We start from the raw sequence: 57,671 nt of genomic DNA, 5'->3' as shown, positions 1-57,671 counted from the left end.
CAATGCGATAGCGGGTGTAGGTTTCCACTTCCAGCCGCTTTTCATCACCCAGAATGATCTGTTCCGGCGGCGGTGCCAGCGTTTGCAGCCGCACATCATAAAACTGCAGGCTGTCCACCAGCGGCAGCTTGAACTTGAGTCCGGGCTCGGCATCCACGTCGATGGGGGCACCCAGGCGGATGATCAGCCCCTTCTGCCCTTCGCTGAGGGTATAGAAGGAGGACGACAGCAGCCACAACACTGCCAGTGCGCCGAGGATGCCGGCGCCTTTGTACGAGCGGGCCATCAGCGGGTCTCCTTCGCCGGCTTGGGTTTGTCCTTATCCTGCAATTGCAGCAGCGACAGCACGCCGCCATTACCCGCCTTGCCGGATGAATCCACCACCACCTTGCTGGCCTTTTTCAAGACTTCGTCCATGCTGTCCAGATACAGCCGCCAGGCAGTGACATCCTTGGACTGGGCATAGCTCTGGTAAACCGAGTCAAAACGCTTGGCCTCGCCCTGCGCCAGATTCACCACCTGGCTCTGATAGGCCTGGGCTTCCTGCAGGATGCGGGCGGCATCGCCACGCGCCTTGGGCAGGATATCGTTGCTATAGGCCTGGGCTTCGTTACGGGCGCGTTCCTGGTCGGCACGGGCGCGCTGCACATCGTTGAAGGCGTCGATGACGGCGGCCGGCGGGTCTACCCGCTGCAGCTGCACCTGGGTGACGATGATGCCGCTTTCGGCATCATCCAGCCGGCTTTGCAGCAGGGCGCGGGTTTCTTCCGCTACCTGCTGGCGGCGGTTGGACATCACCGCCTGAATCGGCGTACGCGACACCACCTCGCGCATGGCGCTTTCCGCGGCAATGCGCAGCGAGGTTTCCGGATTGTTCACCTTGAACAAAAACTGCCCGGCATCCTTGATGCGCCAGAACACTGCGCAATCGGCCTCGACGATGTTTTCGTCGCCAGTCAGCATCTGTTTTTCGCGCGGGTCGCTGGAGTCAGTGGCCGCACCGTCAAACAGATTAGCCAGTTTCAATTGCTTGATCTGGGTGACCTTGGGCAGCAGCACGGTTTCAATCGGCCATGGCAGGTGATAATGCAGCCCGGCCTGGGTAGTATCCACCCAGCGCCCCAGGCGCAGCACCACGCCCTGCTCGTCCGGCTGCACCTTGTAAATGCCGGCCATGATCCAGCCGGTGGCCAGCAGGCCGCCCAGCAGCAGCAGGCCCTTGCCGCGCATGCCCATCACATCCAGATAGTAATCCAGCCGCTGCGACCAGCCATGCTGGCCCCCGGCACTGTCCGCTACCGCGGCCGGAGCGTGTTGTCCGGCTTCGTCTTGTTGCACAGCCTTGCCTCTCTCACTATTGGGCGACGGTCGCCCTCGCTTGCCCGGCAAGCGACCTGGGTGCCGGCCCCTGCCCTGCACCCGTCATTGTCTACAACGCAGCAGGGTTATTACGGATGACACACCGCCCCTGCCGCGGCTCAAAACCAGCTGCTTGCCGCCAGGCCGATGCCACCCAACGCCGACAATATCGACACGGCCAGCAGCCAGCGGCGCTGGGTCAATACCGTGATGGAGGCCATGGCCACGGCAATCTGGATCAGCGTCATCGCCAGCGCCATGCGCTCGTGCGGACGCAATACGCGCTCCGATTCCTCGCTCAGCCGGCGCGACTCTTCTTGCAGGGCTTCCGCTTTTTTCTGCTGCTCCAGCTTCTGCTTTTCCTGCTTTTGCAGATCAGCCTGGAACTGGGCCTTTTGCGCCGGATCGGTCACCAGCACCAGCGCCAGCTGATCCAGATGCGCCTTGGTCGATTTGGCCTGGTAATAACCCCAGGCATCCGACGCCTCCGACTGCTTGAGAATGCTCTGATTCTTCAGGAACAGCGCCTCATTCTGCTTGGCGCCGCTCTGGTAACTGAATACCGCACCGATGGTCGCCAGAATCGCGGTCAGCAAGGCAATCTTCTGTGCCAGTTGGCCTTTTTCTGCCTCTTCCTCCAGCAGCTTTTCATGCAGACCCGCGATTTCGTATTCCTCTTCCGCCATCACCATCCCTCCCTTGCTCGACACGGCTGCCCGCCAGCACACGCACTACCGTCAGATTATTCCGCGGGCATCCTGCGGAATACTCTCCTGCCAACAGGGGTAAAACAAGCTAAATTTTGTGCAGATTTTGTATGCACAGCGCTTGGCAGCAAGCGCTGCAGACACGGCGGGCAGCCCGGCAGGGCCACCCGCCGCAAGCAGGCGTAGAACGGCAGACAAAATAACGGAGCCTACCCAAGCCAGCGGCGCCGGCGCAGACAGCACCAGAGCAGGGGCGGCCGGCGCAAGGCCATAGCAGGGTTGTTGGCAGTGGCTCTTAACGCAGTTTTTCCAGCAGCTGGTAGTAGCACATGCCCAGCGCCAGCAAGCTCTGCCCCAGCTTGTCCCCCAGCGGCAGCCGAACATGGCGGAAGTGCTGGAACACATCAAACTGCTCCATGCTGCCGCAAATCGCCTTGGCCATCACCTCGCCCACGATATGCGAGGTAGCCACCCCGTGGCCGGAGTAGCCCTGGGCATACCAGACATTGGGCGACAGTTTGCCCAGCTGCGGAATGCGGTTGAAGACGATGCCCATATTGCAGCTCCACTGGTAATCGATTTTCACGCCCTTGAGCTGCGGGAAAGTACGCTCGATACAGGGGCGCAATTCGGCGGCAATATCACGCGAGGCCTTGCCCGAGTAATTGGCACCACCGCCAAACAGCAGCCGGCCATCGGCCGTCATGCGGTAGTAGTCCAGCACAAAGCGGCAATCGTAGACCGCCACATCCAGCGGATTGAGCTGACGCGCCAGCGCCCCCAGCGGCTCGGTGGTCACAATGCCGCCAGCGGCAGGAAAAATCATGCCACTCAGCTTGGCGCGCTCCAGCTGATGGTAGACATCGCCCGCCAGCAGCACCTGATCGGCACGGATGCTGCCGGTGGCGGTACGCACCAGCGGCACGGCACCGTGGCAGATCTCCAGCACCGGCGAGTTCTCGAAAATCAGGCCGCCCAGGCTGGCCAGGGCCCGCGCCTCGCCCAGACACAGATTCAAGGGATGCAGATGCATGCAGCGCTGGTTATAGATGCCACCAAAATACAGCGGCGTATCCAGAAAGCGCCCCAGCTCGGCCGCCTCCACCAGCTCGACGACATCACCCATGCCATGCTGCTGCGCCTCGGCGAAAGCACGGCGCAATTCCACCATATGAGCCGGCTTGTAGGCGGTATGCAGGTGGCCGAACTTCAGATCGCAGGCGATACCATAGCGCTCGATACGCTGGCGGATAATGTCATGGCCACGCCAGCGCAAAAACCAGATGAAATCGTCAGCCGCCTGCTCCCCCACCTGGCGCGCCAACTGGCGGCGGATGGCCCCATCACCGGACAGGCTGCCGGTGACCTGCCCACCATTGCGCCCCGACTGCCCCCAGCCAATGCGCTGTGCCTCCAGCAAAGCCACTTTCTTGCCACGCTCGGCCAACTCCAGCGCACTGGCCAGGCCGGTAAAACCACCACCAATCACCACCACATCCACGCGGACATCACCCGCCAGCTGCGGGTAAGGGGTATCGCCAAGCATGGTGGCACTGTAATAGGAATGAACACGTTGACTTGTCATTGCACTGATCCGTAACGAAGCTGATGAAATCCTGCCTCCGCAGCGGGAGACAGCGTGATTTACCGTCAGGTCTTCAGCAAGCGTCCCGACACCGGCAGCGCCATGACGCCATCCACGGCAATGCGCGATGCGGACAGTGGCGGGCAGTGTGAGGTAGCGAATCCCGGCAGCCTGTCAGGTAGGCCCTGCAGACCACCGCAGTCTAGCGACAAGCACGACCAGCACTCAATACAAATTTGATCAAAACATTAAACAAATACTCACCAAACACACAGAATCCATCAAAAAAAACCCCACAACCGGCATTTATGTCGGCAAGCCACATTCGCCGCACTGTAAAATTTGATCACACAAACAAAAAGCACGACGACTTATCGCCACCCGACCCCCAGCACCCCGCCCCCTGCAGCCACAAGCAACTACCCAGCCACGCAAAAGCCGGTTACAATGCCACCCTTCGCGGGCGTCGTATAATGGTAATACCCAAGCTTCCCAAGCTTGTGCCGTGGGTTCGATTCCCATCGCCCGCTCCAGACCGAATTCCCGCAGATCCTTGATCTGCAAAAGAAAAAGCCAACCGTCACCGGTTGGCTTTTTTCTTGTCTGGTCGATATCTGGTCAGAGCTGGGTCAAGCTGCAGCAAGCAGCACCCTGCGTGATCAAGGCGGGACCGCTGCTCGGCCAAAGCGGTCTTACAGTATGTTGGAAAGTAACGACCTGTTTACGCTGGATTTCAGACTTTTCCGTATATCGAATCCTGTCTTAGCGTTTTTTCATCACAACCGAGGGCATCCGCTGCTGCAGCCCACGTACCATACTGTTCCTTTGCCCACCGCGCGAGGCGAGCACGGAACCAATGGATGCGTTCAGTGCGGGAGCCTTCCCCATGGGCGCTGCTCTCGTGCTCCGGTGTCAATGTGAAGCGCTCCCACTGGATCAGTGCCTCACGGATCCCCGGACTCGGATCAGGTGATGACCACCAAGCCATGCAGAGCACAGCAAGGCGCTGAAGGTCGCGAAGGTTGCCTCGCAACATGTGGCTACGAAGTGCTTGTTCGAGGTCGCGTGACCACGGCGCATCCTCGGGCAGGTCCTCCCGCTGCCGAATCTCTCGCCAGACCCTCCCCCAGTCCTCTTTGATGTCTTCCCGACACTCACGGAGGGGAGGCACAGTTACGACAAGGTGGCTGAGGCGGTCGAACAGGTCTGTATCAAGGCGCCCGCGCAACTCTGCGACAGGCAGGTTTGATGCGCAAACGAGTTCGACATCTACGGTCTTTTCACGATCGCTGCCGAGCGGCCGGTAGCGACGCTGGCGATCCTGAAATACACGCACGAGCTTCCGCTGAGCTGCTTGCGGTAGATCCTGCACCTCGTCGAGGAAGAGAATGCCTCCGTCAGCTTCGGCAAGGAGACCGAGGCGGTCAACAGCGGCTCCCGTAAAGGCGCCCTTGTGGTGTCCAAAAAGCAGGCTCTCCACAAGAGCAGAGTCGAGACCTCCACATGGCACGGTGACAACCTTCTTCCGCTCCTTTAGCGTCGCAACGAACGTCTCGACCAATCGCGTCTTGCCCGTCCCTCGCTCACCGAGGATGAGCAGCGGCGCTCCAATGACGCGCGCATACCGAGCGAGATGGTCGAACGCCACGTGGCGCGCGGCCGAGCGAGCCTGCGGCTCGTAGACCGCTAGACCAGGCTCGCAGCGCGCAAAGCGGTGGATCTCGGCCAAGTAGGTGGTAATTGAGAAATCCACAGGGTCAATGCGGGGCCGCCTCGTCTCGCGGCTGAGTTGCGAGGACCACAGCTTCGTACCATCTGGGAGCGCACCACCAGCGTGAAGGATAAGCCACACGCTATGCATTGCTGGCGTTCCCGGAGACACGTTGATGTGTAGGCTCCCCTCAAGACCACGAAGGCGTGGCAGCACTAGCGAACACACCTGCTTGTAGATCCCGGCGTGCAGCGTCGGATCGTCAAGAGGAATCTCAACAAGCTCGATCCCCGCTCGCTCGACGAATGCAGGTACCGCTCGCTCACGGCCAGCCTGGACGAGGTAAAGCACGCGCTCGATATCGACATGTCTATTCCGAAGTGCCTTGATGGCGTTCTCGAGCACCTCGCCCCCCGCACGTTCGGAGTGCCAGCACAGAAGTGTTCCAGTGCGGCAACTCATCGGTTCGCTCCCTCGCCGAGTACAACGGTAGCCGCATTAGCCTCAGCCATCAGCACGCACGCCTGTTCTAACTCACGGAAAGAACTCACAGCTACCACAAGACGCCCTCCAGGCTCACGGAACAAGGGCGGCTCATAAGACAATGGAGGACAATCCTTCCCCTCGGATGGACGTAGCTGCTCCTTCGCCTTCGCAGCAAGCGTTGGGGCGACCACACGCCAGATGCAGCGCAGTTCGTGGGCCAGTCGAGGAAGGTCGACGGGTTTAGGGAGCGCCGGCCTCGGTGCTTCGAGCATCGCGGCTGAGGCGGCCGTGATCACGCCGAGGTCCACGTCGACCGAAGCCTTGATATCTACGTCGACTAGCTGTCCCCGTTGCCATAGCATCACCGATCCAGAGAGAGCACCGAGGCGTGGCTTAGATTCGAGCCTCCAAGGCGCGGCACTGCTCCAGATCGTAAGCCGGTCGAGCACCTCTTGTGCACGGCAGTCTGTCAGGCGGACGCCAAGTTCGAACCCAGTATCCAAACCATCACATTGCAGGTTCGCGGACATGACCAGCGCGTGTCCAGAGTCAGTCCAAACGGCTTTGGCATGAAGCCAGCGAAAACCAAGCACGGTGGCACCGGCCTGCGCAAGCGACAGGAGCGCCGGCATTGACGACGGCCGTACCCGCGCGAGCACAGTGACATTCACCCCCTCGCGGGCTCGGGTGCAGAGCCGTTGCACAACTTTGTGGTTCTCGTCCCAACCGAAGCTGCTGACGACAATTCGCGATCTAGCTCCATCAATGAGCTGCAGTACCTCTGCACAGAGCGAGTTTGTCTTCGCCGTCGTTGCGACAATCACCCCGCCCGCCTCGGGATGAGTTACCTTGCCGAGTGGGCGCGTCGACTTGAAGCGATCCTTGGGATCCACTAACTCATGCTCGGCCGACTCCCACATCGCCCACTTGAGGTAACTGGTCACTTCGACCACCTCTGCGGTGGTGAGCGTGACGGCGAGCTCCTCATTCCGCTCAAGCGCCTCGGCCGTCAGGTTCGCGGTGAGCAGGACTCCCGCCGGCTTCGTATCGGGATCGACCACGACGACCTTGGCGTGGAAGTGCGGCGCGGAGCGAAAGAGCGCATGGCCGCCGAGGCGTGTCAGCATCGCCTTGTGCTGCTCGAGCACGCGCTTTTCGAACTCTTCTTCGCTCTCCTCGCGACCGAGGCGCGCTTCGGAGGCGAGCAGGACGTAGACACGGACACCTCGCACAGCCGCCTGATGGATGGCGTCCTCTACCGGCTTGTCTGCAAGCAGAAAACTCGACATTACGACCTTCTCGCGAGCCTGCGAAAGCAAAGAAACGACGGCATTCGCCATCTCTCGGTTTCGGCCAGACTCGAATACCGCGTTGCCTCGCTCATCACGTAGTGCTGTAGTCTTCTGGGTTGAAACCCAAATAGATGGCAGCTCCTGTTGCCGTTGGTCGATGATCTCTTCGAACGACTTTTGCCAAACTTCTTGATTTATGGTGGCCATCACAAACTCCAGTCCTCTGCGGCGACAAGGTGCCACGCACTAGGTGTTGGTCGATTCGTCCACTGTCGTCTGGCCGCATCAGCAAGTACTTCCCTAGTAGGTGTAACCGTGCGGAACTCAGCGAACGGCGCGACCGCATCAGTCGTCCATGCGTTGAAACGATCTACAGTCGCGTAATCTCGGACACGCGCTCGAAGCCTCCACTCAGCCCAACGACTGGCATCAAGATCTGTCCGTGCCCGTAGCGAGACCCTGTCGACAGTTGTGGGGTCGAACGCACCGACTCCCGTGATGTTCGGGCTCCTGAACACCACTGCCCGAATCAGGGACTCTCGCTCGCCCGGTGTCGCGTCGTCGAAGCCGACACGCAGCGCAAACTCCATAGCATCCCAATGTGACCAAAGCCCCTCGGTCTGTATCAGTTGCATCCAGACGGCTTCAGCGCTGACTTCTGGTGGATTAATCGCGGTGTTCACTCGAGCGTCGCCGAGCTTACCGTCAACCCTTAACCGAGCCCCGGACACGTCCCATGCTGCTCGTAACATTGTCTCTACCTTCACCGCTTCACCCTCGGCTTCGAGGTGATCGATGCGGAGTTGTACGCCACCGACGAGCGGAACAGAAACGACACCAACCGCGTCACGGACCCAACGCGGTAATTTCTCAAACGGCCGCTCGCGAACTCTGTCTCGCTCTTTGCCCAGGACCTCTTCGTAAGCCGTCGGCTCCACCCAAGGCTCGACGCGCAGGATCGGTGTGGCAAGCAGCGGGTCGTCACTGGCCCATATCGTCCATGTTCCTTGCTCGGGAACAAAGACTTGCTCCGTCGCTAGCGCTGTGTGCCCTGACTCAGTCAGGACATAGCCACGATCCCTCTGCTCAAGCAGGCGGTAGCGCTCTGCCAGGTCCAGCAAGCGCTGAGCGACGACGCGTCGTGATCTGGCCTCAAAGAACAAGTGCTCTGCAATGTCTCCGGCGTGGGTTGTACCACATTCGCGCACCCGCAGAAGCACAGGCATCAGCTCGGCCCGCTTGGCCGCCTTGGCGATCTGCCCAATCACTCGCCAACAGTAAATTTTGATAGAGCGCTGAAGGCGAATAGCAGGCAGACCATTTTGATGGATGCCAGCTATGCTAGTACCCGATACAACGCCGATTTCACTGATGCTTTCTGCGTCTGACGCGTTGCTGGTCAGCACACCAAGATCAGAAAAATTCTTTATGCTCTTCTTGCCGCTCACAGCGAGCCCTTTCTCAAAGTTTTTTCCCACTTTTCGTTCTTCGCAAAAACCCCGAGCAAGCTCGCCTGCGCCCTAATCATGGCGTGACGGTCGCCGATTACGATTCTTTGGTAACGCGCACGCGTGAGCGCAACATTCAGCCGGTTCGGACTCTCGAGGAAACTAGTTGGGCGCGCGCTGGCACACGAGAGGATCACGAGGTCCGCCTCATGCCCCTGGAAGCGATCGACCGTGCACAACTCGACTACTAGGTATGGCCGCCCCTTGGGGCCGAGAGAAAAGTGGCGCATCCCTTTTCCCTGTCGTGCCCAGCGCCTCAGATGATTTCGAATTTCGCGCTCTTGACCTCGGTAAAATGTCAGCACTGCTGCTTCCCAGGGGCGCTCTCGCCGCTCACCCGTTTTTCGGTCGATCTCAATACGCGGGTTATGTTCAGCCCACTGGTCGAATGCGCGAAGCTCTTCGATAACCGCCCGTGCCTCGACGGGGTTCTTGTTGAAGCTGCTGTTGAAACCACCTCGGACGTCGAGCCAGATTGCTCGGCGAGCGTGGCGCCCGAACCCCCACATGCGCTCTGCCACCAAACTGTCCGGGGTGAAGAGTGCCTCTCGGTCGTAGATGTGCTCGTGCGAGAACGCGGCGATATCAGGGTGCATGCGGTGCTGCGTACTCAGAAGCACATGGCGTGCGCGAATCGCTTGCGTCGGGAGCCCATCTGAAAGTGCAGACCCCTTACGAGTGTTAGGGTCTCGCTCGAAGCCATATCGGAGCGATTCGAGAATCGACGGGAGTGCAACCCGGCGTACGCGATCTATCTCCCTCCAGACCATCTCCGTGTCGGTGCTGGTCTCCGCAGCCGGCAGGAGATCAGCGATCTGATCGCGGAGCCGCTGGCTCGTCGAGCGCGTGCGGTGCTCAGTGGGCTCAGCCTCATGAGCGAAACGCTGCTCGTAGAGGCGTGCGAGTCTCCATGCAACCTCGGACGCCCACTCAGGCTGCTCTTCGCGACCGCGCTCAGAGAGGCACAGCCACGCCTCGGCCCTCCGTCGAAGCGCTTGCAACTCCTCTCCTTTATGCCGCACGGTCACAACGTCGAGCGGAAGCTCCTCAACACGGGCCTCAAGGTCGTTGAGTGCGCCAACGATGACCGCAGCACGCCATAACTCATCATCGCTTTGTGCATTTGCTATATCGACCTCACGGGCGGCTGCCTGTGCGACATACACGTCGAGTGTACTGGGCACGTCGACCGCAATCGCAGCAACCCGTCTCCTTCTTGAGTCAGTTTGGCCGGCCAAGAAGACGTCAATGCAGGCGTTTCGTGTTACCTCGTCGCTAAGGCACGCTTCGACGTTTACAGCCATCGCATCGTCATCCACATATGGCGATAGCTGCTTCGGGTCACCAACGATAACCCAACGCTTTGCAAGGATCGCGGGGACGATGAACTCCTGAAAGGTTGTCTTGGACGCCTCATCGACGATCAACACGTCGAATGTCGCGGCCGCATGTCCATTGGCCTTGACGTCCGGGTGCTGCAGAATGCCGATAGTCGTTCCGCAGACTAGGTTTGCCGCGTTGAGCACCATGCGCTCAATCGTGGTCGAACCATGTCGTACAGCATCGAGCAGCGCGAGCTGCGACTCCGTGAGGTCCCGGCGACCCTCTAGGTGCCGAAGGAGTCGCTCTCGCTCCGTCCGCACAAAGCGCTCGAGCTGCCAGGGGCTTGCTTTCTCGGAGACGTTCCTCCGATCGCCGATGCGCACCGGGATAACAAGGTCTCGGTGCGGATTCCGCTCGTCCATCAGCCTTTCAAGGACGTTATCGACGGCGACATGGGTTGAGGCGCAGAGGAGCGCCCGCTTACCTTCCTTAGCGAGCTGCAGGACCAACTCACAGATAGCAGTCGTCTTGCCGGACCCCGGTGGTCCCTCAAGAAACACGAAGTCGGGTGTCGCCATGGCGATCTCAACAAAGCGGCGCTGTTCATCGGTCCCAGGGCGCCTCTCATCAGTGAGCACCATCCAGCCTTCGTCGTCGATACAGGCCGGTTCGAAGGACGGCCAGCGGGCGTGATCCGCGGACTCCATTAGTCGCAATAGCGGGCCATGGGACGATGACGGTGCATTCTGCAGCGCTTGGAGGGCCTGAATCTGCCTGTGCAGCGTGAGCGTGTTTGGGCGCAGGAGTAGTTGAGCGCCAGCAGGCCGGCGATCAAGTAGAAGCTGCGACGTCTCGGGATCACGATCCAGTACCAGGAGCTTACGTTCCTCCGTGAACCTCCGCCGCCCGTTGCGACGCCGATCTCCAGTATCACCAGCCTTATCATCTTCAAGTAGCTCGAACACATCGCGGACGTTTTCGTCCATGAATGCTCGGAACGTTGACTCAGGCTCGTTCGGACGGTCCTTGGGTTCTTCAAGTTGGACCCAGACTCCACGCACACGATCAACATCATCCACGGCTGGTGCGACGCCAGGTTTCCAAGCGAGCCGCTTCACGGCGGCATCGCTCTCCATATAGTCTTTTGTTCGGCAAAGAAAGTCGTAGAACGTCTTCAAGCCAAAGAAAGCGTTCCTCATAAGGATGTCTGGCCGTCGGACACCTAGACTCTGGTAATGAAGCAAAGCCAAAAGCAACCTCCCTTAATGATTAATGGCATACCAATCACTACAGCAAGAGAGATGCCAGCAACCAACCATCACACAAGTCACTGATTTTATGAAATTTAGCAGTTTCCCTTGCCAAACAAGCAGGGTAAAACCGCCCGTAAACGGGTAAATATACCCGTTAAATATTGCCAATATCATATGAATGATGCAGTTTTTTCACATAATCATCACTAGGCCATGACGGGCCAAGCGGGAAACACAACATTGCCTTGCAGAAAGGACGGCGATTCATCCACGCCGTTTGGTGCACTGGGAGTCTGCTCTTCGGAGACCACGCAAAGGGCAAGGGATAAGCTGTTCGCCGTCGGACGGTCTAATGGAGGAGGTCGGTGGATCAGCGGTAAGCCGCGGCGATTCGCCCGAAGCGGTCACCAGCCTTGCGAACCGAAGTGATGGTTTGTGGCCGATAGCGGACGTCGGGGTGCACCATCGGCTTGTCCGCCAAGGCCGAGTAACGGTCCATCGAGCCACCCCACATCTTCTCTCAGATCGCGGCTTGCCTGGCTGGGGCCGACCTCAGCAAGCACATTCCGGCGAACCGTTTCCTCAAGGCCTTCGCCTTGTCCCGCTCGGTGAACAACGGCGGGCTTCTGTGTGCCTGTCTAGGCACTGAGTGGGAGATGACTACCATGCAAAACAAGATATAGCTGACATGGCGGTAACACGAAAAACCTAGCCACTCACCAAAAATGGGGCAGACTTCACGATCTTGCAGCCGGGATGATATCCAGGCTGCTTTGGTTTTTGCCTGCTGCTTGGCGCAGGGCTCAGGCATTGTGTAGCCATTTTATGTTGATGCCGCTTTTGCCAGCCCCAGCCGCTTGTTGCGACGTGCCAGCCATTGATAGACACCCGAAATGCCCAGCAACATCAGTAGCAGTCCACTGGCGCACATCAATATACGTTGTGTCAGCCCGCCAATACTCCCGTCATGCAATACCAGTGCCCAGCTGCTAATCCGCCGCCACGGCGTGGTCTCTTCCGTTTTTTCCAGTTTCAGCACAGTGGCGTGATAGGGGTCGAGGCTGAGCAGGGTACTGCCATTGGGGTGTAGCTCCCCCGGCAGGCGCAGGCGCAATGTCACAGGTTTGGCTGGCTGGGCACTGATGCTGATGCTGGTCAGCCGGCCTTGGGGTAACTGGCGCTGGGCAACACTGACCAGCCTGTCCAGTGGCAAACGTGGCACATCGGCCTTGATCAGCCTTTGTTTTCCTGCCTTGCCGTGGCCGGCCGGAGTCAGCCAGTTGCGGATAGGCTGATTGAACGCCAGGACCAAGCCACTGAGTGTACTTAGCAACAACAGCAGCAGCATGGCCGCACCGGCACAGCGGTGCAGGTCGCCAATCAGTATGGCCAAGCCTTTGTCGCTGCGCACTCGCCAGGCCTTTGCCCAGTTTTTTGGCCACCAGTGAATGATGCCGCTTAGCAGTACCAGCAAGATAACCACGCCCACCCCGCCCACCCATGTTTTGCCCTCACTGAGTAGCAGGCGCTCATGCAGAGAATGCAGCCAGCGCCAGCCATCTGTAGTGCTGTTGGCAACTGGCAAGATTTTTCCGCTCACCGGGTCCAGCCATAGCGTGTTGTCTTCGTGGCCTGGCATGCGTATCCGGGCCTCGATGGCGTCCTGCCTGCTATCGGCTAGCCGCAGCGTGACCTCGCCTCGTGGATGAAGGGCGCGGATGGTGTCGTAGCCGGCTTGGTAGTTGGCCGGGGAGCTCTGCGCTGGCAGGGTCTGTGCGGGAATGGTTGGCTGTAGTTCCTGGCGAAATACCAACAGGCTGCCGCTACAGCCCAGCACGATGGCAAACAGGGCGGCAGCCAGGCCCAGGTAGCGGTGTAGCAGGATGATGATGCGTTTCATAGATTGTCCAGATCAGTCAGGAGGCCCTCGTCAACTGCCCGCGCAGCCTGTGTTAAGGCGCTGGCGGGTAGGGGCTGGCGGTATCGACGGAGCGGGTGCTGGCCTAGCAGCCTGACCAGAGCCCGCTCCGCTAGCAATAACTGCAGATCAGAAGGTGAGGCTGGCCTTGACCAGTAGCTCGCGTGGGTCGCCCAGACGCACGGTGGATACGCTGCCGCTGCTGCTCGTGGTGGTGGTGGTGCCGGTACTGGAGGCGTAGTAGGTTTTGTCGAATACGTTTTTCAGATTGGCCTGGATTTCCAGCTTTTTGCCACGCAGGCGGGTTTGCCAGGCGATGAAGGCATCGGTCACGGTGTAAGACGGCAGCTGGAAGGAGTTGGCCGCATCCCCCTGACGCTCGCCCACGTAGCGGGTGCCGCCGCCTATACGCCAGTGGTTGCCAAACACATCATTGCCCAGATCGTAGGCCAGATTGATGCTGCCGCTGCGCTTTGGCACGTTGTACAGCTGCTTGCCGGCATAAACCGGATCACTGGTGACGATGGCATTGGTGTAGGCCAAGGCCAGGGTGAGCGACAGTTTTTTGGTGATTTCACCGCTGACATCCAGTTCCACCCCCTGCGAGCGTACCTTGCCCATGGCTTTGTCGATGCCGTCGGTATCGGTGGCCACCACATTGGTTTTCTCGATATGGAATACGGCGGCAGTAGCACTGATGCCGTGGTCTTCCAGCTTGATACCTGCTTCGTGCGATACCCCGCGTTCCGGGGCAAAGCTTTGGCCATCGCTCGCCGCATTGGGCTGGAACGATGTGCTGTAACTACCGTAGAGCGACCAGTGGGGCGTCAGTGTGTAGATCAGGCCGAACTGCGGCAGGGCGGTGTAGCCATCGCTACGGTCACTCACCACATAAGGTCGCCCTACGCCATCTTCCTGCTGGTAATGCTGATAACGCAGACCGTAGGTGGTGCGCCATGCCGGTGATAGCGCCCAGTTGTCCATCAGCAGCAGGGATTGGGTATTGATGGTGCTACGGTTGTCGCTCTGGCTGGCGCTCAATGTGGTATTGGCGCTGCTAACACGGCCATACACCGGATTGTTGACATTCAATTGGGTCAGGCTGCTGGCACTACCGCGGAAGGTGTCCGAACGCAGCTCGCGAAACTGGGTGACATCCAGCCCGATTACCGGTTTGTGGTTCTGCCCCAGAATGGAAATATCGCCTTGCAACTTGCTGGACAGGGCCAGCGTGCTGTTGTTGACCACATTGCCATCCAGCCTGCGGGTTAGCACGCCAGTACGCGCATTATAGGCGGTGGCGCGGGTTTCGTAGTTGCTATAGCTGATTTCATTCCAGGCGAGCTGGGTATCCAGCGTCCATTGGCTGTTCAATACCCGGCCATAGCTGGCGGTGGCCGCCTGTGTCCTGCCTTGGGCCACATCCAGCAAATCACCCAGCCGTGTCTCGCGGGACACATTCAGCGGCTTGCCATTGTAAAACACCGTACCGCGATCCCAGGGCATGGAAAAATCCGTGTACTGGTAGGACAGCAGCAGCTTGTTGCGCTCATCATTCCAGGCCAGGGATGGTGCAATCATGGTGCGCTTGGTACTGCCAAAGTTGCGCCAGTAGTCGGTATCCTGCTTGTCGGCAATCAGGCGATAGGCAAGGTTGGAGTCGCCAATGGGGCCGGTCGTGTCCAGCGTGACCGAGCCGCCACCAAAGCTGCTGCTTTGCCCGCTGAGAGTGGTTTGGGGAATGTTTTCCGGTTTTTTACTGATGACATTGATGACCCCGCCGGGCTCCTGAATACCGTATAGCAAGGAGGCCGGGCCTTTCAGCACTTCTACCGATTCCGTCGTGGCGTCGAAATTGCTCATCAGATAAGAGCGCACGCCATCACGCAGAATGCTGCCATCGTTACGCTCGCCAAAGCCGCGGCGGGTGAAGCTATCCTGTATCCCGGCCAGCGTGTTGCTTTCCACAATGCCACTCACCGTACTGACGGCCTCGGCCAGGGTTTTCACCTGCTTGTCAGCCAGGGTTTGTGGGGTGACACTTTGCACCGCCTGCGGAGTGTCCATGCTGCTTTGGGCATAGCCGGCCACACTGGTAGTGCGGCTCTGGTAACTGTGCTGCGGGTTGTTATCGATATTGGAAGTAACCGAAACCATATCCAACGTTACAGCATCATCGGCTTTGGTGGTCACAGAGGTCAGGAGCAAGAGGGTGCTGGACAAGACGGCGGCAGTTTTCATGAAGCATTATTATGTTAATGAGAATCATTATCATAAATTAAATCACCTCATTCGCCCAGCCTGTTTTTTGTATGCAAAAGCCACATATAGTATGAAGTGTGCAAGACAAGCGCAGAGGATGGCCGCGAAGCAGCGAGCAAACTACCGATGCCCCTACTCCACGTCACCAGCACAAGCCCCCATACCGCAAGGCTGGGGGCTTGGTTTTAGCAATCATTCAGTCACAGCGAACCGCTGTAGGCTTCCTCGCCATGCAGGGTTTGATCCAGGCCGGTTTCCTGCGTGTGTTCGTCAATCAACACGGGGGTCATCTTGTTGATCAGCCAGAGCATGCCGTAGGTAAAGCCGAAGGCCCACAAGCCGGACACCACTGCCGCCACCACCTGTTTCCACAGGAAATCCGGGTTGCCCATCAACAGGCCATCGGCACCGGCCGGGTTCCAGGCCTTGCTGGCAAACACCCCCAGCAGCAATGTGCCCAACAGGCCGCCCACACCGTGCACGCCCCACACATCCAGCGCATCATCCCAGCCCAGACGGTTTTTCAATTGCACTGCGTAATAGCACACCACCGCAGCGATCACACCGATGACGGCAGCAGTACCCAGCGAGACATAACCAGCCGCCGGCGTAATGGTGGCAAGGCCAGCCACCGCACCAGTCAGCAAGCCGATGAACTTGGGTTGCCGCGCATGCGACCACTCCAGGAAAAACCAGGCTGTGCCGGCAAACGAGGCGGCGACGTCAGTATTGAGGAAGGCCGATGCGGTGATGTAATCCACCCGCAGTTCCGAGCCGGCATTAAAGCCATACCAGCCAAACCACAGCAGGCCAGTACCCAGGGCAATCAGTGGTACATTGTGCGGTTTGTTTTCCACCACCGAGCGCCGTCCCACATACAGTACAGAGGCCAGCGCGGCAAAACCGGCGGTGTTGTGCACCACGATACCGCCGGCAAAGTCCAGCACGCCCCACTTGGCCAGCAGGCCATCAGGACTCCATATCATGTGGACAAAGGGGAAATAGACAAAAATCAGCCAGCCGGTGAGAAACAGGAAATACGCTTTCACCGTCACCCGGTTGGCGAAAGCCCCGGTGATCAGCGCCGGGGTGATGATGGCAAACATCATCTGGTAGGCCACGTGCACGATCAGCGGTATGCCGGCATCGTTGCCGGTATACATGGTATGCAGGGTAACGCCGTGCATGAAGGCGTAGTAGGTGGGGTCGCCCACAATGCCATGCCATGTCGGGCCAAAGCACATCGAATAGCCAAAGGCAAACCACAGCACCGTGGTCCAGCCCAGTGACATGAAGCTTTGGGCCATGATGGTCAGCACATTCTTGCGGCCGACCAGACCACCATAAAAGAAAGCCAGACCAGGCGTCATCAACATCACCAGGCTGGCACACAGCAGCATGAAGCCGGTATTGCCGACATTAAGCGGCATGAGTGAATTTGTCATCGAACACATCCTTCAATCCATAAATAATTATTTACTAATACTGTTGTGGATGGGATGCTGCGCTTTGCTGCCGTGCAGGCATTTGCGGCAGATCAAGTGAATGCACGACACGTGACAAGCCGCCAGGCCGCGTCGTTTTCCTGCCTCCTGCGCGTGGCAAAAATGCTGAAATTGTCGCAGACAAGCCCCCGTGCTGCGCCGGGCAAAAGCCGTGTCCGCCACTACACTCGACTGCAGCAGGCAGAGTGCCCGGCCGGTGCTGGCAGTTTTGGGCAAAGTCCCAGCCACCAATGGCTGTGCCAATGCTGAGCAGGATTCAGCAGCGACATTGCCGCCCAATCCCCTGCTGCCTGCCATTTCCCGCAGCTGGCCAGCCGATTACGGCCAGTCTGCTAAAGCATGCTAAAATCCACGCTTTACAAATGCCGGCTGCCCGGTAATATTTTGGCTTTGCCAAACTTGGGCAAGCGGCTGCCAAGCCCTGTCAGCCACACCATGCTTGCAAACGACATCATCCTGCCTAGAGCCGCTAGCCAAACCCCTGCTGCTGCGTTGCGCCTCCTGGCCGTACCCATGTACTGTCAGCGTCGGCACGCCTTGCCCCAGGCACGCTACGCTATTTCGCTAGCCGCTCTTAGCCCCCCGAAGACGCACTCATGAAATGGAACTCCGGCCGGCTATGGCTTCGTATCTCGGTCTACGGCGCAACGACGCTGCTGACGCTGTTTGTCATCACCCAGGCACTGATTTTCTGGAAATTCGATGAAGCATCGATCCGCACCACCCTCGCCGCCTCGCTGCGCGATACCCAGCGCCAGGTAGTGGTGGAAGGCAAGATCACCCCCACGCTATTCCCCTCGCCCGGCCTCAGCATTCACCAGCTCACCATCAGCGAGCCGGGCAGCAGTCTGCCTTTTGCCCGGGTGGAGCAGCTGGACGTCTATCTGTCCTGGCTGCCGCTATTGACCGGCAACCGCGAAATCAAGGCGCTGGAGCTGCATGGCGTCAGTGCCAGCATCATCCGTGCCGCCGATGGCCGGCTGTCGGTGATGGACCTGTTCCAGCACCATACGCCGGGCAACGTCAGCATGAAGCTGGACAGCCTGCTGGTGCGTGAAGGCACACTGCTCTATTCCGACCGCGTGACCGGCAATGACCAGAAACTGGATACCATCAGCCTGGATGCCGACGACCTGCGCAGCAGTGCCAACCTGAGCGCCGCCGCCATTCTCAGCAATGGTAAACGCCCCATCCGCCTGGCCATCAGCACCCCGCTCACCATTCAGGACGATCAGGTCAGCCTGGAAAAAGTGGATGCCGTTGCCTTGTCCGAGCTGCCAGGACTGGGCGAGAGCAAGTTTGCCGCCACGGGTCAGTACAAGCTGAATTTCGCCACGCTGCAAACCTCGGGCAAGGATCTGAGCTTCAGTTTCAGCAGCGAGCGCCCCAGCAGCCAGCTCGAGCTGAAAGTGCCGGAGCTGAACGCCAGCTTCAATGAAATCACCATGCCGTCGGCCCATCTGGGCGGCAAGCTCAGCTATGCCCACAGCCAGTACCAGCTGGATGCCGGCCTGGACAACCTCAAGTTCACCGAAGGCGGACTGGCCGCAGACAAGGTCAAGGGTGATTTCAACTGGCAGGCCGGCGATACCCGGCTCAACTTCAAGCTGGATGCCCCGCTGGCACTGATGGGCATGAAGCAGCTGCGCATGCAGCCGCTGAACATGACCGCCACGCTCACCACGCCGCTGCTGCCGCGCGGCAAGCTGTTTTCCAGTATGGAAGGCGCGCTGGATGGAGACCTGGACGAGCCGCGGCTGAATCTGCGCGTGGCCGGCAAGCTGGACGGCTCCGACCTGTCGGTAACAGTCAGCCAGTTTGGCCTGATGAAGCCGCGTCATGAAGCCACCCTGTCGGTCGGCAAGCTCGACCTCAACCGCTACCTGCCGGAAAGCAAGGGCGATCCGGTGGCCATCTTCCAGGACAGCAAGCCGATTCCGCTGGACTGGCTCGATTACTTCGACCTGACCGGCAAGATCGCCATCGGCGAACTGGCCATGGGCCGCTTCCGCATGAACAATCTGAGCGCCAGCGTGCGCGTCAACCCGCGCGAACTGGAGCTGGACCAGATGTCGGCCGACATCTACCAGGGCCGTTTGCAAGGTGACATCCTGCTGGCGCGCCGCGATACACCGCACCTGGAGGTCAAGCAGACACTGAAGGACATGAACATCCGCCCGCTGCTGGTCGATCTGTTCAACTTCAGCCGTCTCGATGGCAAGGGCAATGGCCAGGTTGACATCAGTGCGGATGGCAAATCCTTCCTCGACCTGCGCAATACCCTGACCGGCACGGTGGAAACCAGCCTGAACAAGGGTGCGCTGACCGGCATCGACCTGGTTGCCGCCCTGAAAAACCTGCCGGCCGAGCTGAAAGAGTGGAATACCCAGGCCCAGGCCGATCAGAAAACCACCTTCTCCACCCTGTCCGCCGGCTTCCGGCTGGACAAGGGTGTGGCCCGCAACCAGAACATGCAGCTGGCTTCGCAGCTGGTCAATGTGAAAGGTTCAGGCAAGGTGGATCTGACGCAGAACATCGTCGACTACACCATGGATGTACAGGCCAATCCACAGGAGTTCAGCCGGCTGAAGGGTGTCAACGTACCGCTGAAGATTACCGGCCCGCTGAATGCGCCGGTGTATGCGCTGGACTTCAACGCCATGGTCAAGGGCAAGAAGACCGAAGGTGAAAAGCAGCAGGCACTGAAGCAAGAGCTGAAAAAGCAGATCACCACCATTCTGCCCTGAGCCCGCAAGCCGTGCAGTCAAGCACAAGGCCGTGTCGATGACACGGCCTTGTTCATTGCAGCAGGGACACGCAGCCGCTCAGCCTTCCAGAATGCGCGCCTCAGCCAGCGCCAGCTGTTCCGGCGTGCCCAGCAGTACCAGTACATCGTTGGCATCGATTTCAAAATCAGCATCGAAGTCCAGCCGGCGGATGCTGTTGCGGCGCACCGACTTCACCTCTACGCCCAACTGCTGCAGATGCAGCTCACCCAGCGGCCGGCCGATGGCATGGGCGCCGGGGCAGGCCTGGATACTGAGCAAACGCGGCACCAGCGCCTCGTCCAGCCCTTCGGCATCGTCGCTGGCACCACGGAAGAAACCGCGAAACAGGTTGTAACGCTCTTCCCGCACCGAACGGATACGCCGCAGCACCCGATTCAGCGGTACGCCCAGCACCATCAACGCCTGCGAAGCCAGCATCAGGCTGCCTTCCATCACCTCGGCCACCACCTCGTCGGCCCCGGCCTTGCGCAGCAAATCGATATCACTGTCATCCACGGTACGCACGATCACCGGCAAATCCGGCCGGGCAGCCTGTACCGTATGCAAAATGCGCAAGGCGGCATGGGTATCGGCAAAAGTCACCACCACCACCTTGGCGCGCATCAGGCCACCAGCCACCAGCACTTCCTTCTTGCCGGCATCGCCGAACACCACCGGGTCGCCGGCCTCACCGGCCTCGCGCACCCGCTCCGGGTCCATGTCCAGAGCGAAAAAGGGAATGCTCTCGGTTTCCAGCAAACGGGCCAGCGCCTGGCCGCTTCGGCCATAGCCGCAAATCAGCACATGGTCGGACTTGCCCATGCTCTCCACCAGCAGGTGGTGCAGGCTCAAGGCCTGCATCATCCAGTCCTGCTTCACCAGCCGGCGGGTAATGGCCTCGCCATGCATGATCATGAACGGCGCCACCAGCATCGACAGCAAGATGGCGGCAATGGCCGCCTGCTCGGTGCTTTCGGCAATCAGGCCCAGGTTGCCGGAAAGCGCCAGCAGCACAAAGCCGAACTCGCCGCCCTGCGCCAGCGCCAGGCCAGCACGCATGGAATGATTGGGCTGATGGCGCAACAAACGCCCCAGCACGAAGACAATGCCCAGCTTGGCCAGCAGCAGCAGGCCCAGCATCAGCGCCACTTCACCAAAGCGGTCAAACAGTACCGACAGCTGCAGGCGCATGCCGACAGTGACAAAGAAAAAGCCCAACAGAATATCGCGGAAGGGCTTGATGTCCTCCTCCACCTGATAGCGGTATTCCGTTTCGGAAATCAGCATGCCGGCAACAAAAGCGCCCAGCGCCAGCGACAGGCCGGACAACTCGGTCAGCCAGGCCACCCCCAGGGTGATCAACAGCACATTGATCATGAACAGTTCGCCGGAACGCTGACGCGCCACCAGATGAAACCACGGCCGCACCAGGCGCTGGCCAAAGAACAGCAGCAGTGCCATCACCACCACCACTTTCACCGCCGCCAGTCCCAGATCCATCCACAAGGTTTCACTACCCCCGGCAAAGGCCGGCAGCAGAATCAGCAAGGGCACCACCGCGATGTCCTGAAACAGCAGCACGCCAATCGCCAGCTGGCCGTGCTGCTGATTCAGCTCCAGCCGCTCGGTCAACAGCTTGCTGACAATGGCGGTGGACGACATCGCCAGCGCGCCCCCCACGGCAAAGCCGGACAGCGCCGAGCCGGACAGCCAACCCATCACCAGCGCAATCAGCAGCATGGTCGCCAGCACCTGGGCCAGCCCCAGGCCAAACACCAGATGCCGCATCGCCCGCAGCTTGGGCAGGGAGAACTCCAGCCCGATGGAAAACATCATGAAGACAATACCGATCTCACCAAGAAACTGGGTTTCCTCGCCATCCGGAATCAGGCTGGTCACACCGGGGCCGGCCAGAAAGCCCACCACCAGATAGCCCAGCATCGGTGGCACCCGCAAGCTGCGACACAGGGTAACGGACAGTACGGCGGCCAGCAGAACCAGCACAATGGGAGCAAGCGAATGCATTGGTGCGACAATCTCCTGTAAAACCGGACGAGAAAAAAGGCATGATGCGGACAAGGCCAGCCGGGCGCAAAACTGGAAATTACCCCCGACCCCGCGCAGAAACAGCCATGAACAATGGCTAAAACCGTAGCGCGCAATGATTGTTAATCAGCCGACAAGCAAAAGATGCACCAGCTTGTGACTCCGCCGATTATAACCTTTGATATACTTTCCCCCATGGAAAAAGCTCAAGCAAGGTCCCGGCTCGATTTGGCACGCGAAGTGCTGCAAACCGAGGCGGACGCAATTCTGGCCCTGTCCCGTCGCCTGAATGGTGACTTTCTGCGCGCGGTCGAGGCCATTCTGGCCTGCACCGGCCGCATTGTTGTCACGGGCATGGGCAAGTCCGGCCACGTCGGCCGCAAGATTGCCGCCACCCTGGCCAGCACCGGCAGCCCGGCCTTCTTCGTCCATCCGGCCGAAGCCGCCCACGGCGATCTGGGCATGATTACCGCACAGGACGTGGTCATCGCCCTGTCCAACTCCGGGGAATCCGGCGAAGTAGTCGCCCTGCTGCCCGCACTCAAGCGCAAGGGCCTGGTGCTGATCGCCATGACCGGCAATCCGGCCTCCTCGCTGGGACGGGAAGCCGACATCCTGCTGGACACCCAGGTAGAAAAGGAAGCCTGCCCGCTAGGCCTGGCCCCCACCACCAGCACCACGGTGCAGATGGCACTGGGAGATGCTCTGGCCGTTACCCTGCTGGACGCACGCCAGTTCGGCCCGGAAGACTTCGCCCTGTCTCATCCCGGCGGCAGCCTGGGCCGTCGCCTGCTGGTACACGTCAAGGACCTGATGCACAGCGGCGAAGAGCTGCCGCGCGTCACGCCCGGCACCGCGCTGAAAGACGCCCTGCTGGAAATGTCGCACAAGCGACTGGGCATGGTAGCCATCGCCAGCGCAGACAATGTCATCTGCGGCATCTATACCGATGGTGACCTGCGCCGCACGCTGGAGCACTCCGGCAATATCTACGACCTGAACATCGACCAGGTGATGAGCCCCGCCCCGCAAACCATCCTGCACAGCAAGCTGGCCACCGAGGCGGTTCACCTGATGGAGCAGCGGCGCATTACCAGCCTGCTGGTAGTGGATGCCGACGGCAAACTGGCCGGCGCCATCCACATGCACGACCTGCTCAAGGCCGGCGTGGTCTAGCCCGGCTAGCGCGCCAACAAGGAAACCCATGCAAGCCATCACCGAACAAGCCCGCAAGATCAAGCTGCTGATCATGGATGTGGACGGCGTCCTCACCGACGGCCGCATCTACTACAACGCCCAGGGCGAAGAAAGCAAATCCTTCTACGTGCAGGACGGTCTGGGCCTCAAGCTGCTGCAGTCCACCGGAGTGCGGCTGGCCATCATCTCCGGCCGCGCCGATCGTTGCGTGGAACATCGCGCCCAGGCCCTGGGTATCGATTTCTACTTTGGCGGCATCCACAACAAGCAGGAAGCACTGGCCCAATTGCTGGAGCAGGCTGGCGTCACGGCGGAGCAATGCGCCTTCATCGGTGACGACCTGATCGACCTGCCCGTGCTGCGCCGTGTCGGGCTGGCCGTCGCCGTACCGGCTGCCCCCACCCTGGTACGCCAGCACGCCCATTACGTCACCGGCTTTCCCGGCGGCCAGGGGGCGGTGCGCGAACTGGCCGAGCTCATCATGCAGGCGCAGGGCAATTTCGACGCCATTCTGGCCAGGTATCTGGCATGATCCGTTCGCACCGGCTGTTTCCCATCCTGCTGGTCCTCATCACCGGTCTGCTGACAGTCTGGCTGGATACGGTATCGCGCTGGGAGCCCAGCAAGCGCGAACTCGACCCCAACAAGCCGGAAGTCGTGGTGGATGGCGTCGTCGCCACCCGCTACGACCCCAAGGGCATGCTGCAGGAAAAAATGATCGCCAGCCGCATGTGGCAGTACCCCGACCGCACCGAGTCCTATTTTGAAACACCCGACCTGCAAAGCTACAAGAACGGTGTACTGGCCTACCATGCCATTGGCGACAGCGGGCGCTATAACAGCAAAACCAGACAGGCGCTGTTTGACAAGAAAGTCACGCTGATCCAGCCGGCCAGCGCCACTCAGCCGGAAACCCGCGTGGTCAGCAGCAATATGCGTATCGATACCGTGCGCCACATCGCGCAGGCCGCCACGCTGACCCACTTCTATCACGGCAAGTCGAGCGGCAGCGCCGTCGGCTTCATCTATGAACAGCAGACCGGCCAATTGCAGCTGCTGTCCAATGCAAAGGTCACTTATGAAAAATAAATGCCGCAGCTACGCCCGCCTGGCCTTGCTGGCGCTTTCGCTGTGCGTCGGCCACAGTGCACACGCAGAAAAGGCCGACCGCGACAAACCCATTGAAATCAGTGCCGATCGCGGCAACCTGGATCAGCTCAAAGGCGTGACCGTCTGGCAGGGCAATGTGATCATCGTGCAGGGCACACTGAAACTGAACGCCGACCGCGCCACCGTCACCCAGGACAAGCAGGGTAACCAGACCATGCAGGCCACCGGCCGCCAGGTGATGTTCCGCCAGAAAATGGATGGAAAAAACGACTGGATTGAAGGCCAGGCCAACCAGCTGGACTACAACACCGTCACCCATGTCGCCGTACTCACCGGCAATGCCCGCGTCAAACGCGGCAGCGACCTGGTCATCGGCAACGTGATCACCTACAACACCGAAACCGAGCTGTATGAAGTCAGCAGCGGCGCCAGCAGCAATGGTGGCCGCGTCACCGCCATCATTCAGCCCAAGCCCAGGGACACCACCGCCCCTGCCGCCAAGAAACCCGACGGAAACGCACCATGAGCGGCCCCAGCATTCTGAAAGTGGAGCGGCTTAAAAAGCGCTTCAAGAAACGTACCGTCGTCAAGGATGTCGCCCTGCAGATCCAGAGCGGCGAAGTAGTCGGCCTGCTCGGCCCCAACGGCGCCGGCAAAACCACCAGCTTTTACATGATTGTCGGCCTGATCGGCGCCGATGAAGGCGAAATCACCCTGGATGGCAACAGCATCACCCACCTGCCCATCCACCAGCGCGCCCGCCTTGGCCTGGGCTACCTGCCGCAGGAAGCCTCGATTTTCCGCAAGATGACGGTGGAGGAAAACATCACCGCCGTACTGGAAATCGCCGGCTACAAAGGTGACAAGCTGGAGAAGGAACTCAGCCTGCTGCTGGACGACCTCAATATCGCCCACCTGCGCGAAAGCAATGCCCTGTCGCTGTCCGGCGGTGAAAGACGCCGGGTGGAAATCGCCCGCGTACTGGCCACCCGCCCACGCTTCATCCTGCTGGACGAGCCTTTTGCCGGCGTCGACCCGATTGCCGTGATCGACATCCAGAAAATCATCACCTTCCTGCAACAACGTGGCATCGGCGTACTGATTACCGACCACAACGTACGGGAAACCCTGCGCATCTGCGACCGCGCCTACATCATCAGCGACGGCTCGGTACTGGCCTCCGGCGAACCGGAAGAACTGGTCAACAACGAGAAAGTGCGCCAGGTCTACCTTGGCGAACACTTCCACCTGTAAGCCATGAAACAGTCACTACAGCTCAGGGTCTCGCAGCAACTCACGCTTACGCCGCAACTGCAGCAGTCGATCAAGCTGCTGCAGCTGTCCACGCTCGACCTGCAAACCGAAGTCGAGCGCTTCCTGCTGGACAACCCCATGCTGGAACGTGGCGACGACACCCCGACACAAGAAAGCAGCACCAGCAGCAGCGACACCCCAGCGACGGCAGAAGACAGCACACCCTCCTCTGACAGCACGGACAGCGACAGCAACCAGCGTGACGACAGCAGCGGTGAACTCACAGACTGGGGCAGCGGCAGCCGCCGCAACGACGGCGACGACGAGTTCGACCCCATGCTCAACGTCCCCTGCCCGGTCAGCCTGCGCGAGCACCTGCTGGCCCAGCTGGGCGAATTGACGCTCCCCACCCGCGATCAGGCCATCGTGCAATTGCTGATCGAAGAACTGGACGACAACGGCTTCCTCAGCATCGATCTGGAAGAACTGGCCAGCCATTTGCCGCTGGAGCTGGAGCTGGAAACCGACGAACTGATGGTCGGCCTGCGCCTGTTGCAGCAATTCGACCCCGCCGGCATCGCTGCGCGCTCGCTGGCCGAATCGCTCTGCCTGCAACTGGACCGTCTGCCACCGCAGGAGAACGGCCATGCGCTGGCGCGCAAGATCGTGGCAGAACACTTGAGTTTGCTGGGCAATCGCGACTATACCCGGCTCAAACGCCTACTCGGTGTAGACGACGATGCCATCCGCCAGGCCCAGCAACTGATCGCCCGGCTGACCCCTCATCCGGCAGCCGGTTTCGGCGGCGAAGACGTGCACTACGTCATTCCCGATGTTACCGTGCGCAAACGTCGTGGCCGCTGGGTAGCCGAACTCAATAACGGTGCCGTGCCGCGACTGCGGGTCAACCAGCTGTATGCCCAGATGCTGTCGGAAAATCGCGCTGGTGCAGGCGAACTTTCCGGCCGCCTGCAGGAAGCAAAATGGCTGGTAAAAAACATCCAGCAACGATTTGACACTATCCTGAAAGTGTCAGAAGCTATAGTCGAAAGGCAGCAAGCGTTCTTTGAACACGGAGAAGTGGCCATGCGTCCGCTCATCCTGCGCGATATCGCAGACGAGCTGGGGCTGCATGAATCAACCGTTTCCCGGGTGACCACCCAGAAATACCTGCTCTGCCCGCGTGGCTTGTTCGAGCTGAAATATTTCTTCGGCAGTTCCCTGGAAACCGACAGTGGCGGCGAATGCTCGGCCACTGCCATCAAGGCCCATATCCGCCGCATGATAGACGGCGAAAATACGGCCAAGCCACTTTCCGACAGCGCCATTGCCGACGAATTGGGTAAACAGGGCATGCAGGTTGCAAGACGTACCGTTGCGAAGTATCGTGAAGCTATGCAGATTCCACCGGTCAACCTGCGCAAGGCACTGTAGGGCGCCTTGAAGAATATCCGCTCGCCCGGCCGACCCGACCGGGCAGTCAACACAAGAAGGAGTTAGGGTATGAACCTCAAAGTAACCGGTCTCCACCTCGAAGTAACCCCGGCCCTCCGCGAATTCCTGGAAAGCAAGCTGGAACGTGTCACCCGCCATGTCGATCACGTCATCGACGTTACTGTCACCCTGTCGGTAGACAAGCTGGTGCAAAAGGCGGAAGTCAACGTTCACCTCTCCGGCAAGGACATCCACGTAGAAGCCACCGACTCCGACATGTACGCTGCCATCGACTCGCTGATGGACAAGCTGGATCGACAGGTACTCAAGCACAAGGAAAAACAGAGCGAACACCGCGTGACTCCGCAGGTTCAACCGGAAGCCACCCTGTAATCACCTGACCGACGATGCGGGAACCCAGCGGGTTCCCGTTTTTATTTGCAGCGAGCCTTTTTCATTTTGATGAAGGCAACGTAGAATTGGCCAGTTTTTGTAGCCGCGTGCACACACTCCTATGAGCCTGATCGGCAAAATCCTGACACAGGATCACATCCTCCCGGACCTGGATGTCGCCAGCAAGAAGCGCGTCTTCGAGCAGGTGGGCCTCCTTATCGAAAACACCCACGGCATTGCGCGCAGTGAAATTTTCGACTGCCTGTTTGCCCGGGAAAAGCTTGGCTCCACCGGACTGGGCCAGGGAGTCGCCATTCCGCATGGCCGTGCCCGTGGCCTGAAGGAAGCCGCCGGCATTTTTATCCGGCTGAAGAACCCCATCCCCTTCGATGCGCCAGATGGCAAGCCGGTACAAAGCCTGTTTGTGCTGCTGGTCCCGGAACAAGCCACCGACCTGCATCTGCAAGTGCTGTCGGAACTGGCCCAGCTCTTCTCCAGCAAACAGCTGCGTGAACAATTGCTGACCGCCACCAACCGCGCCGAGCTCTACCAGTTGCTCACTGCATGGAATACCAATAATGCCTAGCATCACCGTGCGCCGGCTGTATCAGGACAATCAGCAAAAGCTCAATCTGACCTGGGTGGCCGGCACCGGTGGTGCCGACAGCCCCATCGGCAATGACGAGCAACGCCCCACGCTGGCCCTGGTTGGTCACCTCAACTTCATCCACCCCAACCGAGTACAGGTATTGGGGCTGGCCGAAGTCGACTACCTGAACCGGCTGGAACAGTCCGCCGCCAAAACCGCGCTGGACCAGCTGTTCCACAAGACCATGTCGGTGGTGATGGTGGCCAATGGCCAGCAGGTGCCCAAGCTGCTGCGCGACTACTGCCACACCCATAATGTGCCGCTGATGAGCACACCGCTGGAAAGCCCCTACCTGATGGATGTGCTGCGCATCTATCTGGCGCGCGCGCTGGCGGTTTCAACGGTGCTGCATGGCGTTTTTCTCGATGTGCTGGAAATCGGCGTGCTGATCATGGGCGACTCGGCCATGGGCAAGAGCGAACTGGCGCTGGAACTGATTTCGCGCGGTCACGGCATGGTGGCTGACGATGCAGTTGAACTCTACCGCATCGGCCCGGAAACGCTGGAAGGCCGTTGCCCGCCGCTGCTGCGCGACTTTCTGGAAGTGCGTGGCCTGGGCATTCTGAATATCCGTACCATTTTCGGTGAAACCGCCGTCCGGCCGAAAAAGGTGCTCAAACTGATCATCCATCTGGTCAAGGCCAACGACCAGGCCATGCAGGCGCTGGATAGACTGAATATCCAGTCGGAAACCCAGGATATTCTGGGGGTGACCGTACGCAAGGTAGTACTGCCGGTGGCGGCAGGCCGCAACCTGGCCGTGCTGGTGGAAGCGGCAGTACGCAATTACATCCTGCAACTGCGTGGCATCGACAGCACCCGCGAATTCATCGAACGCCATACCAACTTCCTCAGAGATCAGGAAAATGCGCCTGATATTGATTAGCGGCCTGTCCGGCTCCGGCAAATCCATCGCCCTGCGCGCGCTGGAAGACTCCGGCTATTACTGCGTGGACAATCTGCCGGCCACCATGCTGCATGAGGCCATGTCGCTGTATGCCGACTACGGCTACGAGCAGATCGCCATTAGCGTGGATACCCGTTCCAGCCCTTCGCTGGGCGCCTTGCCAGAGGAAGTGGACAAGCTGCGCCAGCAAGGCGTGGACGTACGGCTGCTGTTTCTGGAAGCCAAGTCGGAAACCCTGGTCAAGCGCTTCTCCGAAACCCGTCGACGCCACCCCTTGTCCGGCAGTGGCTCCACCGTGGAAGAGTGCATCCGGCTGGAGCAGGAGTTACTGGCCAGCATTCAGGAAATGGGCATTCGCATCGACACCAGCGAGTTATCGGCCAATGCGCTGAAAAGCTGGATCAAGGAACTGGTCGAGGCGGATAGCAGCCGGCTGACCATCATCTTCGAGTCCTTTGGTTTCAAGCATGGCGTCCCGCTGGATGCCGACTATGTCTTCGATGTGCGCTGCCTGCCCAACCCCTACTACGATCCAGCGCTGCGTCCACTGACCGGCCGTGATCAGGCGATTGTCGACTTTTTCCTGCAACAGCCACAGGTGGCTGAAATGACCGAAGACATTCGTCATCTGGTAGCCAAATGGCTGCCGGAGTTCAGCCGGGAAAACCGCAGCTATCTGACGGTTGCCATTGGTTGTACCGGCGGCCAGCACCGCTCGGTCTATATTACCGAACAACTGGCACGGGCCTTTGCTGCCGAACAGGTGCTGCTGCGCCACCGCCAGCTGTTTCGCGAAGCCTGAACCGGCACTGGCCGCTGCCTGCGGGCAGTGCCGCCCCTCCACACCGCCAAGCCCTTGTGGATCCTGCCCACAGCATCGGCAAGATCCCTGCCCATGGAAGATGCTGATGTCCATACCCAAAACCGTTACCGTCGCCCTGACCGGAGCTTCCGGTCTACCTTACGGCCTGCGCCTGATCGATGCATTGATCGCCGCCGGCATCCGCGTGTGGGTTCTGTACTCACAAGCCGCCCAGGTAGTGGCCAAGCAGGAAATGAATCTGCAACTGCCCTCGCGCCCTGCCGAGGTACAGCAATGGCTATACGAGCGCACCGGCGCACAAGCAGAACAACTGGCCGTATTTGGCCGTGAAGAATGGTTTGCTCCTGTGGCCTCCGGCTCCAATCCGGCAGATGCCATGGTGGTCTGCCCCTGCTCGATGGGTACGCTGGCTGCCATTGCCCATGGCATGAGCGACAATCTGATTGAGCGGGCGGCCGATGTCAGCATCAAGGAAGGCCGCAAGCTGATCCTGGTACCGCGCGAAACCCCGCTGTCGGTCATCCACCTGGAAAATATGCTGCAACTGGCGCGGCTGGGCGTGGTCATCCTGCCGCCATCGCCAGGTTTCTATACCCATCCAGCTAGTGTCGATGACATGGTGGATTTTGTCGTGGCACGTATTCTGGATCAGCTACGCATTCCCCATCAGCTGATGCCACGCTGGGGTGAAGCACACAAGGAGTAAGCCATGCGGGAAAACGCGTTGTGGAGCTTGCCGGCCTTGCGCCGGCTCGAAACCGAAGCCGAGCTGCAAGGGCTGGATCTGATGCAACGCGCTGCCCGCGCTACCGCCGACTGGGTGGGATGTCACTTGCACAACGATGCGCGCATCCTGGTGGCAGCCGGCCCCGGCAATAACGGTGGTGATGCACTGTATGCTGCGCTATTGCTGATGCAGGCAGGCTACAGCGTGGACATCCTGCTACCGCAAGCCGCCAGCAACCCGCAAAGCCAGGCTGCACTGCAGGCCATACGCCAGGCTGGCGGGATTCCGCTGCAGCAGCTGGCAGACGATTACCCGACGCCAGACCTGCTGATCGACGGCCTGTTCGGCATCGGCCTCAGCCGCCCGCTGTCGGCTGACTGGGCCGCCGCCATGACTCAGCTCAATCAGCTGGACTGCCTGAAACTGGCGCTGGACTGCCCCAGCGGGCTGGATCCTTACACCGGGCAGGCACAACAGGCCTGCATCCGCGCCAGCCATACCCTGACCTTTCTCTGTCACAAACCGGGGCTGTTCTATGCCGCCGGTGCCGACCATGCCGGTCAAATCGAACTGGCCGCACTCGACTGCCCGCAAGCGCTGCTCCCGCCAGCCGAAGGCTATCTGAACCGGCAGGATGCCAGCCCACTGCAACGCCAACGCGACAGCCACAAAGGCAGCAATGGCACGCTATGCATCATTGGCGGTAATCGCGGCATGCTGGGTGCTGCCCTGCTGGCCGGTCGCGCAGCACTGGCTGCCGGAGCCGGCAAAGTGCATGTACTGACACTGGATGGCAGCCTGACCGTTGACCCCACCTGTCCGGAGCTGATGCTGCAACATGCCGACCCGGCCATGCCGCTGCCTGCCGCCGACGTGCTGGCGCTTGGTCCCGGCCTGGGTCAGGACAAACCGGCCCGGCAATGGCTCACGCGGGCCCTGGCCAGCCCCCTGCCACTGGTGCTGGATGCCGATGCCCTGAACCTGCTGGCCAGCAATGCCGACCTGCAGCACACACTGGCCAAACGCACAGCAAGTACCATACTGACACCGCACCCGGCAGAAGCAGCGCGCCTGCTGGCTTGCCCAACCGCCACCGTGCAAGGTGACCGCCTGGCCGCCGCCCGTCAGCTGGCCGAACGTTTCCAGTGCACCGTGCTACTCAAGGGTGCCGGCAGCCTGATCGTGAGCGTTGGGCAACCCTATCTGCTCAATACCAGTGGCGGTCCGGCACTGGCTGCCGCCGGTCAGGGAGATGTACTGACCGGGCTGATCGCCGCCCTGCTAGCCCAGGGCATGGATGCGCGTGCCGCCAGCAGTCTGGCCGCGCGGGTACACGGACTGGCCGGTGATGAATACCAGCAACAGGCAGGTGGGCCCATTGGCCTGACCGCATCGGCCACCAGCCAGCGCTGCAGCCACTGGCTGAACCGCCTGCTCTAGTCCGCTACCCGCTCAACCCCATTTTTTGTATACAATTCCAACTCGCACAGCATGCTGGCCCTGTGTAAAATAAGCCACCAATATGGTGGAGAATTGTCTTGCCTCAACAAAAAAAAGCTTACCTGCTAGGGCTTTCTGCCGTTCTTGCCTGGTCTACCGTGGCCACTGCCTTCAAGATCAGCTTGCAGCATCTGTCACCTGCCCAGCTTGTTTTGTATGCAAGCATTGCCTCCACCCTCAGCCTGCTTTCCATCCTGCTGTGGCAAGGCCGCCTTGGCAGCCTGCTACCGGCCCTGCGCCAGCACTGGCGCCGCTCGCTGCTGCTGGGTGCAGTCAATCCGCTCGCCTACTACCTGATCCTGTTCCAGGCTTACGCTCTGCTTCCGGCACAGGAAGCCCAGGCCATCAACTACACCTGGGCACTGACCATGACCTTGCTGTCGGTGCCCCTGCTCAAACACAAACTGAGCCGGCATGACATGCTGGCCGCGGTGATTTGTTATCTGGGGGTGCTGGTCATCGGCACCCACGGCCAGCTGCTACAGCTGCACTTTTCCAGCCTGCCAGGTGTCGGCTTCGCCCTGGCATCCACCCTGCTCTGGGCGGGTTACTGGATTTTCAATGCGCGCGACCAGCGTGAACCAGTGATCGGACTCACGCTCAACTTCTTGCTGTCCCTGCCACTGACACTGGCTTTTTGCGCCCTCAGCGGCGAACTCAAGCCAGTGGCCTGGCAAGGCCTGGCAGGTGCTGCCTATGTCGGCGGCCTGGAGATGGGCTTCACCTTCGTGCTGTGGCTGAGCGCAATGAAGCTCACCAGCAGTACCGCACGCATCGCCAATCTGATTTTCCTGTCGCCACTACTGTCGCTGGGCTTGATCCACTTCATTGTTGGCGAACCCATCCTGCCCTCCACCCTGATCGGACTGGGCTTGATTCTGGGCGGGCTACTGCTGCAGAAACTGGGGAAAATCCACTAAAACTGCACTTTAGTTCAGTTCAAATACACTTAGGGGAACTGATTTCAACAGCACAAGAGTGCAAAAAAACCGCATTCCTCAGTGCCCACCTGCTTGTTGTACTGCCATTTGCAAGCATAAACCTTTAAATTATCCCCATCACACGCGACAGCCGTGACAGCTTCATACTGCGATGCCAACATGCTTAGCAAACAGATGTGGCAATTCCCGGGTTGAGTTTCTAGGATTCAAACAGGGTAAGAGGGATAATAAAATCAATGAACAGTATCAAATCAAAGCTCAGGCTCTGGCTGATGATGGGGGTGACCGTGATCGTGGCGATCACCGGCCTGTTGTCATACAACCAGAACCGCAGCCAGGATGAAGCAGATTACCAGGCACAGCGTGCCTCGTTGCAAGCACGGCTGTCCTTGTCCCTGCCACATGGGGTCTGGCAGATGGACGACTCCTATACCCGCCTGACACTGGACGCCGAACTGGGCTGGAACTCCGTGGTGGCCATCCGCATCACCGGAGACGCCGGGCTGAACATTGGCCGCATCCGCAGCGACAACAATACCCTGCGCGACATGGCTCCCTCCGAAAAACCCGGCAGTGATGACGTGTTGAGCCTGCCCATCATCTACCAGAATCGTGAAAAGCTTGGCACGGCCACCGTTTACCTGTCGCGCAGCCAGCTGGAACACCGCCAGCTGGTGCACTTGCTGGAAATCCTGCTGGAAATCGTGGTACTGGATGTACTGATCTTCTTCGTGATGACCTACAACCTGAACCGCTTCGTGTTCGATCCGCTGAAACGGCTGCAAGATGCGCTGAATCGTGCGGCCAGCAGTGACGATGCCAAGTCTTCCCGTATCTCGCAGCAAACCCAGGATGAATTCGGCGCGGTGACCCGCAGTTTCAACCGCATTGTCGACCGCATTTCTGCCGACCTTGCCATGCGCACGGCAGCCGAGGCCCAGGCCCGTCAGGAAAAGGACAATGCAGAGCTGGCCTTGCGCCAGCTGGTGCAGACCCAGCAAACCCTGGTCGAGGCGGAAAAACTCGCCTCGCTGGGCAGCCTGGTGGCTGGCGTGGCCCACGAAATCAACACGCCGGTCGGCATTACCCTGACCACGGCCTCGCACCTGGCCACCACCACCCTGCACATCACGGAAAAACTGGATAACGGCGGCATCAAGAAGAGCGATTTCCAGGCTTATCTGGATACGGCCAAAGAGTGCTGCGAGCTGATTTTGTCCAATGCAGAACGTGCTGCCAACCTGATCCACAGCTTCAAGCAGGTGGCGGTAGATCAAACCAGCGAGCAGCGCCGCGACTTCCAGCTCAATGACTATCTGAGTGAAATCGTCACCAGCCTCAAGCCGCGTTTCAAACGCTCGCAGACCAGCATCGAAATTTCCTGCGAAGACGACCTGCTGCTGGACAGCTATCCGGGCGCGGTGTCGCAAGTCATCACCAACCTGCTGGTGAATGCCCTGGTGCATGGCTTTGATGAAAAGCCCGGCGGCACCATCAGCATCCATGCCGAGCGCAGCAGCAACAATAACGTCAAGCTGAGCATTCAGGATAACGGCAAGGGCATCCCTGCCGAAAACCTCAGCCGTATCTTCGACCCCTTCTTCACCACCCGCCGTGGCAGTGGTGGCAGCGGACTGGGGCTGCACATCGTCTATAACATCATCCGGCAACGTTTGGGTGGCAGTATCGAGGTACACAGCGAAGCCGGCAAAGGTAGCAACTTCATCATCACCATGCCTTGCATCGCCCCTGAAATCCAGCACAAGGAGTTCAAGCAATGAGTCAGCAGCAAGCAAATGACGACGACTGGCTGCTGGATGACGACCCGCCAGAACAGAGCAAGCCTTTGCCCCAGTACAAGCATCCATGGAAGATCCTGATCGTGGATGACGAGCCGGATGTGCACAGTGCCACCGCACTGGCCATCCGCAATATCCGCTACAAGGATCGTGCACTCGAGCTGCTGAGCGCCTACTCGGCGGGCGAAGCCCTGCAAATGCTGCAACTGCATGGCGACGTGGCACTGATACTGCTGGACGTGGTGATGGAAACAGACGACGCAGGCCTGCGACTGGTCCGCCGCATCCGCGAGGAGCTGCAGATCAGCACGACACGCATCGTGCTGCGCACCGGCCAACCAGGCCAGGCTCCGGAACAGGAAGTCATCCTCAATTACGATATCAACGACTACAAGACCAAGACCGAGCTGACCGTCCAAAAGCTGTTCACCACCGTGATCGCCTCGCTGCGTGCCTACGAAAACCTGATCACCATCGAGAAAAACCGCCAGGGTCTGGCCAAGATTCTGGAAGGGGCGGCCGATCTGTACCAGATGTTCTCGCTGAAGGAGTTCGCCTCTGGTGTGCTCAAACAGATCAGCGCCATTCTGGATGTCGGCACCGACGGCATCCTGTGTGTGGAAAGCACACCGGACATGACGGGGCGGCCGCAACTGGAAATCCTGGCGGCTGCCGGTGCTTATGAATGCCTGCTGGAAAGTGGCAGCCTGGACGACTATCCGGACCTGGCCAGCGCCATCCGGCGCGCCTTGCATGAAAAGCGCAATATCTACCAGCACCCCTACGATGTGTTGTGCATTACTGCACAAAACGGGCGCGAATTCGCCGTGCACTTCACCCCGCCCTGGCCGCTGGACGATGTGGAACGCAATCTGCTGGAGGTATTCTGCCAGCGCATTTCTTCAGCCTACGATAACCTCTATCTCTACAACCAGCTGCGTCATTCGCAGGAAGCCACCGTGGTGGCACTGGCAGCCCTGGCCGAGTACCGTGATACCGATACCGGTGCCCACGTACTACGGGTGCAGAAACTCACCGATGCCATTGCCGGCGAAATCCGCCAGCGCGGACAATATCTGGATCTGCTCACGGCCGAATTCATGGACATGGTGGGCATGGCCAGCATCCTGCACGATGTCGGCAAGGTTGGTACGCCGGATCACATCCTGTTCAAGCCTGGCAAACTGGACCCGGAAGAGCGGCGCATCATGGAGCAGCATGCCGGTATTGGCGCCAGCATTCTCGCCAAGTCGGCACAGATGGTGGAGGGGCAGAGCTATCTGTCACTGGGTTCTGAAATTGCCGGTGGTCACCACGAGCACTTCGATGGCAATGGCTACCCCAACAAGCTGAAAGAGCAGCAAATTCCGCTCTCCGCCCGCATCGTGGCGGTGGTGGATGTGTTTGATGCCCTGCTGAACAAGCGCCCCTACAAGGAGCCATGGGAGCTGTCGGAAACGCTGGACTATATCCGCAGCCGCGCTGGCAGCCAATTTGATCCAATCGTTGTCAGCGCCTTGTGCGATATGGTGGAGCAAGGACGGCTGCCCTTCGAACTATAGGTCCGCATCAAGAACAAAGCCGCCTGCAGCTTGCGCTGAGGCGGCTTTTTCATGGTCAGCTGATCCGTGATCAGGCCACGTAGAACATCACGCTGACAAACTGGCAGATGCTGCCCCCCAGCACAAACAAGTGCCAGATGCCGTGACCATGACGGATTTTCTCGTCATTGAGAAACCAGTAAATCCCCACGCTGTAAATCAAACCGCCCAGAGCCAGCCAGAACAAGCCACCCCAGGACATGGCGGCAATCAGCGGCTGCATGGCAATCACCACCAGCCAGCCCATCACCACATACAAAATCATCGACAGCAAGCGGGTGCGCCGTCCCAGCGTCAACTCCTGGATAATGCCGAAAATGGCCAGACCCCAGCTCAGACCGAACAGTGTCCAGCCCCAGGCTCCGCGCAAGGTGACCAGGCAATACGGCGTATAACTGCCGGCAATCAGCAAATAGATGGCCGAATGGTCGCACTTCTGCAAAATGGCCTTGGCCCGCCCTCTGGCGCTGTGATACAGCGTGGAAATCAGATACAGCAGCACCAAGGTAGAACCGTACAGGCTGAAGCTGACAATTTTCCAGGGATCGCCCTGCTCGGCCGCCACATACACCAGGCTGATCAGCCCGGTAATGGCCAGCACGGTGCCCACCAGGTGGGAAATCCCGTTGAAGCGCTCTCCGTAATACATAACACCTCTTTCTCTTGCCCGGCTGGGCATCCGGCAAAACCACAGCGGTCATCCGGGACAAGCTTGGGCAAGCAAAACACCATCACAGTTCCAATGTATACCAGCAAGATAGCGTCAATTCATTGCAATACAAGCTCGGGCAAGGCGAAAATGCTGCGACAGCAACAACAAAGCGGGCCGCAGCCCGCTTTGTTTCATCAACAGCTCAATCTGCAGCTCAGGCGCCCAGCGCCTTCAATACATTGCCGCGCACCACATCTACCGGCTGGGTACCATCGATCTTGACGTACTTGGGAGCCTTGGCATCGCCGCTGGCAGCGCGTTCGCCATAGAAGCCCACCAGCACTTCGGTTTGCTCGTGATAGACCGCCAGACGCTTTTTCACGGTTTCTTCGTGGTCGTCATCACGCTGGATCAGGTCTTCACCGGTCTCGTCATCCTTACCAGCCACTTTCGGCGGATTGAAGGTGATGTGGTAGGTACGACCGGAGGCCACGTGCACACGACGGCCAGCCATACGCTCGACGATGGCCGCATCCGGCACATCGATCTCGACCACGTAGTCGATATCCACGCCGGCAGCGATCATGGCTTCAGCTTGCGGAATGGTACGCGGAAAACCGTCGAACAGAAAACCGTTGGCACAGTCGTCCTGAGCGATACGTTCTTTCACCAGGCCAATGATGATGTCGTCGCGCACCAGGCCGCCGGCATCCATGATGGCTTTGGCTTCCAGGCCCAGCGGGGTACCGGCCTTGACCGCCGCACGCAGCATGTCGCCAGTGGAAATCTGCGGAATGCCGAACTGTTCACGAATATAGTTGGCCTGAGTGCCCTTGCCAGCGCCCGGAGCGCCCAACAGAATCAATCGCATAATTACTCCCGTCAGTTTGTATGTCGTTTATTGTGTTTGGTGTTCATCGGCCGTCTTCTGCTGCGGCCTTGCCCGGCGCTCAGCGCCCGGCCAGTACGGCACGCACCCGTTCCAGATCTTCCGGCGTATCCACGCCGGCTGCGGGTGCTTCGCTCACCGTGGCCACCATGATGGGGTAGCCATGCCATAGCACGCGCAGCTGTTCCAGTGCTTCGAACTGCTCCAGCGGTGCCGGGATCAATGAGCTGTAGGTCTGCAAAAAGCCTGCCTGGTAGGCATACATGCCGATGTGCCGCAAGACCGGTAGGTCGGCTGGCAAGACGCTTGTATCGTGTGCAAACGCGTCACGGGCATAGGGAATGGGCGCCCGGCTGAAATACAGGGCCCGCCCAGCGTGGTCCAGCACAACCTTGACCACATTGGGATTGAACATGTCTTGTGCAGCATGGAAGGGGTGGGCCACGGTGGCCATCGGCACCTTGGTCTCGGCCATCAGTGTGGCCAGACGGTCGATCAGTGCCGGATCAATCAAGGGCTCGTCGCCCTGTACATTCACCACGATCTGCGCGGCATCCCACTGCATCTGCTGGGCAACTTCCGCCAGGCGGTCGGTGCCGCTGGCGTGATCTACACGCGTCATCACCGTGGCAATGCCATGCGCAGCGCAGGCCTGCATGATTTCGGCATGATCGGTCGCCACCACTACCTGGCTGGCCGCACTTTTTGCGGCCTGCTCGGCCACCCGCACCACCATGGGCTTGCCGGCCAGATCAGCCAGCGGCTTGCCCGGCAAACGGCTAGAGGCCATGCGCGCTGGAATGACGACGGCAAAACCGCTCATTTTACTTCTTCTTCCGGCGGCAGTTCGCGCGCTTCGGTTTCCAGCATCATCGGGATGCCGTCCCGCACCGGAAAAGCCAGACGATCGCCCTTGCAGATCAGTTCCTGCTGGGCCTTGTCGAATACCAGCGGGCCCTTGCACAGCGGGCACACCAGGATGTCCAGAAATTTAGCGTCCATGTCTTATCTTCAATCGGGAAAGTAGCCAGCTCGCCAGATCCGGCGTCAGCTGTGCCGTAACCGGCAAGACCCATAGTCTAGCACGCTGCGCCGCATCATGAATCACCCGCCGCAATTTCACCGCATCTTTGCTGGTGACGATGATGGGGCTGTCGCCCGCCGGCAAATCCGCTGCGCTGAAAGCGTGATGATCGGGAAAGCTCAGGCAGTGCTGCAAAGAAAATCCCAAGCCGCGCAAGGTGTTGAAAAAACGCTCGGGGTGACCGATACCCGCCAGTGCCAGCACCGGCTCGGCTGCGAAATCCACCACACTGCGACTCCGTGTCGGATCAGCCAGTGACACCAGGTGCTCCGCACTCAGCTGCATCTGAAAGCAGGGTAACGCAGCGGGCAGCGGCAGGGATGAAGCGACGCCATTCACTACCACAGCGTCCACGCTGGCAAGACGGGAGGCCGGTTCGCGCAGCGGGCCAGCCGGCAACAGATGGCCATTACCCAGACCGCGTCCGCCATCCAGCACCACCACTTCCAGCGTACGCGCCAGCCGGTAGTGCTGCAGGCCGTCATCGGTCAGGATCAGCTGCAAATCGGGATGAACACGCAAGAGCAGTTCGCCGGCGGCCACCCGGTCTCGCCCCACCGCCACCGGAGCACCACTGGCGGCCAGTAGCAGAGGTTCGTCCCCCACCAGCTGCGGGCTACAGTCCGCACTCACCAGGGTTGGCTGCTGGTGCGTGCCGCCATAACCACGGCTGACCACCCCCACGCGCACGCCCCGGGCTTGCAAGGCAGCCAGCAAGCTCAGCGTCAGCGGTGTTTTGCCGACGCCACCCACATTGATATTGCCGATCACCACCACCGGCACCGCCAGCTGATGGCTGCGTAGCAGCCGCAAGCGATAAGCCATGCGCCGCAGCGCGGACACCAGTGCAAACAGCCCTTCCAGCGGAGCCAGAAGGGCTGTCAGCCACCATGCAGCTTGATACCAGTGGCGTTCGATACGTTGGCTGAGACGACTCACGGCGAAGTGTTTTGCGTGGCGAAAGTCAGCTGGGTCAGGCCTGCAGCACGTGCCGCCTCCATCACGCTCACCACCGACTGATGGGTTGCCTTGGCATCCGCATTGATGATGACCACCGGGTCTTTCTTGCCGGCAGCCGCATCACGCAACTGTGCCTGCAAGGCCGACTTGTCACCGGCCGCCAGCTTGTGTCCGGCCACTTCCATCTCACCGGATGCGGCCACAGCCACGGTAATTTCGCTAGCCGCAGGCTGACTGGTTTCGGCCTGGGCACTGGGCAGATTGATCTTAAGCTCGGCGAATTTGGAATAGGTGGTGGTGACCATCAGGAAAATCAGGATCACCAACAGCAGGTCAATCATCGGGATGAAATTGATTTCCGGCTCCTCGCGGTGCCGGCCGCGACGAAAATTCATGGCTTGCTACCGTTCTGGCGTTCGCCATGCAGTACTTCCACCAGTTTCACCGCCTGGGATTCCATCTCCACCAGCAAGCCATCCACCCGGGCGCGGAAATGGCGATAGAACATCATGCTGGGAATCGCCACAATCAAGCCAAAAGCCGTGTTGTACAGTGCAATGGAAATACCATGTGCCAGTTGCTGCGGATTGGATGAACCGCCAGGAGCCTGCGAACCAAAAATCTCGATCATGCCGATCACCGTGCCCAGCAGGCCCAGCAAGGGGGCCATGGCAGCGATGGTGCCCAGCGTATTCAGGAAGCGTTCCAGTTGATGCGCCACCACGCGGCCTTCGTCCTCGATGGCATCTTTCATCACCTCGCGGCTGACGCTGACATTACGCAGGCCAGCAGCGAACAGCTTGCCCAGCGGTGAATGGTTGTTGAGTAATTGCAGCAGGTCGGCCGAGGCGCCAACCCGACGATATTCGGTTACAGTCTGCGCCAGCAGGCCATCCGGTACGATCAGCGACGCGCGCAAACTGAACAGCCGCTCGAAGATGATGGCCAGCGAAATGACCGAGGCCAGAATGATGGTCCAGATCGGCCAACCGGCCGCTTCAATGATTGACCACACGAAACATTCTCCAAAGCTTTAGCTAAACGCTAAACTTTAGCGGTTGCCGGGGTTCTCGGCAACCGTAGGCAGAGACTTGCCGCCAATAAAAAAAGACATTTCCCAAACCAATGTAAGGAAATTCGCTAAGAGTCGATTTTCTAAGGGAAATTTGGCCGCATCCACAGATGCTGTGGATAACTTTGTTGATAAGCTTGTGAACAGACCGCTCATATCCTGCTGGCACGGCGCTTTCATCAGGCTGCACGCAATTTGAACAAAATACACAAGTTACTGTTTTTAAAAGAATTTAATCAAAGCAACATACCACCAGCCAAAAGCATTGTCCGACAATTTACAGACGACAAAAAACGGTATTCTTGCTGTGGATGACTTGACAACCATGAATTTCAATACCTCGGCCAACGATGTTATCAGCGTCTCCTCGCTTAACCGCATGGCGCGTGACCTGCTTGAATCCGGCCTGCCCCCCATGTGGATCGGCGGTGAAATATCCAATCTGACCCTGGCCGCTTCCGGTCATGCCTATTTCTCGCTCAAGGATGGTGGCGCCCAGATCCGCTGCGTCATGTTCCGCCACAAGCTGAGCCTGCTACCCTTCCGCCTGGCAGAAGGCATGCAGGTGGAACTCAAAGGCCTGGTCACCCTGTACGAAGCCCGTGGCGACTTCCAGATCAATGTCGACACCATGCGCTCGGCCGGATTGGGCCGCCTGTATGAAGCCTTTGAAAAACTCAAGGCCAAGCTGAATGCCGAGGGCTTGTTCGAGCAGGCCCGCAAGCGTGCCTTGCCAGCGCACCCACGCGCCATCGGCATCGTCACCTCCCCGGCAGCCGCGGCACTGCGCGATGTCGTCACCACCCTGGCGCGGCGCATGCCCGGCATTCCAGTCATCCTCTACCCGGCACAGGTGCAGGGGGAAACAGCCGCCCGGCAAATTGCCGCCGCCATCCAGCAAGCCTCGACCCGGCAGGAAGTAGAAGTGCTGATTGTCTGCCGGGGAGGTGGCAGCATCGAAGACTTGTGGTCATTCAACGAAGAGATCGTTGCCCGCGCCCTGGCCGCCTGCACCATTCCCACGGTCAGCGGTGTCGGCCACGAAACCGATTTCACTATCGCTGACTTTGTCGCCGACCGTCGGGCCCCGACCCCTACGGCCGCTGCCGAGCTGGTTTCTCCCAATCAGGAACAACTGCGTCTGCAACTGGAGCAAGGCAAGCGCGGCCTGGAGCGCGCCTTGTCCCGGCTGCTCACTGATAAGTCGCAGCGACTGGACTACCTCGCCCGCCGCCTGGCGCATCCTGGCGACAAACTACGCCGCCAGTCCCAGGCCCTGAGCCAGGCCGGCGACCGCCTGCAGCGCGGGCTGGACGCCCTGTTCTCGCGCCGACGCTGGGCGCTGCAACTAGCCAGCAGCCGCATGCAGCGACACCAGCCCCAGCTTACTCAGCAGCAGCAGCACCTTGCCCAGCTGGCCGAACGTCTGCAACGTGGAGTCAGCCAGACGCTGCACCGCCAGCAGCAATTGCTGCAGCAACACCGCGCCACACTCGAAGCGATGAGTCCGGAAGCGGTGCTCAGCCGTGGTTATGCCATTGTGCAAAAGCGCGATGGACAGGCAGTCAAATCGCCGCAGGAGTTGTTGAATCAGGAGAGAGTACTGCTCCGTCTGGCCGAAGGAATCACTGAAGCCATCATCGATCATCCGCAAGGTGCGCAGCCGGAATTGCCATTCTGAGAACAGCCGCGGCGATTGGATGATGGCTTGACATGGCTCTGCTTTTTGCCGAGCATGCAAATCAAACAACCGTTTGAATGCAATCATGTTGAAACCTTCGCCGCGCCTGATCAAGACCATCATCAACCTGTGGCCGCCCTTTCTGGGAGCCGGCATCAAGGTCTGCCACATTGCCTCCGACTGGAAACAAGTGGATGTACGCCTGCGGCTGGGCCTGACCAATCGCAATTATGTCGGCGTGCACTTCGGCGGCAGCCTGTATTCGATGACAGACCCGTTTTTCATGCTGATGCTGATACAGTCGCTCGGTCCGGATTATGTGGTGTGGGACAAGGCTGGCTCCATCGAATATCACAAGCCAGGCACCGGGGTGGTCAGCGCCCGCTTCCGGCTGAACGAAACTCAACTGCAGGACATCCGCCTGCGTACCGCCAGCGGCGAGAAATACCTGCCGGAGTTACAGGTTGACATCCTCGACCAGGCTGGCGATATCGTCGCTACCGTCCACAAAACCCTGTATGTGAGACGTAAAAAAGGCCGCTAAGCGGCCTTTTTTGCTTGGTGTTGCCCGACCTAAGGTTCAGTCGACAAAACCGCAGAATACTTCACGCATCATCTTCAGTACTTCCAGTGTGCGAATGTCGCCAACACGGTAATACACCCGGTTGGCATCCTTGCGCGTACGCAGCACACCTTTGTCACGCATGATGGCCAGATGCTGGGAAATATTGCTCTGCGAGGTGCCTACCTGCTCCACAATATCCTGCACACTGACTTCCTGGTCGCCCAGTACCGAAATGATCTTCAGCCGCAAGGGATGCGACATGGCCTTCATCGCCCTCGAGGACTGTTCGATCTGGTCATCGTTGAACAGCAAGCTCTGCTCCTAAGTAGATTGCAATGCGTATTTATATTGGTTTGACTACGGTACAATACTATCTAAAAAAACCAATACCATCAAGAATTTCTAATATTCTGATTGTGGACATCATGACAGCTATCACACCGGTATTACTCCTCATCCTCGACGGCTTCGGACACCGACTGGAAGGCGACGACAACGCCATCCTGCATGCCAACACCCCCACCTGGAACGCACTGAAACAGGCTTTTCCCTACGGCGTAATCGATGCCTCCGAAGGCTTTGTCGGCCTGCCCAAAGGACAGTTTGGCAACTCGGAAGTCGGCCATCTCAACATCGGCGCCGGTCGGATTGTCCAACAAGACATCAGCCGCATCGACTGCGATATCGAGGAAAACCGTTTCGACCAGAATCCCGTCCTGCAACAAGCCATCCAGCAAGCAAAAACTTCGGCCTTGCACGTGATGGGTCTGTTATCCGATGGCGGTGTACATAGCCACGAAAATCACATTTTCGCCCTGATCCGCGCCGCCCAGGCCGCAGGTGTCAGCAAGATTTATGTGCATGCCTTCCTGGATGGCCGCGACACCCCGCCGCGCAGTGCAGAAACCTATCTCAAGCGCCTGGATGAAGTGCTGGCTGACTGCCCGGCAGCCCGTCTGGTATCGGTTACCGGTCGCTACTGGGCGATGGATCGCGACAAGCGCTGGGAGCGGGTGGAGCCTGCCTATCGCCTGCTGGTGGAGGGTGAAGGTCTGTACCATGCCGACAGCGGCCTGCAAGCGCTGGCTGCTGCCTATGCGCGTGACGAGAATGACGAATTCGTTGCCGCCACAGGCATTGGCGCCCCGGTCAAGATGCAGGATGGCGATGTTGCGGTATTCATGAACTTCCGCGCCGACCGCGCCCGCCAGCTCACCACCGCACTGACTGATCCGGCCTTCAACGGTTTTGCCGCACGCCAGCCAAAGCTTGGCCTGTTCTCCACCCTCACCTCCTATGGCGAGGCCTACAGCAACCCGGTGGCCTATGCGCCACAGAAAATCAGCAATGGCCTGGGTGAATACCTTGCCGCACAAGGGCTGAAACAGCTGCGTATTGCCGAAACCGAAAAGTACCCGCACGTCACTTATTTCTTCAACGGCGGTGAAGAGCAGGTTTATCCCGGTGAAGACCGCATTCTGGTCCCTTCCCCCAAGGTAGCCACCTACGACTTGCAGCCGGAAATGAACGCAGCCCAGGTGACCGATCACATCGTGGAAGCCATTGCCTCGGGCAAATACCAGGCCATCATCTGCAATTATGCCAATGGCGACATGGTGGGCCATACCGGCAAGTTCGATGCGGCTGTGAAAGCCGTCGAAGCACTGGATGGCTGCATCAAACGCTGCGTGGATGCCATGCGTGCCGCCGGTGGCGAAGTACTGATCACCGCTGATCACGGGAACTGCGAGCAGATGTTCGACTCTGTGCATCACCAGCCGCACACCCAGCACACGCTGGACAAGGTGCCCTTCCTCTACATCGGCCGCAAAGCCACGATCAAGGAAGGTGGCGCACTGCGAGACATCTCGCCGTCGCTGCTGGCCATGATGGGCCTGCCCCAGCCGGAAGAAATGACCGGCCGTTCGCTGATCGACTTCCAGTAAGTCACTGCGCCGGTCTGCCATGCAGACCGGCGGTCTCTCCGGCACCATCCCCCGCATTCGCCTGTTATCATGCAGGCCACAGGCTTAATCCGAAGCGATAATGGAATGAAACCGATACTGCTGTTCGCCCTGCTGGCCGGCGCGGCCCAGGCCGCGACATCGACTGCCTCTCCTCCCCTGTCCACCGCACCGCAACAGCAGAATCTGCAATCGGTGCGCAAGGAAATCGACAGCCTGAAAAAGGACCTCGCCCAGAAGCAGGTGGTACAGCAGGAAGCCAAATCGGCCATTCAGGAGTCGGAACAGGCCATCGCCAAGACCAGCCAGGTGATTGCCACACTGGAAAACAAGCAAAGCAATTCGGCACAACAACTGGCCGAACTGCGCAAGCAGGTACAAGACACCGCAAACAAACTGGCCACCACCCGCCAGCATGTCGCGCAGATGCTGGCCAGGCAGTACAAAAATGGCGATCACGACGCCATGAAGCTGATGCTGAATGCCGATGATCCCAACCAGACCTCGCGCGACATGGTGTATTACCAGCACATTGCCAAAGCCCAGCAGCAGATGGTGGCGCAGCTGATTACCCACCAGCACGAACTGGAAGCACTCACCTATCAGCTGGAGCAGGAGCTGGCCCGTCTGGATGCTTTGTCGAATCATAAGAGCCGGGAAAAAAACGCCCTGCTCAATAGCAAGACCAACAAACTGGCCCAGTTGAACAAGCTGTCCGGAGAAATCCAGGCAGGGCAAAGTCGCCTGGGCAAGCTGCAAGAGGATGAAAAGCGGCTGACCAACCTGATTGCCCAGATCAATCAGGAAATCGAACGCCGCCGCAAGGAAGCCGCCCGCAAGGCGGCTGAAGAACGCAAGGCCAGACAAGCCGCCGCCATTGCGGCCAAGAAAGAAAACGAACGCCGCCGCAAGCTGGCTGAAAGCGCCCGCAAGCAAGGCAAGCCGGTACCGGAAGTGGCCAAGAAAACCGTGCCGGTTCCACAGGAAAAACCCGTGGACGATGTGGCAGACAACAGCGCTGCCGGCAAAGCTTTCACCAGCCTGCAAGGCCGCATGAAAATGCCGGTATCCGGCGTACTGGCCGGCCGCTTTGGCAGCGCCCGTAGCGAGGGTACCTCCTGGAAGGGGCTGTTCATCAAAACGGCACCAGGCCAGGCCGTGCATGCGGTCGCCGACGGCAACGTAGTGTATGCTGATGCGCTGCGCGGATTCGGCAACGCCGTGATCATTGACCACGGCGGCAATTACCTCACGGTGTATACCGGCCTGTCCTCCATCGGCAAGAGCGTGGGCAGTTCGGTCAAAGCCGGTGAAACACTCGGCAACACAGGCGCACTGGACAGCGGCGAATCCGGCCTGTACTTTGAAATCCGGCATATGGGACGACCTCTCAACCCGCAAACCTGGGTACGCTAAGCCACCCGCGGTATCGGAGACCAACACACAATATGACTAGTCATCGCATGAAAAAAATTGCCTGGCTCGCGGCCGGCGCTCTGGCCGGCGGCGCCCTTACCCTCAGTGTGCAGGCTTTCGCCGGCAAGGAACCCACGCCCACGGCGCTGCCGCTGAACGAATTGCGTACCTTTGCCGAAGTATTCGGCCGCATCAAGCAGGATTATGTTGATCCGGTCGATGACAAGAAGCTGATCACCGAGGCCATCAAGGGCATGCTCAGCGGGCTGGACCCGCATTCCGACTACATGGATGCCGACGCTTTCAAGGAATTGCGTGAAGGCACCCAGGGCGAATTCGGTGGTCTGGGCATTGAAATCGGCGCCGAAGACGGCTTGGTAAAAGTCGTTTCGCCGATTGAAGACACCCCGGCACAAAAGGCCGGCATCAAGAGTGGCGACCTCATCATCAAGATCGACGACACCCCGGTACGCGGCCTGTCGCTGAACGATGCGGTCAAGCGCATGCGTGGCAAACCGGGCACCAAGGTCACACTGACCATTGCCCGCAAGAGTGAAACCAAACCGCTGGTCTTCACCCTCAACCGCGCCATCATCAAGACCAAGAGCGTCAAGTTCAAGCTGCTGGAACCGGGCTACGGCTATGTCCGCATCACCCAGTTCCAGGAACACACCACCGAGAACCTGGCCGAAGCCGTCGCCAGCATGACCAAGCAGAACAAGCAGCCGCTCAAGGGCCTGGTGCTTGATCTGCGTGATGACCCCGGTGGCCTGCTGACCAGCGCCGTTGGCGTATCTGCCGCCTTCCTGCCCAAGGATGCGCTGGTGGTCTACACCGAAGGCCGCACCGCCGATGCCAAGATGAAACTGACCGCCTCGCCGCAGAACTACGGCCGCCCGGGCATGCCTGATCCGCTGTCAGTACTGCCGCAGGAAACCCACAAGGTGCCGCTGGTGGTGCTGGTCAACGGCGGCTCAGCCTCGGCCTCGGAAATCGTGGCCGGTGCGCTGCAGGATCACAAGCGCGCCGTGCTGGTGGGGACCCAGACCTTCGGCAAGGGCTCGGTACAGTCCATCCTGCCGCTGGGCAGTGCCGGTGGCATCAAGCTGACGACCGCCCGCTACTTCACGCCAAGTGGCCGCTCCATCCAGGCCAAGGGCATTGTGCCGGACGTGGTGGTGGAAGACGCTACCGTGACAGCGGCGGACCAGGCCTTGCGCGTACGCGAAGTCGATCTGGAAAACCATCTGGCCAATCCGAATGGCGACGAAGCGCCGGCCAAGGCGAGCAAACCCGCGAAACCGCCGGTGGCCGCTCCGCTCAAGCAAGAAGCGCCCAAGCCGCAGGATGACAAGGACGCCAGCCCGGATAATCCGCGCGAACCCAATCCGAAGCAGGATTACCAGCTGTCGCAGGGCCTGAACATCCTCAAGGTGCAGCAGATCCTGATCAAGCAAGGCAATTGATAGCGCTGCAGACAGCCACCCCGCCATATGCAGGGTGGCTGTTTTCGTTTATGCCCGGCAGCTGGCGGGCGGCAAAAGCCCTGCCCATGCCGCCCTATTCCTGCTAGGCTTGTCACTTCTGAAGTCCTTACCTGGCGGGAGCCAATCCAACAATGCTGAATCGGGAATTTGTCCTCTCATTCCGTGAAGCCGCCCCTTACATCAATACCTTTCGCGGTAAAACCTTCGTGCTCGCCATCAGCGGCGAAGCCGTGATGGAGGGTGGTTTTTACAATCTGTCGCAGGATATCAATCTGCTGGTCAGTCTGGGTGTGCGCGTGGTGCTGGTACATGGCATCCGCCCCCAGATCGAAGCCTTGCTCAAGCGCTTTGGCCTGAACCGGCTGTTTCACCGCGACCGACGAGTGACCGATGCCAGCACCATGGAAATCGTCAAGCAGGCCTGTGGCGTTACCCGGCACGGTATCGAGGCACAACTGTCGATGGGCATGCCCAATTCCCCGATGTTTGGCGCCCATCTGCGCGTGGCCGGTGGTAATTTCATCACCGCCCAGCCGCTAGGCGTGCTGGATGGCGTGGATATGCAATACACCGGACAAGTACGGCGCATCGATGTGGATGGCATCAACACCCGGCTGAGTGCTGGCGAACTGGTCTTGCTGTCGCCAGTCGGCTATTCGGTCACCGGCGAAGCCTTCAACCTGACCATGGAAGAAATGGCAGCCCAGCTGGCCTCGGCGCTGAAAGCGGAAAAACTGATTTTCGTGATCGAAGGCCGTGGCGTCACCAATGAACTGGGACAGTTCGTCAGCTCGCTCACCGCCCAGCAGGCAGAAGACCTGCTGCAGGCCGGGCACTTGCAACGCGATGTCACCGCCTATCTGCCCTATGCCGTTAAAGCCACCCGCGACGGCATCCCGCGCGCCCACCTGGTCAGCCATCACGAGGATGGCTCGCTGCTGGCCGAGTTGTTTACCAACGGCGGCACCGGCACCATGATTGCCCGCGATTCGCTGGTCAAGGTCCGCAGCGCCGTGATTGACGACGTCGGCCCCATACTCAACCTGATTCGCCCGCTCGAAGAACAAGGCATTCTGGTCAAGCGCAGTCGTGAACACCTGGAAATGGAAATCTCCCAGTATTCTGTGCTGGAGCACGACGGCAAGATTTATGGCTGTGTGGCCATGCACGCCTTCCCCGAAGCCGGCATGGCCGAGCTGGCCTGCCTGGCGGTGGCACCCGAGCGGCGCGAAGGCCGCTTTGGCGAAACCCTGCTCAAGCATGTGGAATACCAGGCGCGTACCCAGGGCTTGAAGGCCTTGTTCGTACTGACCACCCAGACCGCACACTGGTTTGTCGAACGCGGTTTCGCCGAAGCCGGCCGTGGCCAGTTGCCACTGGCGCGCCAGGCCTTCTACAACAATCAGCGCCGTTCGAAAATATTCGTCAAACAGCTGTAAAACCCGGCTTCAGCCACAGCCCCGGCATGGTTGGAAGGGTTTCATGTCTGTGACACAATACCGCAGTATATTCGGTTTAACTTTTGCAAGGATTCGCAATGGCAAGAAACGTCAATTGCATCAAGCTGGGTCGCGAGGCGGAAGGTCTCGACTTCCCCCCGTTGCCGGGCGAGCTGGGCAAGCGTGTGTATGAAAGTGTTTCCAAGGAAGCCTGGCAAGGCTGGTTGCGTTATCAGACCATGCTGATCAACGAAAACCGTCTGAGCCTGGCCGATGCCCGCGCCCGCCAGTACCTGGCAGCGCAGCTGGAAGCCTATTTCTTCGGCGCCGGTGCCGATGCACCGGCCGGCTACACGCCGCCGCAGCAGTAATCAATACGCAGAGCCCTCCTGACCGAGGGCTTTTTTGTCTCAACCTCTCTCATCATTGGCGCGAAACCGTATGTCACAAACCCACGAGTTGCTGCTCAACCGTGAACTGGGCCTGATCGAATTCAACCGCAGAGTACTGGCGCAGGCCGAAGATGCAAGCCTGCCGCTGCTGGAGCGCCTGAAATACCTGTGCATCGTCTCCTCCAATCTGGACGAGTTTTTCGAAGTGCGCATGGCCTGGCTGAAAGATACCGCCCAGCTCACCCCCAGCCGCATTCTGGCCGATGGCTCAACACCGGCACAGATCATGGCCAAGGTGTCTGCCGCCTCGCACGAACTGGTGCGCCAGCAATACGCCGTGATGAGTGACGTACTGTTTCCGGCGCTGCGCCAGGAAGACATCATCTTTCTGCGCCGTACCGAATGGACCGAGTTGCAACAGCAATGGGTGCATGATTTCTTCAGCAACGAGCTGCTGCCCATCCTCACCCCCATCGGACTCGACCCGTCCCACCCCTTCCCCAAGGTGTTGAACAAATCGCTCAACTTCGCGGTGGAACTGGAAGGACGTGATGCCTTTGGCCGCCAGTCCGACATCGCCATCGTGCAGGCCCCGCGCATCCTGCCGCGGGTGATCAAGGTGCCGCCGGAAGTGTGCAACGGCCACCCGCACACCTTTGTCTTCCTGTCCTCCATCCTGCACTCGCATGTGCACGAGCTGTTCCTTGGCATGACGGTCAAGGGCTGCTACCAGTTCCGCGTTACCCGCGACAGCGAACTGACCGTGGAAGACGAAGACCTGAAAAACCTGCGCACCGCCCTGCAAGGCGAATTGCGCCAGCGCCAGTTTGGCGATGCGGTACGGCTGGAAATCGCCGATACCTGCCCGCCGCACATGGAAGAATTCCTGCTCACCCAGTTCAACCTGAAAAAGCAGGATGTCTACCGTGTCAACGGCCCGGTCAACCTGGTACGCCTGATGCAGGTGCCGGATCTGGTGGACCGTCCCGACCTGAAATTCCCGCCCTTCGTGCCCTCATTGCCCGACCAGCTGGACAAGAAAGTGCCGCTGTTCGATGCCATCCGCAAGGGTGACATCCTGCTGCACCACCCCTTCCAGAGCTTCCAGCCGGTCATCGACATGCTGAATCTGGCTGCCACCGACCCGCAGGTCGTGGCCATCAAGATGACGGTATACCGCACCGGTACCGACTCGGTGCTGATGGAATCGCTGATCGCCGCCGCCCGTGCCGGCAAGCAGGTCACCGTGGTACTGGAACTGATGGCGCGCTTCGACGAAGAAGCCAACATCAGCTGGGCCAGCCATCTGGAAGATGCCGGCGCACACGTGGTGTATGGCGTGTTTGGCTACAAGGTCCATGCCAAGATGCTGATGGTGATCCGCCGCGAAGACAAACGCCTGCGCCGCTACGTGCATCTGGGCACCGGCAACTACCATCCGCGCACCGCCCGCTTCTATACCGATCTGGGCCTGCTCACCTGCAACGAAGACATCGCCAGCGATGTGAACGACATCTTCGTGCAACTGACCGGTCTGGGCCGTGCCAGCCAGCTCAAACAGCTGTACCAGAGCCCGTTTACCCTGCACAGCCTGCTGCTTGACTCCATCGAACGCGAAATCGAACACGCCCAGCAAGGCCGTCCGGCGCAGATCATCGCCAAGATGAATGCCCTGCTGGAACCACAGGTGATTCATGCCCTGTACCGTGCCAGCCAGGCCGGGGTGAAGATCCAGCTGATCATCCGTGGCGTGTGCGCCCTGCGTCCGGGCGTACCGGGCCTGTCGGAAAACATCACCGTGCGCTCGGTAGTGGGCCGCTTCCTCGAACATCCGCGCGTCTACTACTTCTATAACGACAAGCAGGAAAATCTTTACATCGCCAGTGCCGACTGGATGGGCCGCAACCTGTTCCGCCGCATTGAAACCTGCTCGCCCATCCTCGACCCCAAGGTCAAGCGCCGCATCATCAAGGAAGCGCTGCGCCTGTACCTGGAAGACAATGTCAACGCCTGGGACATGCAGCCGGATGGCAGCTACAAACGTCGCCCCAGCCGTGGCAAGGAGCGCTGCGCGCAGAATGTGCTGCTGGAAGAATATGCCCGCTAAAGCCAGCCTGCAGTAGGCAGAGGACACGGCGGCCGGCCGGCGGAACTTCCGTCGCCCGGCCGCTTTCTCATGGTGTTGCCGCTACTGACAAGGAAGCCACATGACCATCCTGCTCACCCTGCTGGCCAGCCTGCTGATCCTCATCGGCATGGCCGGCATCCTGTTTCCCGCCCTGCCCGGTCTGCCGCTGATGCTGGGTGGCTTGCTGCTGATCGGCTGGGTCGATGACTTCCAGCACCTGGGCAGCCTGTCACTCACCATCCTGACGCTGATCACCCTGTGCGGCGTTGCCGTGGATTTTCTCGCCGGCCTGTTGGGCGCCAAGATGACCGGTGCCAGCAAGCAGGCATTGTGGGGCGCCTTTATCGGCAGCATTGCCGGCCTGCCCATGGGGCTGGCCGGCGTCATTCTCGGGCCACTGCTCGGCGCCATGGTGGGCGAATTCATTGCCCGGCGCGACGCCTGGCAGGCTGGGCGCGTGGGCCTGGGGACGCTGGCCGGCTTTCTGGTCGGCACTGCCGCCAAGATCGGCTGCGCCTTCGCCATGCTCACCACCGCCATCCTGGCCTGGTTCTGGTAAAGCAGTCCCAAAAGCAGGCAACGCCAGCACGGCCTGCTTTTGGTAGAATCCCCCCATTAACGATTACCTTCTGCGTGGTCCCTCATGGCTCAATATGTAATGTCTATGCTCCGCGTGAGCAAAGTGGTGCCGCCCAAGCGCCAGATCATCAAGGATATTTCGCTGTCCTTCTTCCCCGGTGCCAAGATCGGCCTGCTGGGCCTGAACGGCTCCGGTAAATCCACCGTGCTGCGCATCATGGCCAATGTGGACAAGGAATACGACGGCGAAGTACAGCATCTGCCGGGTGTGAAAATCGGCTACCTGCCGCAGGAACCGCAGCTGGACCCGGAAAAGACCGTGCGCGAGGAAGTGGAAAGCGGCATGGGTGATGTGATGGGCGCGCAAAAGCGCCTGGAAGAAGTGTATGCCGCCTACGCCGAAGAAGATGCCGACTTCGACGCCCTGGCCGAAGAACAGGCCAAGCTGGAAGCCATTATCTCTGCCGGCGCAGGTGACAATGTACAACTGCAGCTGGAACTGGCCGCCGACGCACTGCGCCTGCCGCCGTGGGACGCCAAGATCGGCCCGCTGTCCGGTGGTGAAAAGCGCCGCGTGGCGCTGTGCAAGCTGCTGCTGTCCAAGCCGGACATGCTGCTGCTGGACGAACCCACCAACCACCTGGACGCCGAATCAGTTGAGTGGCTGGAACAATTCCTGGTGCGCTTCCCCGGCACCGTAGTAGCCGTGACTCACGACCGCTACTTCCTCGACAATGCCGCCGAATGGATTCTGGAACTGGACCGTGGCGAAGGCATCCCGTGGAAGGGCAACTACTCCAGCTGGCTGGAGCAGAAGGAAGAGCGCCTGGAGAAGGAAGCCAAGAGCGAAGGCGCCCGCATGAAGGCGATGAAGCAGGAACTGGAATGGGTGCGCCAGAACCCCAAGGGCCGTCAGGCCAAGTCCAAGGCACGTATTGCCCGCTTCGAAGAACTGTCCAGCTACGAAACCCAGAAGCGTAACGAGACCCAGGAAATCTTCATCCCGGTGGCCGAGCGCCTGGGTAATGAAGTGATCGAATTCGACGGCGTGTCCAAGGGCTTTGGCGACCGCCTGCTGATCGACAACCTGTCGTTCAAGGCGCCGGCCGGTGCCATCGTCGGCATCATCGGCCCCAACGGTGCCGGTAAATCGACGCTGTTCAAGATGATTGCCGGCAAGGAGCAGCCGGACTCCGGTACCGTGAGTATCGGCCAGACCGTGCAGATGGCCTTTGTCGAACAGAGCCGCGAAGGCCTGGAAGACGACAAGACCGTATTCGACGACGTGTCCGGTGGTGCCGACATCCTGACGGTTGGCCGCTTTGAAATGTCCAGCCGCGCGTATCTGGGCCGCTTCAACTTCAAGGGTGCCGACCAGCAGAAGAAGGTGGGCATGCTGTCCGGTGGTGAGCGTGGCCGTCTGCATCTGGCCAAGACCCTGCTCAAGGGCGGCAACGTGCTGCTGCTGGATGAACCGTCCAATGACCTGGACGTGGAAACCTTGCGCGCGCTGGAAGATGCGCTGCTGGAATTCGCCGGTACCGTGTTCGTGATCTCCCACGACCGCTGGTTCCTCGACCGTATCGCCACCCACATCCTGGCGGCGGAAGGCGAATCGCAGTGGACCTTCTTTGACGGCAACTACCAGGAATACGAAGCCGACAAGAAAAAGCGTCTGGGCGAAGAAGGTGCCAAGCCCAAGCGTATCCGCTACAAGCCGATCATCCGCTGATCAGCCTGCAGCAAAACAAAACCCCCGCTTGCGGGGGTTTTGTCATTCAGCTACACCAACAGCTCAGGACAACTGGCTGTGCGAACCATCGCACAAGGGCTTGCCTTCACTCAGCTTGCAGCCACAGAAATACACCAGCCCGCTTTGCTCGGCCACATACTCCACCGGGCTGAAACAGGAGCCGGCATGGCTGCCATCGCAGAACGGCTGCTTGTCGCTTTGTCCACAGGCACACCACCAGTAATGCTTGCCGGCCTCCACTTCTACGGCATAGGGAAAGCTCTGCGGCGAGAACGGTTCATCGGCCATCGTGCACTCCTTTCAAAACTGCAGCGGGGCTTTCAGCTTAGTGGGCAAACGGCACGAAAACCAGCCAACTCCGCCGGTGGTGCATGGCAATGCTAAAATGCCCGCATGCAATCCCTTCTACGCCTCTGCGGCCTGCTGCTGATACTACTGATAAGCGCCTGCAGCACGCTGCCTGACTACCCGCCAGCGCCGGCAGGTTTCTACCGGGTGCAGCCTGGTGACACCCTGTACCGCATAGCCCTCAAACATCGTCAGAGCGTGGGCAATCTGGTGAGCTGGAATCAGCTGAAAGACCCTTCCAGCATCAATGCCGGCCAATTGCTGCGCGTCAGCCCGCAGCAGACCGCCAGCAGTCCAAGCCAGGCCAAACCTAGCGCCAAAACGGTCCCCAGCACACCAGCACGCCCGGCGGTCTCTGCCATCGCACTGCAATGGCCGGCCACCGGCCAGGTAATTGGCAAGTTCAATGGCAGCAGCAACAAGGGCATAGACATTGCCGGCAAGGCGGGCGATCCGGTACGCGCAGCCGCCAGTGGCACCGTCGCCTATGCCGGCAAGGGCATACGCGCCTATGGCAACCTGCTCATCATCAAGCATGGCAATGATTACCTCACTGCCTATGCCCACAATCAGACGCTAATGGTAAAAGAAGGCCAAACAGTCAAAGCCGGGCAGCAAATTGCCACATTAGGCCGCTCCGGCACTACACGCGACATGCTGCATTTCGAGCTGCGCCGCCAGGGCAAGGCCATCGATCCCTTGTCGGCACTGCCGGCTCAGTAACCGCGTTCCCGTAGCACCAGGCCCTGCGGCGGCAAACCTTGCTGCAGCGCCTGCAGATTGGCCACAATCTGCGCCACTGCAGGCTCGGCCAGCGTCATCGCTGCAATATGCGGCGTCAGCAGCACCGCAGGGTGGCTCCATAATGGATGCACGCTTTCCAACGGCTCCACCACAAACACATCCAGCAAAGCAAAACGCAGATGGCCGCTGTCCAGCATACCCAGCAAGGCGGCCTCATCCACTTGCTCACCACGCCCGGCATTGATCAGTGCGGCACCGCGCGGTAACTGCCGTAACAGCTCGCTACCTAGCAAGCCACGGGTTGCCGCCGTAGCCGGTAGCAGATTAACCAGAATATCGCTGCGTGCCAGCAAGGCTGGCAAACCCTGCTCACCGACAAAATCAGCCACGCCCGGCAGCTGCCGCCCCTGCCGGCTCCAGCCAGCCACGGCATAACCCATTGCCGCCAAAGCTTGTGCCACCTTGCCGCCGATCTCACCCAAGCCCAGAACCCCAATCCGGGTCTCGCTGGCAGCCGTCGCCGCCACAGCCTGCCACTGACGATGCTGCTGCTGGCGCTGGTACTGGTCCATACGGCGCTGCACATGCAGCACACCGTACAGCACGTATTCCAGCATCTGCTGCGCCATGCCGGCATCACTCAGCCGGATCACCGGCACCGCCGGGTCCAGATCATCCCGCCGCAGAATGCGGTCCACACCAGCCCCCAGCACGAATACCGCCTGCAATTGCGTCATGCCGGCAAAAAAACCGGCAGGTGGATTCCATACCACGCCATAGCTCACCTGCGCCGCCTCCACCGGCTGCGGCCAGCAGCATACCTGGTGCTGTGGCAGCGCCTGCTGCAGCAAGTGCTGATAGCGCTCACCGTCCTGCGCACTATATAGATAAATCATCGGTCTCTCCCTGGCATGGCCACTGGCTGCGGTTCTGGTATTTGCACCGGCTGGACATGCATTGTAAATAACAGTGCAGTCAGCAACAGCATTTTCCTGCCTGAGCGGAGCATGCTTGCCCATGGCGCAAGACCGCAGCCATTGCCGCGCTGGCGCAGATAGCCTAAGGTCACGGCTTGGCCTTTTGGACTTGATCCGTATGACCCGTCATCTTTTCAGCCTGGCGTTGCTGACCGGGCTTTGCGCCTGCAGCACCACACCGACCAGTCTGCCTCCTGCACCAGTACCAGCATCCGCCATCCCTGCCGCAGCCAGCGAACCCGCAGCCACGGCCGTGATCACACCTCCGCCGGTCAGCACACCCGTTACCGTCAGCCCGCTCACTCCGCCCGGCAGCAAAGCAGCGCTGACAGACAGCCAGGCACGCGCCTTGTTGAACCGGCTGCTGCCACAGGGCATCGCTGATCGCCAGGGCTGGAACAACGACATCCTCAGTGCCTTTACCGCACTCAAGCTGCCCTACCGCGCCGACAACTTCTGCGCGGTCGCCGCGGTGATCGAGCAGGAATCCAGCTGGCAAGGCGACCCGACCGTGCCTAATCTGCCCGCCATCGTCTGGGGCAAGATTGGCGAGCGGGCCAACAAATACCTGGTACCGCTACCGGTGGTCAAAGCCGCCCTGCTGAAAACCTCGCCTAATGGCAAGAGCTACAAGACGCGCATCGACAGCCTGCGCACCGAGCGCGAGATGAATCTGCTGTTCGAAGACATGGCGGCTGAAGCCGGCAAGCTGGGGCTGCCGCTGAATATGAAGAACCCCATCCGCACGGGTGGCCCGATGCAGGTGAGCGTGGAGTTCGCCGAAGCCCACGTCAAGATCTGGCCCTATCCTTACCAGACCGGCAGCAGCATCCGCAACGAGGTGTTCACCCGCCGTGGCGGCGTGTATTTTGGCAGCGCCATCCTGCTGCAATACCCGGCCCCTTATCAGGACATGCGCTATCGCTTCGCCGACTTCAATGCCGGGCGCTACAGCAGCCGCAATGCCGCCTTCCAGGCCGCGCTCAGCCAGCTCAGCGGCCGCAAGCTGGCACTGGATGGTGATTTGCTCAGCTACAGCGGCAAACAGGCCAGCGGCAGCAGCTACCGGGCACTGCTAGAACTCAAGACGAAACTGGAGATGACGCAGAGCGAGATCGAACGGGATCTGCAGCAGGAAAAGAATAGTGTTTTTGCGCAAAGCGAGCTGTACCGCAAGCTGTTTGTGCTGGCAGACAAGCAGGCCGGCAAGCCGCTGCCACGTGAGCGCATACCGCAAATTGACCTGCACAGCCCGAAAATCAGCCGCAAGCTGACCACGCAATGGTTTGCCGACAAGGTGAATGTGCGCTACCAGGCCTGCATGGCACGGCAATAGCAATGATCAGGCAAGCAGGCCACACACAGCCTGCTTGCCGACCAAGAAGGAAAACGCGTACGGCAGGAATACTGCAACAGGAAAAGCGAAAACGAAAAAGCCCAGTCTCGCGACTGGGCTTGATCTTGAATCCTGGCGTCCCCACGG

Annotated in this window: 50 protein-coding genes and 1 tRNA gene (1 of these 51 running past the window's edge); 29 read left to right on the top strand and 22 right to left on the bottom strand. The window is 59.8% G+C overall.

What is annotated here, in order from left to right; genetic code table 11:
* The 4 genes from hflC to EAY64_RS11590 all read right to left on the bottom strand — a co-directional run.
* Positions 1-286: the beginning of a protease modulator HflC gene (gene hflC, locus EAY64_RS11605; protein WP_103524925.1), read on the bottom strand. The gene continues 593 nt to the left of window position 1, outside the view; only the first 286 of its 879 coding nucleotides appear in the window; it begins with the start codon at positions 284-286; its stop codon lies beyond the left edge, outside the window.
* A complete protein-coding gene (gene hflK / locus EAY64_RS11600; protein WP_226034199.1) occupies positions 286-1,338 on the bottom strand; it encodes an FtsH protease activity modulator HflK in 1,053 nt (350 codons plus the stop codon). Before hflK ends, hflC begins: the two co-directional genes overlap by 1 nt.
* 140 nt (positions 1,339-1,478) lie before the next feature.
* Positions 1,479-2,069 carry a DUF4337 domain-containing protein gene (locus EAY64_RS11595; RefSeq protein WP_147456211.1) on the bottom strand — a complete coding sequence of 197 codons (591 nt, stop codon included), beginning with the start codon at positions 2,067-2,069 and terminating at the stop codon, positions 1,479-1,481.
* A gap of 292 nt (positions 2,070-2,361) precedes the next feature.
* Positions 2,362-3,651 (bottom strand): NAD(P)/FAD-dependent oxidoreductase, encoded by a 1,290-nt coding sequence (locus tag EAY64_RS11590; RefSeq protein WP_103524923.1) that lies wholly within the window; start codon positions 3,649-3,651, stop codon positions 2,362-2,364.
* Between the two features lie 459 nt (positions 3,652-4,110).
* Between EAY64_RS11590 and EAY64_RS11585 the strand changes: the two genes are divergently transcribed.
* Positions 4,111-4,184 (top strand) — tRNA-Gly (locus EAY64_RS11585).
* A gap of 200 nt (positions 4,185-4,384) precedes the next feature.
* Here the strand turns inward: EAY64_RS11585 and EAY64_RS11580 are convergent.
* From EAY64_RS11580 to EAY64_RS11550, 7 genes are all read right to left on the bottom strand, one after another.
* On the bottom strand, positions 4,385-5,767 hold the full coding sequence (locus tag EAY64_RS11580) for a sigma-54-dependent transcriptional regulator (RefSeq protein WP_199734435.1): 1,383 nt from the start codon (positions 5,765-5,767) through the stop codon (positions 4,385-4,387).
* 53 nt (positions 5,768-5,820) lie between these two features.
* Positions 5,821-7,347 (bottom strand): phospholipase D-like domain-containing protein, encoded by a 1,527-nt coding sequence (locus EAY64_RS11575; protein ID WP_103524921.1) that lies wholly within the window; start codon positions 7,345-7,347, stop codon positions 5,821-5,823.
* The gene (locus EAY64_RS11570; protein WP_103524920.1) at positions 7,347-8,618 is read right to left on the bottom strand and encodes a hypothetical protein; all 1,272 of its coding nucleotides are present in this window, start codon (positions 8,616-8,618) and stop codon (positions 7,347-7,349) included. The genes EAY64_RS11575 and EAY64_RS11570 overlap by 1 nt, the downstream gene beginning before the upstream one ends.
* Positions 8,585-11,149, bottom strand: a complete 2,565-nt coding sequence (locus EAY64_RS11565; protein WP_199734434.1) for an AAA domain-containing protein — start codon at positions 11,147-11,149, stop codon at positions 8,585-8,587. The genes EAY64_RS11570 and EAY64_RS11565 overlap by 34 nt, the downstream gene beginning before the upstream one ends.
* Positions 11,150-12,047: 898 nt before the next feature.
* Positions 12,048-13,124, bottom strand: a complete 1,077-nt coding sequence (locus EAY64_RS11560) for a PepSY-associated TM helix domain-containing protein (RefSeq protein WP_103524918.1) — start codon at positions 13,122-13,124, stop codon at positions 12,048-12,050.
* Positions 13,125-13,271: 147 nt separating this feature from the next.
* Complete coding sequence (locus EAY64_RS11555; RefSeq protein ID WP_158604671.1) at positions 13,272-15,299, bottom strand: TonB-dependent siderophore receptor; 2,028 nt, start codon at positions 15,297-15,299, stop codon at positions 13,272-13,274.
* Positions 15,300-15,604: 305 nt separating this feature from the next.
* Positions 15,605-16,849, bottom strand: coding sequence for an ammonium transporter (locus EAY64_RS11550; protein WP_199106629.1), 1,245 nt, complete (start codon positions 16,847-16,849; stop codon positions 15,605-15,607).
* Positions 16,850-17,505: 656 nt separating this feature from the next.
* Here EAY64_RS11550 and EAY64_RS11540 point away from each other — a divergent pair.
* On the top strand, positions 17,506-19,656 hold the full coding sequence (locus EAY64_RS11540; protein WP_103524914.1) for an AsmA family protein: 2,151 nt from the start codon (positions 17,506-17,508) through the stop codon (positions 19,654-19,656).
* A gap of 78 nt (positions 19,657-19,734) precedes the next feature.
* On the opposite strand, the gene EAY64_RS11535 is transcribed toward EAY64_RS11540, so the two are convergent.
* Positions 19,735-21,702, bottom strand: coding sequence for a monovalent cation:proton antiporter family protein (locus tag EAY64_RS11535; protein ID WP_103524913.1), 1,968 nt, complete (start codon positions 21,700-21,702; stop codon positions 19,735-19,737).
* A 216-nt stretch (positions 21,703-21,918) separates the two neighbouring features.
* On the opposite strand from EAY64_RS11535, the gene EAY64_RS11530 reads away from it, so the two are divergent.
* From EAY64_RS11530 to EAY64_RS11460, 15 genes are all read left to right on the top strand, one after another.
* Positions 21,919-22,899, top strand: a complete 981-nt coding sequence (locus tag EAY64_RS11530; RefSeq protein WP_103524912.1) for a KpsF/GutQ family sugar-phosphate isomerase — start codon at positions 21,919-21,921, stop codon at positions 22,897-22,899.
* A 28-nt stretch (positions 22,900-22,927) separates the two neighbouring features.
* Entirely contained in the window at positions 22,928-23,452 is a 525-nt protein-coding gene (locus EAY64_RS11525) for a KdsC family phosphatase (RefSeq protein ID WP_103524911.1), read from the top strand.
* Entirely contained in the window at positions 23,449-24,009 is a 561-nt protein-coding gene (gene lptC / locus EAY64_RS11520) for an LPS export ABC transporter periplasmic protein LptC (protein WP_103524910.1), read from the top strand. Before EAY64_RS11525 ends, lptC begins: the two co-directional genes overlap by 4 nt.
* Positions 23,999-24,556, top strand: coding sequence for a lipopolysaccharide transport periplasmic protein LptA (gene lptA, locus EAY64_RS11515; RefSeq protein ID WP_103524909.1), 558 nt, complete (start codon positions 23,999-24,001; stop codon positions 24,554-24,556). Before lptC ends, lptA begins: the two co-directional genes overlap by 11 nt.
* A complete protein-coding gene (gene lptB / locus EAY64_RS11510; RefSeq protein ID WP_103524908.1) occupies positions 24,553-25,284 on the top strand; it encodes an LPS export ABC transporter ATP-binding protein in 732 nt (243 codons plus the stop codon). Before lptA ends, lptB begins: the two co-directional genes overlap by 4 nt.
* A gap of 3 nt (positions 25,285-25,287) precedes the next feature.
* Complete coding sequence (locus tag EAY64_RS11505; RefSeq protein ID WP_103524907.1) at positions 25,288-26,718, top strand: RNA polymerase factor sigma-54; 1,431 nt, start codon at positions 25,288-25,290, stop codon at positions 26,716-26,718.
* 69 nt (positions 26,719-26,787) lie between these two features.
* Positions 26,788-27,111 (top strand): ribosome hibernation-promoting factor, HPF/YfiA family, encoded by a 324-nt coding sequence (gene hpf / locus EAY64_RS11500; RefSeq protein WP_103524906.1) that lies wholly within the window; start codon positions 26,788-26,790, stop codon positions 27,109-27,111.
* A gap of 121 nt (positions 27,112-27,232) precedes the next feature.
* The gene (ptsN, locus tag EAY64_RS11495) at positions 27,233-27,697 is read left to right on the top strand and encodes a PTS IIA-like nitrogen regulatory protein PtsN (RefSeq protein ID WP_103524905.1); all 465 of its coding nucleotides are present in this window, start codon (positions 27,233-27,235) and stop codon (positions 27,695-27,697) included.
* Positions 27,690-28,646 (top strand): HPr(Ser) kinase/phosphatase, encoded by a 957-nt coding sequence (gene hprK, locus EAY64_RS11490; protein ID WP_059287117.1) that lies wholly within the window; start codon positions 27,690-27,692, stop codon positions 28,644-28,646. Before ptsN ends, hprK begins: the two co-directional genes overlap by 8 nt.
* On the top strand, positions 28,627-29,469 hold the full coding sequence (gene rapZ, locus EAY64_RS11485) for an RNase adapter RapZ (RefSeq protein ID WP_103524904.1): 843 nt from the start codon (positions 28,627-28,629) through the stop codon (positions 29,467-29,469). The genes hprK and rapZ overlap by 20 nt, the downstream gene beginning before the upstream one ends.
* 106 nt (positions 29,470-29,575) lie before the next feature.
* On the top strand, positions 29,576-30,196 hold the full coding sequence (locus EAY64_RS11480) for a flavin prenyltransferase UbiX (protein WP_103524959.1): 621 nt from the start codon (positions 29,576-29,578) through the stop codon (positions 30,194-30,196).
* Positions 30,197-30,199: 3 nt separating this feature from the next.
* Positions 30,200-31,657 carry an NAD(P)H-hydrate dehydratase gene (locus EAY64_RS11475; RefSeq protein ID WP_103524903.1) on the top strand — a complete coding sequence of 486 codons (1,458 nt, stop codon included), beginning with the start codon at positions 30,200-30,202 and terminating at the stop codon, positions 31,655-31,657.
* Between the two features lie 98 nt (positions 31,658-31,755).
* Positions 31,756-32,637, top strand: coding sequence for a DMT family transporter (locus EAY64_RS11470; protein WP_103524902.1), 882 nt, complete (start codon positions 31,756-31,758; stop codon positions 32,635-32,637).
* Between the two features lie 257 nt (positions 32,638-32,894).
* Positions 32,895-34,439, top strand: coding sequence for a sensor histidine kinase (locus tag EAY64_RS11465; protein WP_103524901.1), 1,545 nt, complete (start codon positions 32,895-32,897; stop codon positions 34,437-34,439).
* On the top strand, positions 34,436-36,019 hold the full coding sequence (locus tag EAY64_RS11460) for a DUF3369 domain-containing protein (protein WP_103524900.1): 1,584 nt from the start codon (positions 34,436-34,438) through the stop codon (positions 36,017-36,019). Before EAY64_RS11465 ends, EAY64_RS11460 begins: the two co-directional genes overlap by 4 nt.
* Before the next feature lie 70 nt (positions 36,020-36,089).
* On the opposite strand, the gene trhA is transcribed toward EAY64_RS11460, so the two are convergent.
* The 7 genes from trhA to EAY64_RS11425 form a co-directional block, all read right to left on the bottom strand.
* The gene (gene trhA / locus EAY64_RS11455; protein WP_103524899.1) at positions 36,090-36,707 is read right to left on the bottom strand and encodes a PAQR family membrane homeostasis protein TrhA; all 618 of its coding nucleotides are present in this window, start codon (positions 36,705-36,707) and stop codon (positions 36,090-36,092) included.
* Between the two features lie 217 nt (positions 36,708-36,924).
* Positions 36,925-37,581, bottom strand: a complete 657-nt coding sequence (gene adk / locus EAY64_RS11450; RefSeq protein WP_103524898.1) for an adenylate kinase — start codon at positions 37,579-37,581, stop codon at positions 36,925-36,927.
* Positions 37,582-37,660: 79 nt separating this feature from the next.
* The gene (gene kdsB / locus EAY64_RS11445) at positions 37,661-38,422 is read right to left on the bottom strand and encodes a 3-deoxy-manno-octulosonate cytidylyltransferase (protein WP_103524897.1); all 762 of its coding nucleotides are present in this window, start codon (positions 38,420-38,422) and stop codon (positions 37,661-37,663) included.
* Positions 38,419-38,601, bottom strand: coding sequence for a Trm112 family protein (locus EAY64_RS11440; protein WP_103524896.1), 183 nt, complete (start codon positions 38,599-38,601; stop codon positions 38,419-38,421). The genes kdsB and EAY64_RS11440 overlap by 4 nt, the downstream gene beginning before the upstream one ends.
* On the bottom strand, positions 38,591-39,622 hold the full coding sequence (lpxK, locus tag EAY64_RS11435; RefSeq protein WP_103524895.1) for a tetraacyldisaccharide 4'-kinase: 1,032 nt from the start codon (positions 39,620-39,622) through the stop codon (positions 38,591-38,593). Before lpxK ends, EAY64_RS11440 begins: the two co-directional genes overlap by 11 nt.
* Positions 39,619-40,038, bottom strand: a complete 420-nt coding sequence (locus EAY64_RS11430; protein WP_103524894.1) for an ExbD/TolR family protein — start codon at positions 40,036-40,038, stop codon at positions 39,619-39,621. Before EAY64_RS11430 ends, lpxK begins: the two co-directional genes overlap by 4 nt.
* Complete coding sequence (locus EAY64_RS11425; RefSeq protein WP_103524893.1) at positions 40,035-40,658, bottom strand: MotA/TolQ/ExbB proton channel family protein; 624 nt, start codon at positions 40,656-40,658, stop codon at positions 40,035-40,037. The genes EAY64_RS11430 and EAY64_RS11425 overlap by 4 nt, the downstream gene beginning before the upstream one ends.
* Before the next feature lie 382 nt (positions 40,659-41,040).
* Here EAY64_RS11425 and xseA point away from each other — a divergent pair, with 382 nt between their 5' ends.
* Both xseA and EAY64_RS11415 read left to right on the top strand, forming a co-directional pair.
* The gene (gene xseA, locus EAY64_RS11420) at positions 41,041-42,396 is read left to right on the top strand and encodes an exodeoxyribonuclease VII large subunit (protein ID WP_103524892.1); all 1,356 of its coding nucleotides are present in this window, start codon (positions 41,041-41,043) and stop codon (positions 42,394-42,396) included.
* An 85-nt stretch (positions 42,397-42,481) separates the two neighbouring features.
* Positions 42,482-42,940 carry a DUF4442 domain-containing protein gene (locus EAY64_RS11415; protein WP_103524891.1) on the top strand — a complete coding sequence of 153 codons (459 nt, stop codon included), beginning with the start codon at positions 42,482-42,484 and terminating at the stop codon, positions 42,938-42,940.
* A gap of 36 nt (positions 42,941-42,976) precedes the next feature.
* Here EAY64_RS11415 and EAY64_RS11410 read toward each other — a convergent pair whose 3' ends face one another.
* Complete coding sequence (locus EAY64_RS11410) at positions 42,977-43,273, bottom strand: ArsR/SmtB family transcription factor (protein WP_045845528.1); 297 nt, start codon at positions 43,271-43,273, stop codon at positions 42,977-42,979.
* Positions 43,274-43,386: 113 nt separating this feature from the next.
* On the opposite strand from EAY64_RS11410, the gene gpmI reads away from it, so the two are divergent.
* From gpmI to ettA, 8 genes are all read left to right on the top strand, one after another.
* The gene (gene gpmI / locus EAY64_RS11405; RefSeq protein ID WP_103524890.1) at positions 43,387-44,907 is read left to right on the top strand and encodes a 2,3-bisphosphoglycerate-independent phosphoglycerate mutase; all 1,521 of its coding nucleotides are present in this window, start codon (positions 43,387-43,389) and stop codon (positions 44,905-44,907) included.
* 105 nt (positions 44,908-45,012) lie between these two features.
* Positions 45,013-46,341, top strand: coding sequence for a murein hydrolase activator EnvC family protein (locus tag EAY64_RS11400; protein WP_103524889.1), 1,329 nt, complete (start codon positions 45,013-45,015; stop codon positions 46,339-46,341).
* A gap of 47 nt (positions 46,342-46,388) precedes the next feature.
* On the top strand, positions 46,389-47,807 hold the full coding sequence (locus tag EAY64_RS11395) for a S41 family peptidase (RefSeq protein ID WP_103524888.1): 1,419 nt from the start codon (positions 46,389-46,391) through the stop codon (positions 47,805-47,807).
* 152 nt (positions 47,808-47,959) lie between these two features.
* Positions 47,960-49,267: an amino-acid N-acetyltransferase gene (argA, locus tag EAY64_RS11390; protein ID WP_103524887.1), complete on the top strand. Its 1,308-nt coding sequence runs from the start codon at positions 47,960-47,962 to the stop codon at positions 49,265-49,267.
* A gap of 98 nt (positions 49,268-49,365) precedes the next feature.
* Positions 49,366-49,638 (top strand): oxidative damage protection protein, encoded by a 273-nt coding sequence (locus EAY64_RS11385; protein ID WP_059286551.1) that lies wholly within the window; start codon positions 49,366-49,368, stop codon positions 49,636-49,638.
* A 70-nt stretch (positions 49,639-49,708) separates the two neighbouring features.
* Positions 49,709-51,766: a polyphosphate kinase 1 gene (ppk1, locus tag EAY64_RS11380; protein ID WP_103524886.1), complete on the top strand. Its 2,058-nt coding sequence runs from the start codon at positions 49,709-49,711 to the stop codon at positions 51,764-51,766.
* Positions 51,767-51,866: 100 nt separating this feature from the next.
* Positions 51,867-52,346: a DUF456 domain-containing protein gene (locus EAY64_RS11375; RefSeq protein WP_103524885.1), complete on the top strand. Its 480-nt coding sequence runs from the start codon at positions 51,867-51,869 to the stop codon at positions 52,344-52,346.
* Between the two features lie 84 nt (positions 52,347-52,430).
* Entirely contained in the window at positions 52,431-54,098 is a 1,668-nt protein-coding gene (ettA, locus tag EAY64_RS11370) for an energy-dependent translational throttle protein EttA (protein WP_103524884.1), read from the top strand.
* A 63-nt stretch (positions 54,099-54,161) separates the two neighbouring features.
* Here the strand turns inward: ettA and EAY64_RS11365 are convergent, their stop codons facing one another.
* Positions 54,162-54,407: a CDGSH iron-sulfur domain-containing protein gene (locus EAY64_RS11365; RefSeq protein ID WP_103524883.1), complete on the bottom strand. Its 246-nt coding sequence runs from the start codon at positions 54,405-54,407 to the stop codon at positions 54,162-54,164.
* A 105-nt stretch (positions 54,408-54,512) separates the two neighbouring features.
* Here EAY64_RS11365 and EAY64_RS11360 point away from each other — a divergent pair, with 105 nt between their 5' ends.
* A complete protein-coding gene (locus EAY64_RS11360) occupies positions 54,513-55,190 on the top strand; it encodes a peptidoglycan DD-metalloendopeptidase family protein (RefSeq protein ID WP_103524882.1) in 678 nt (225 codons plus the stop codon).
* Here the strand turns inward: EAY64_RS11360 and EAY64_RS11355 are convergent.
* Positions 55,184-56,107 carry a 2-hydroxyacid dehydrogenase gene (locus EAY64_RS11355; RefSeq protein ID WP_103524881.1) on the bottom strand — a complete coding sequence of 308 codons (924 nt, stop codon included), beginning with the start codon at positions 56,105-56,107 and terminating at the stop codon, positions 55,184-55,186. The two genes, EAY64_RS11360 and EAY64_RS11355, sit on opposite strands and share 7 nt — an antisense overlap.
* A 199-nt stretch (positions 56,108-56,306) precedes the next feature.
* On the opposite strand from EAY64_RS11355, the gene EAY64_RS11350 reads away from it, so the two are divergent.
* Positions 56,307-57,524 carry a DUF1615 domain-containing protein gene (locus EAY64_RS11350; protein ID WP_103524880.1) on the top strand — a complete coding sequence of 406 codons (1,218 nt, stop codon included), beginning with the start codon at positions 56,307-56,309 and terminating at the stop codon, positions 57,522-57,524.
* Positions 57,525-57,671: the final 147 nt, after the last annotated feature.

This window comes from Aquitalea palustris (assembly GCF_003693445.1).
Lineage (GTDB): Bacteria > Pseudomonadota > Gammaproteobacteria > Burkholderiales > Chromobacteriaceae > Aquitalea > Aquitalea palustris.
This window is presented reverse-complemented; position numbering and strand designations above follow the sequence as displayed.

Coding starts and splice junctions, on each gene's coding strand:
- EAY64_RS11590 (WP_103524923.1), bottom strand. CDS start 3,651: ATGACAAGTCAACGTGTTCATTCCTATTACAGTGCCACCATGCTTGGC.
- EAY64_RS11575 (WP_103524921.1), bottom strand. CDS start 7,347: ATGGCCACCATAAATCAAGAAGTTTGGCAAAAGTCGTTCGAAGAGATC.
- EAY64_RS11560 (WP_103524918.1), bottom strand. CDS start 13,124: ATGAAACGCATCATCATCCTGCTACACCGCTACCTGGGCCTGGCTGCC.
- EAY64_RS11555 (WP_158604671.1), bottom strand. CDS start 15,299: ATGGTTTCGGTTACTTCCAATATCGATAACAACCCGCAGCACAGTTAC.
- EAY64_RS11550 (WP_199106629.1), bottom strand. CDS start 16,849: ATGACAAATTCACTCATGCCGCTTAATGTCGGCAATACCGGCTTCATG.
- EAY64_RS11540 (WP_103524914.1), top strand. CDS start 17,506: ATGAAATGGAACTCCGGCCGGCTATGGCTTCGTATCTCGGTCTACGGC.
- EAY64_RS11535 (WP_103524913.1), bottom strand. CDS start 21,702: ATGCATTCGCTTGCTCCCATTGTGCTGGTTCTGCTGGCCGCCGTACTG.
- EAY64_RS11530 (WP_103524912.1), top strand. CDS start 21,919: ATGGAAAAAGCTCAAGCAAGGTCCCGGCTCGATTTGGCACGCGAAGTG.
- EAY64_RS11525 (WP_103524911.1), top strand. CDS start 22,928: ATGCAAGCCATCACCGAACAAGCCCGCAAGATCAAGCTGCTGATCATG.
- lptC (WP_103524910.1), top strand. CDS start 23,449: ATGATCCGTTCGCACCGGCTGTTTCCCATCCTGCTGGTCCTCATCACC.
- lptA (WP_103524909.1), top strand. CDS start 23,999: ATGAAAAATAAATGCCGCAGCTACGCCCGCCTGGCCTTGCTGGCGCTT.
- lptB (WP_103524908.1), top strand. CDS start 24,553: ATGAGCGGCCCCAGCATTCTGAAAGTGGAGCGGCTTAAAAAGCGCTTC.
- EAY64_RS11505 (WP_103524907.1), top strand. CDS start 25,288: ATGAAACAGTCACTACAGCTCAGGGTCTCGCAGCAACTCACGCTTACG.
- hpf (WP_103524906.1), top strand. CDS start 26,788: ATGAACCTCAAAGTAACCGGTCTCCACCTCGAAGTAACCCCGGCCCTC.
- ptsN (WP_103524905.1), top strand. CDS start 27,233: ATGAGCCTGATCGGCAAAATCCTGACACAGGATCACATCCTCCCGGAC.
- hprK (WP_059287117.1), top strand. CDS start 27,690: ATGCCTAGCATCACCGTGCGCCGGCTGTATCAGGACAATCAGCAAAAG.
- rapZ (WP_103524904.1), top strand. CDS start 28,627: ATGCGCCTGATATTGATTAGCGGCCTGTCCGGCTCCGGCAAATCCATC.
- EAY64_RS11480 (WP_103524959.1), top strand. CDS start 29,576: ATGTCCATACCCAAAACCGTTACCGTCGCCCTGACCGGAGCTTCCGGT.
- EAY64_RS11475 (WP_103524903.1), top strand. CDS start 30,200: ATGCGGGAAAACGCGTTGTGGAGCTTGCCGGCCTTGCGCCGGCTCGAA.
- EAY64_RS11465 (WP_103524901.1), top strand. CDS start 32,895: ATGAACAGTATCAAATCAAAGCTCAGGCTCTGGCTGATGATGGGGGTG.
- EAY64_RS11460 (WP_103524900.1), top strand. CDS start 34,436: ATGAGTCAGCAGCAAGCAAATGACGACGACTGGCTGCTGGATGACGAC.
- trhA (WP_103524899.1), bottom strand. CDS start 36,707: ATGTATTACGGAGAGCGCTTCAACGGGATTTCCCACCTGGTGGGCACC.
- adk (WP_103524898.1), bottom strand. CDS start 37,581: ATGCGATTGATTCTGTTGGGCGCTCCGGGCGCTGGCAAGGGCACTCAG.
- kdsB (WP_103524897.1), bottom strand. CDS start 38,422: ATGAGCGGTTTTGCCGTCGTCATTCCAGCGCGCATGGCCTCTAGCCGT.
- EAY64_RS11440 (WP_103524896.1), bottom strand. CDS start 38,601: ATGGACGCTAAATTTCTGGACATCCTGGTGTGCCCGCTGTGCAAGGGC.
- EAY64_RS11430 (WP_103524894.1), bottom strand. CDS start 40,038: ATGAATTTTCGTCGCGGCCGGCACCGCGAGGAGCCGGAAATCAATTTC.
- xseA (WP_103524892.1), top strand. CDS start 41,041: ATGAATTTCAATACCTCGGCCAACGATGTTATCAGCGTCTCCTCGCTT.
- EAY64_RS11415 (WP_103524891.1), top strand. CDS start 42,482: ATGTTGAAACCTTCGCCGCGCCTGATCAAGACCATCATCAACCTGTGG.
- gpmI (WP_103524890.1), top strand. CDS start 43,387: ATGACAGCTATCACACCGGTATTACTCCTCATCCTCGACGGCTTCGGA.
- EAY64_RS11400 (WP_103524889.1), top strand. CDS start 45,013: ATGAAACCGATACTGCTGTTCGCCCTGCTGGCCGGCGCGGCCCAGGCC.
- EAY64_RS11395 (WP_103524888.1), top strand. CDS start 46,389: ATGAAAAAAATTGCCTGGCTCGCGGCCGGCGCTCTGGCCGGCGGCGCC.
- argA (WP_103524887.1), top strand. CDS start 47,960: ATGCTGAATCGGGAATTTGTCCTCTCATTCCGTGAAGCCGCCCCTTAC.
- EAY64_RS11385 (WP_059286551.1), top strand. CDS start 49,366: ATGGCAAGAAACGTCAATTGCATCAAGCTGGGTCGCGAGGCGGAAGGT.
- ppk1 (WP_103524886.1), top strand. CDS start 49,709: ATGTCACAAACCCACGAGTTGCTGCTCAACCGTGAACTGGGCCTGATC.
- EAY64_RS11375 (WP_103524885.1), top strand. CDS start 51,867: ATGACCATCCTGCTCACCCTGCTGGCCAGCCTGCTGATCCTCATCGGC.
- ettA (WP_103524884.1), top strand. CDS start 52,431: ATGGCTCAATATGTAATGTCTATGCTCCGCGTGAGCAAAGTGGTGCCG.
- EAY64_RS11365 (WP_103524883.1), bottom strand. CDS start 54,407: ATGGCCGATGAACCGTTCTCGCCGCAGAGCTTTCCCTATGCCGTAGAA.
- EAY64_RS11360 (WP_103524882.1), top strand. CDS start 54,513: ATGCAATCCCTTCTACGCCTCTGCGGCCTGCTGCTGATACTACTGATA.
- EAY64_RS11355 (WP_103524881.1), bottom strand. CDS start 56,107: ATGATTTATCTATATAGTGCGCAGGACGGTGAGCGCTATCAGCACTTG.
- EAY64_RS11350 (WP_103524880.1), top strand. CDS start 56,307: ATGACCCGTCATCTTTTCAGCCTGGCGTTGCTGACCGGGCTTTGCGCC.